Genomic DNA, 41159 nt, shown 5'->3' with positions numbered 1-41159 from the left:
GATTCTCTCATGCGAGAAAACCAGTTATCCGGTCTTAGCTATCGTTTCCGATAGTTATCCCAGTCTTAAAGGCAGGTTACCTACGTGTTACTCACCCGTCCGCCGCTAGCTCATCCCGAAGGATAAACCCGCTCGACTTGCATGTATTAGGCACGCCGCCAGCGTTCGTCCTGAGCCAGGATCAAACTCTCCATAATAGTTTGGACAATTGCTTGTCCGTATATCTGAAAGCTTAATTGCTCATTTGCGTTGCTAGCGAGATTTTGCAATCTCTTTTTTGAACGATTTCTCGTTCATGCTTACTCACTCGTTGTTCAGTTTTCAAAGATCAATTTCTTTCGTTCGCTACCGTGTTACCGAAGCAGCGAGGAGTAATATACCATGCTGACATTTCAATTGCAAGCTTTTTTTAAATTCTTTTTTTCGTTACCAGCCTCTCTGTCTTGCGGCCGGATTGATAATATAGCATGGACGGCAGATACATAGCAATGTTTAATTTTCCCAACTGCAAAATAAATTATACGCATCCACCGCCACCAGTGAAAACTCCGAATATTTTAAATCAAGCTGACCTACTTAACTTGGATACTGATCTGGCATGGCCCCCTTAATATTGGGTACCTAGCACGCCTGCAGCAACCGTAACAATGGTGGATAGATTCGTGACAACACTCATCTGGGATGCTTCTATTTTGGACAGAACATAGGAGGACGATAAAGCAGCAAACAAGGAAGACACCAAACCTAAGATTGCTGCAATTGCATGAATCCCTTGTCGTGCACTGTGATGGCAGTTATCTGGTAGGGCCTCCGATGCAATCGGGTGTACATACGCATATTGAAATGCCGGTTCAGGTGCCGATCCCTCTTTTACTCGAAAGATTACGTAAGAAACAGGTGGTGATTCAGAACCTAGCGCCTTATTATTTACCTGGCTTCGATCCCAAGTCATGTCTGTCTCTGAGCATTACTAGGGTAACAGAGGAGCGAATCGATGCGGGGGTACAGATTATTGCGGATGAGATCAAGCATATGGTGAAACAGGGAAGACGGGGATAATGGAAAAAAGAGCCAAGAATTAACTTGACCCTTATTCCTTATTGCACGGTAACTTTCACAATGTCGAGCCGCACATTCGCGCTAGCGCTGGTTTAGCTGCTTACTCCTTTATGAAAGCAATTGTCCTTCAACAATCTCCACGGCATTAATGTATACTTGCGCATCTAATGATTCCGGTTGCTTCATGCCTTTGACAACTAGCTTGATCTCCGTCTCTATGTCGGGATTTAAACCATTCACGCTGAATAGGGATCTACGGAAGCCGGTTTGCGGCCGATACGTATCAACTGTTCCTTGGTAGTCTCCATTTAGGAATACATCAAAGAATCCACCATCGGCACATTTCTTCCCAACAATACTTGCGGCTTCACCCTTGAATCGGAATGTCAATTCCGCTCCAGCTGTGCCTGATTTAGCCAGTATGCGTGCATATACGTTCCAATCACCATCGGCTCTGCCCCAATCACCTGCATAGTGAAGCGCTGCGTTGGTATCGAGATAGCGAATACAGTTCACAGGAGCGGATTCACGAATAGGCTCGATCCGTAGATTGCGGAACGCATGGCGATGGTAACTGCTTAATAACGCAGCGTGCCCGCTTGGAATCTCGCTATCTGTCCATTCAAGTAACCGCTCACCATTCCAATGTGCTGTGATGGTCTTGCCTTCAAAGGAAAGCGCCAAGGCGTTCCAGACGTGAGGTTCTAAAGCCTTCGTATCCCCCTGCAATAGGGGGTATTTCCCTTTCATCAGCTCATAGCGCCCCGTATAACGCATGCGCAGCCAGTAGCCTTCCGGCGGCTCATTGCTCTTGGCGGTATAGTTGACGCGACCGGCTAGGCCAATGTAGCCTGCTGACTGGTCCAGTTGTACCTCCACGGACACACGGTAGTTGGTCCACTCTAGACTGCCGAAGAGTGTATAAGCATTTTACCCGCTTCCTCTAGTTCATCTGAGATGTTCTCGAAATACGTCTTCATGACCAGCATATTGTAGGTATTTACTAGAGCAGGAATCCAGGGCGCCCAGTAACTATTCACGAGGCCGAATATTTTCACGATGAGATAAGTCGGAATCATTCCCCCGGTAAACATCATGGTAAAAATGAGAGCTAAGATCACATAGCGTCTGACAGGAAATAATTTACGCGATAATGGGTAAGTGATCAGGATCGTAACCAACATACTAAGCCCCACACCAACAACGGTGATTACGACACTATTTCGAAAAGCGGACATCATCCGTGTACCTTCAATCATCGATGTAAAAGCATCCGTATTCCAGCCAACCGGCCACAGAGTTACCCTGCCTGAAAGAATATCCTGCGTATGGCTGAGTGATAGAGAAGCTATATGCAGTAAGGGCAGCAAGCACGTTAAAGCAATGAGTGCCAGCAAACCATAATTGAGTCCGAAAAAGAGGCGGTCTCCAAAGGAAGTTCTCATGTTGCTCTCCTTTCTAGTTTCTTCACTTGGTGGGGCGTAGTTAAAATAATCCGTGTCCAAAACGGCGCGCTAGCGCATTGGCCGAGAACACTAGCACAAATCCTACAACAGATTCGAAAAAGCCCATTGCTGCCGTCAGGCTGAATTGCCCGCCTTGAAGGCCCACGCGATACATATAGGTCGAGATGACTTCGGAGACACTGGCGTTTAATGAATTTTGCAACACATACACATGATCAAAGCCAATCTCCATCACCTTACCTAATTGTAAAATGAGCAGAAGGACGATCGTTGTGCTAATGCCTGGAATCGTGACATGGCGTATCTGCTGCCATTTGTTCGCCCCATCGATATTCGCTGATTCGTACAGTGACGGATCGATGGCCGTTAGGGCAGCCAAGTAGATGATGGCATTAAAGCCCATTTCCTTCCACACACCTGAGGTGATAAAAACCGCCATCCAACTCTTCGCGTTGTACAAGAAAGCGAAAGGTTCCCCACCGGAAAGCTTGATCCAGTTGTTCACCGTGCCTGATTCTATCGAAAGAATCGAGATGATCAATCCACCTACAATGACCCATGAGAAAAAGTGCGGCATGTAGAGAATCGTCTGGACGATCCGTTTGAACCACATTCGGCGAGCTTCATTCAGCATAATCGCAAGTGCAATCGGAACGGGAAACCCGCAAATAATCGTTAAACCGCTCAGAACGAGTGTATTACGGATAATGTCCACCGTCTGGTCTTGCTTAAACAATGTCTCGAAGTTGTTCATCCCTACCCATGGGCTGTGAAGAATTCCATCTGTGAAATTGTAATCCTTGAAGGCAATGACAAGCCCTCCCATCGGCAAATATTTAAACAGCACATAGAACAATATGCCGGGAATCAACATGAGAATAAGCGGTAGACTTTCCTTCAGTCGCAGCTTCGATTTGGCTTTTACTTTACGCAGTTGATTCGGCATCACCGTCGTATGCACCTCCGAATTTGGGTTCATCGTATCTCTCTCCTTTCTACTTCTTATTATAGAAGGAAAATGTCAAACCTACCTTGAATCTGATAAGCAATACCTCGAAAATTATACGGATTAAAAAAGAAGGCACGCAGCGTATTACGCTACATGCCTATGACTTGCTGCTGGGCTATCCCATCTTCCGAAATTCACTCGGCGAACAATGGACCCAAGTGCGGAATACCGTGGTGAAATAGTTCGGATCCTCGTAACCGACCGATTCGGCGATTTCGGATATTTTCATATTCGTATTACTCAGTAAGATTTTCGCCTTCTCCAACCGGAACTTCGTTAAATAATTCGTGTAGCTTTCGCCTGTTTCTTTCTTGAAAAGGTTGCTGAAGTAACTCACACTGAGATGCACATGCTGAGCGACATCATGAATGGAGCAGGCTCCCTCGTAATTTCGCTCCATGTAGGCGATTGCTTTATCCAGTAAATTGACATTTTTTCCAGCTAGCCACGAATTCAACTGCCACATAAAGGCTTGTATCTGCTTGGACAGCCACTCCGCTACTTCGGCGGCTAAACGAATCGGCTGCAGTGTCTCAATCCACTCGCCAAGCTTTTTCTCTTCGCTTTCTTCGCCATTGAACGCCCGCTTACTTGCCGATGCCAGTGCTAAGGCTGTGCTCAGTCCTTCGATTTTGGCCTCATTCGCATTCATTTCCTTCACCTGTCTAAGCAGAACCTCCAAATATTCGCGCAGATTTTCAGTCTTCCCTTGGACAATGAATGACATCACTTCCGTTTGAATACTTTTACTTCGAGCGGCATGATCCGGGAGGCTGAGCTCGCCCTTGCTGCTTGACTCTTGACCAAAAGATGCGAATTGACCATATAGCGGCTGCATGCTCTCAAATACCTCTGCCCGAAGTGTCAAACCAAGCAGTTCTTGCGTGGAATCCACTACCCCTCTCTCAAAGGATGCCAGAGAGGATGATTGATCGGTTAGAACCCCGAACACATCATGTTTCACGTTCGCAATGCTGCCTTGTAAATGTGAGATGCCAAGCCATTCCTTCATCATATTCAGTAAGGCAAATTGCAGGAGTCTGGCATCCTCTCGTCGGTAGCTCTTGGTTGGTGGTGTGTAGGTGTCGACCGTGAGCACCAGAAGTCTCTTGTCCTCGCAGGTCCTCTGCAAACGTGCGGTTGCCGCTTCATCCATCGGAAGACCGAGCAGCCACGACTGGATATGATGCTCCAGCAGGCGATTCTGTTCCATCAGACTGCGTTCAGCCTGATCCTGTCGCTCCGCATATAAGCGATAGGCATTCTCCAGCGGAGGCGTCAATTCTTGTGCTGAGATCGGCTTCAGCAAGAAGTCAATGGCCCCGTAGCGCAGCGCCGCTTGCGCAAATTCGAAATCTTTATGCGCCGTCAATACCATCACGTCGATCGAGCGGCCTAGCTCGGAGATGCGCTGACAGAGCTCAACCCCGTCCATCTCCGGCATGCGAATATCGGTAATGACGAGATCCGGCTCAAGCTCTTCTATGAGGGATAATGCCTGTAGACCATTCTCTGCTTCCCCAATGACCGTCCATCCGGCATGGCTTGCTTCGATCATTTTGGACAAGCCCCTGCGAATCAGATGCTCATCGTCAACAATTAATAGTTTCCCTTTCATAGCTGCTGACTTCCTTCCATCTGGGATTGAACCGGTAAAATTAATTTCATCGTTGTCCCAAAATTTGGCTCGCTAGTAATGACTAAGCCATAGGGTGGGCCGTACATAAGACTGACACGCCTTATGACGGTTTTTAAACCAATTCCGCCAGTGGCACTGGTAGGCTCCTCAAGGCTGCGATGCTGCAATTGCATAATTGTATCAATCTGCTCCTGCGTCATGCCTTTGCCATTATCACTAATCTCAATACATAAGAGGGACTGATCCATGGAAACCTTGATGCGCAGAATGCAAATCTTGGACATTTGGGCAAAAGCGTGCACGAAAGCGTTCTCGACCAGCGGCTGCAAAATGAGCCTAATCACAGGGAGTTGCTCAGCGTCTTCATCCACTTGGATGAACGTCTCCAGCCACCTCCGATTCGCACGCCTTGGATATTGATATACTTCGTAATATGCTCGATTTCGTCCTTCACGGTTGTATGTGCACTCGGACTTTGCAGCGCATAGCGCAGGAGACCCGATAGGGAAAGCACCAATTGAGCCGCCTCTTCATCATTCTCACCGAGATAAAGCTTCATATGAATCGTATCCAGTGTGTTATAGAGAAAATGCGGATTCAATTGCGCTTGCAGCGCGGTAAGCTCCGCTTCCCGTTCATTCAGTTTACGTTCATACACTTCTTGAACGAGCGACTCAATATTCGCTGCCATTTCGTTGAAGCTATGGCCCAGAAATGCCAGCTCATCCTGCGTAGAGATGCGAATCCGCGTATCGAAGCGGCCGCCACGGAGCTTTTTCATCCCCGTAACTAGTGTCTGCAGGGGTTTGAGCAATCTTTTTCCCGTGAAGAAAATAAGCAACGAGGCTAAGAAAATACTGACAAGACCCGAGTAGAGGGCGATTTGGAAAATAATCTGGCTCTTCTCATTAATTGATTTCAGAGATAAGGTACTGATCAGCGTCATACCGGAATCGGCTGTTCGGTTACGACTGACGAGAATCGACTCGCCACCTGCCTTCACAATTTGTGAATTTGGTACACGGAGCAGTTCTTCAAGTTTAAATCCGCTGTCTTTCTTAGCATTCGTGTAGACGACCCTATCGTTACTATCGAGCAGGATGACTTGCGCTTTCTCACCCTTCGCTAATTCATCCAAGATCGAGCCAAAGATAGATTGATCGTAAAATAAAATCAAGTTCCCATAGAGTTCCTGCTTCTTGTTCTTCATATAGCGTGCCGCTGAGATTACATTACGATAACCGGAACTTTCGATGCTCGATATTTTCAAAGGCTGCCAAACCAGTTCACCGTTGGAACCCTCCAGGGAGTGTAGAACTGCCGAATAGTTGGCATCACTAAGCGGGATGACGGTGCCTGCATTATTTTCGAAAAAGTAGCCTGAGCCCTTCGTGTTGTACACATACATGCTGGAAAGCTTAGGTTCGTCAATCGAGATTTGGTTCAGCAGCTTCGTTAGCTCGTCCTGATCCAGCAAGCGGTTGTAAAAGGTGTCATCTGCCCGCTCAGCTGAGCGCCGGAGAATGTCCTCGATATAGGGATGAAACACGATATAGTTGGTCGCTTTATATAAATTTTGAATTTGCGTTTCAACGCGTGCAGTTGCTTGTTCATTGGCCTTGGCAAATTGCTTGCTGACTTCCGTCGTAAACAACTTGAGATAGACGGTATAAGTGGCATAGCCGGATATGAGGAAAATGAGCATGATCAAAACGGATAACGAGGCGATGAGTTTATACGACAGCTTCTTCTTAAACATTTCCACACCCCCGTACACGTATTATAGCCTACAAGAGGGTCAGATGCCTTGAAAATCATATGATTTCTCTCGAAAATTACGTAAAAAAACCGCTGGTATATGTCCCCAGCGGTTAGCTATTCGTATTCGTTACGCCTACTTCAATTTATTTCTTCGCAGTTGCGTACCAGTCGTTGACTTCTTTGAAGCTTGTGTCTCCACCTGAGGATTTGAATTTAGCTTGGAATGCTTCAAGCCCCGTAATCGCTTCAGCACCAAAGATTAGCTTCGTCGTGTAGTCGTTAACCATAACGTTGAGCTGGCCGAAGTTCTTCGAAAACTCTGGCAAGTAAGGAGCAAAGCCTAATGGATCTATGACTCTCGAACTTCCTGGTTGAAGTGTGTTCATGAAATTCCAAGCATCAAACAAACGCATATCTTTACGAACACGTGCCTGCCAATACGTCGGATAGATTCTATCATCTGTACCTGTTAAGAAGTTATTAGCTGCATTACGCTCATCCGTAAAAATCGGTAGAATCGGCGTATAAGAGCCATCTTTTAACGTGTAGTGCTTATTTTCTTCGCCAATGGCCATCGTTCTGAACGTATCCTTTTCAAGCTTAGCGTTCATCCACTTGATCGCATCTTCTGCATGCTTGGAAGCTTTAGGAATATATGTAATGCGATCGAAGCCTGCTGAAGCACTTAAACCTGTTTTTCCATCTTTCCCTTTTAATGTTGGAATAAAGGTAGCTTTTGCCGTAGGAATATTTTTGACTAAAGCATCTGTAACGACAGGGACATCAGCCCAGTGAAGCATAATCATACCTGCTTTACCGCTTGAGAATTTCTCTTTGGCGGTAGCATCTTTATTGGCGGCGAACTCTTTGTCGAGCAAGCCTTGTTTAAATAAATCACCAACATAGGTCACATAGTCTTTATAAGCAGGGTCCAACACTCGTGGTGTTAGCTTACCATTCACATCATTCCAAAAGTTCGCTAGACCAAAAGCACCGACAATGTTAGGAATAAGCGGAAATTCTCCTTTTACGGTTAAAGGAATATTTTTATCCCCGTTTCCGCCAGGATCTTTCTCTTTGAAAGCTTTAAGAACAGCAGTAAGCTCGTCTATTGTTGTAGGCGCTTTCATTCCGACTTTGTCAAGCCAGTCTTGACGAATATACAAGCTTTCACCTGCAAATGGCGTCGTTTTTGTTGGGATCGCATATAATTTCCCATCTATTTTGGCAGCTTCTAAGGCAGTAGGGTCAATCGCTGCTTTAATGTTCGGACCAAATTTGTCAATTAGCGGGCCTAAGTCTGTCAGAGCGCCCTTTTTGGCATAATCCGCATATAACGCTTTGAAGTCTGTTGTTCCAACTGTCGTAATGGCGTCATAGGGTTCTCCAGAAGCAATCAAGATGTTCAACTTGTCTTGCGGTTTGTCCTGTGGCAACATATCGTATTGCACTTTATAACCTGTTGCTTGTTCCAAGTACTTAGCAACTGGATAAGTGTTATAGTCATCCTTTTGCCATACTTGAAGCGATTTCAATTCCGGCTTTGGTCCAGCTGAAGCTGTAGCTACGGCTGCTGTTGTACTTGCTGGGGCTGCTGTACTTCCTGTATCTGCACTTTTGGAAGCGCAACCGACAAGAGATGTTACGGATAAGCTTGCTGCAACGGCTACTACCATCATTTTTCTGTTTGTTTTTAACATGTGTAAGCCTCCCTAGTCTTCTGTTTAATATATCATTAAACCACTGATGCTCGCATCATAGGCGTTAATGCAAATTCACCCTTTTACGGATCCAATAAGGACACCTTTGACAAAATGCTTTTGCAAATACGGATATACAAGCAACATCGGGATGATCGAAGCAATGACGGTTGCGGCTCGAATGCCTTCCGCTGATACGTTCATCATATCGTCCGCGTTTTTAGCAACAGCAGTTGAGCTATCTGCATCCATGACGATATCACGCAAGTATAGCTGCAATGGTTTAAGGCCTGCGTCATTGATGTAAAGCATCGGGTTAAAATAGTCATTCCAAAAATAAACAGCATAGAAAAGAGCAATCGTTGCAATGACTGGCACACTTAACGGAAGAATAATTTTCCAAAGGATCGTAATGTTTCGAGCACCATCCATTTTGGCGGATTCTTCAAGCGCCTCTGGCAATGATTCATAATAACTTTTGATCACTAGCATATTGAACACACTAATCAGTGCTGGCAGCATCAGCGACCATAAGCTATTGATTAGATGGAGTTTCTTCATCAATAAATAATTTGGAATAATACCACCATTAAACATCATCGTGAAGATAAACATAACCATGATAATTGAAATACCGGGAAGATGCCTTTTCGACAATGGATAAGCTGTTAAGGCTGTCACCAAAATCGCGATCACCGTACCAACAACCGTAATGAGGAGCGATATCCCAATCGAGTGGAGGAACTGGCTGGAGGACACCACATATTTCATCGTATCCAACTGGAAGCCGACTGGAAAAATCCCTACTTTACCGGATACGACAGCTGATTCATCACTAATCGCTTTGGACAAAATATTCGCTAGTGGCAGCAATGTCGCTAAGCCGCAGAGCAGTAGAACAAGATAAATACAGATGTCAAAAGTCCAATCACTAAGTGTTTTCTTATGCATGCTCTTCCACTCCTACCATATGCTTCGTTTGATCAGCTTTTTGCTGAGTTCATTCCCACCTATGATCAGGATGAACCCAACGAGAGAGTTGAACAACCCTACCGCTGTACTAAAGCTATAATCTTGTTGCCCAAGTCCCTGACGATAAACGAACGTACCGATGACATCGCCCGATTGATAAACAACTGAATTGTACATCGTCAAAATCTGCTCTGTACCGGCTTCAAGCAAGTACCCCATGCGTAAAATTAAGATCAGAACGATCGTTGGCATAATACCTGGAAACGTAATGTGGAGCATCTGTCTGATGCGGCCTGCACCATCAATCGAAGCAGCTTCATACTGTTCCTGCTCGATACCTGCAATGGCTGCGATGAAAATAATGGCGTTCCAACCCGATTCCTTCCAACCTGCTGTAAATACGACTACACTTCGGAAGAAATGGTTATCTAGGAAGAAGGAAATTGGCGTCCCTCCGAACCACGTAATCACATTGTTCACTAGCCCGCCTGAAGGAGAAAGGATATTAATGAACAATCCGGAAATAATGACCCAAGATAAGAAATGCGGGAGAAAGATAATCGTTTGAATCGTTTTCTTGAAAAATGCCTTTCGAACCTCATTCAGGAAAAGTGCAACGATAATCGGGATTGGAAAGAGAAGTATAATTTTGTAAAGACTGATTAACAAGGTATTGATGAAAACCTGAAAGAACTCTTCGGAGTGAATCAGCTTCTCGAATTGATCTAGACCTACAAATTTACTTCCTGTAAACCCATCAAAAATATTGAAGTCTTGAAAAGCGATGACAATCCCATACATAGGTGCATATTTGAATATAAGTAGGAAAAGGATCCCCGGCGCTAATAATAGGTATAAATCATAATTGGTTACAATTAGCTTCCAACGGCCACTACCTTTTGCTTTAGGTTTGGCGTGAGCTGTTTTTTCTTCAAGCTCTGTTAGTGTTACACTCATGAATGGCTCACCTCCGTGTTCTTATAGGATAATTATATAGGTGACCTTGGCCCACTTGTAGATGGTAATATTTCTGTTTCTGGTGTTATCTTATGGTCTTTGGCACAAAAAAAGCCGACCTCTTTCATGGAAGAGGTGGCTTGACTCATGGCTATTTATTGATAGGATGCTTGCTTATACAAGACAACATTCTGATTGTTCAGCGCACTATGAAGCGCTTCGATGGAAATCTCCCGGACTGGGCAGTCGTCGTCCGTGGCGATGGATGCTGCGATTCCGGCCGCTTGGCCTAGCGCGTAACAAGTCGCCTGCACCCGCATCGAGGACATCGCCACATGCGTGGCTGATATCGATCGTCCCGCTACCAACAGATTATCCAGCTGTTCTGTCACCATGCAACGGTAAGGAATGTCATATCCATCGACCTTGCGCTCATCCGTCGTTTTTTGGCCATCGGGACTATGGATGTCAATTTCGTAGTTTGTTTGAGCAACCACATCCGCAAAGCGTGTTCCGCTTACAACGTCCTGCTCTGTTAGCGTGTAAAGACCATGAATCTGGTTGGTTTCACGGACGCCGACCTGATTCGCAACATGCGAGAGCGCGTAGGTTTCAAATCCATTTCGCTGTAAGTAATTAACAACGGAAAACACTTGTCTCAACGCCTCCGTCTCCGCATAGTTGACGTCTTCGATTTTGGCCCCGTTACCTTTGACACGCGTCATATTCACAAGCAGTGTGCCGTCATTGTTCTGTTCCCAGAATAACCGGCGCCCTTGGGGTAAATCGGATATTTCTTCGTATCGGTAGCAACCTTCAGGCAAAATTTGTGCTACTGGCTTGCCTGTATTTTGCATCATAAACATTAATGTCATTGGCTGGGTCATGCCGTCTTCATCTCTTCCCGACGTATAGGGTACTCCTGCATCTAGTGCGGCTCTCGCGTCTCCCGTACAGTCGATGAACTGCTTGCCTTCGAAAGCTTTCAATCCTTCACGCGTCGATACGATGACGGCCTTCACGCTTCTGTGTTCCTTCACCGTACCGATAAACTCCGCATGATAGATGACCTGTACCCCTTCCTTCTTCATTTTCTCATTTAAATACTGTCTCAATACGAAAGGCGAATATTGCGGGGCGATCGACACGTCGTGATTCTTAGGCAAGTGGTCGGCCAGAGCTTCCGCGATCATCTCTCGGTAAATGCCGGTTACGTTACCAATCGGCATAAAAATACTCACATTTCCGAGCGTCCCCATGCCACCCAATTGGCCCGATTTTTCCAACAAAACAACTTTTCTCCCTAGTCTCGCAGCGCTTATGGCAGCTGCCGTTCCAGCTGGACCTCCGCCAATGACAACGACATCCGCTGAATCGTACGTTTCGATCCGTCTTTGAAAATCATATGTTTGGGTTTGTTGGTCGGTCATTGTCATCCTTCTTTCATTAAGTTATTGATTGCCAGCCTCTTGCACGTAAGCAACAAATAAACGGTTATAATTCTCGCGTGTGTATGCGTTGGCATTGAAATCTTGCCGTAATCGTAGTTCCCTCACCAAGCTGTGAATGTATGCTTAGCCCGTAAGCCTCACCCGAGAACAAACGAATTCGTTCATTCACATTGTACAATCCATAGGAGCTTCCGGAGCCATCTGTTCGCATAGTTGGTCGTGGCTCAGTCAACAGATTCCTAGCAAATTCGGGGTCCATACCAATGCCATCATCAGTCACGGATAAGATGAGTTCATCCGCTTCTATAGATGCGCTAATGGTAATTTTACCTGTCTTTCCTTTGGATTTCCTAATACCGTGAAGAAGGGCATTTTCTACAATGGGCTGCAGGGTGAGTTTCGGAATCACATAGGACTCTAGCGAAGTTCTAGCTTCTTCAACATGCTCTGCTTCAGCCCCACCATTTAACTCAAACACGAATTCAAAGCTCTTGGGAAAGCGCGACTGCTGTATCTCCAAGTACACCTTAGCAAGCTCCAATTCATCCGTAACGGTTACGACATCTTTCCCCTTATTCAAGCTCAGTCGGAAATACTTAGCTAGACCATCAATCATTTGGCTAATATCGTGGGCCTTATGTCCAATCGCAATCCAATTAATCGTATCTAAGGTATTGTAAAGGAAATGCGGATTAATCTGCGCCTGCAGGGCACGAAGCTGCGCCTCGCGTTCCTGCACCTTCGATTTATACGTCTCCTCCATTAAATCCTTCACGCGATGGATGAGATGATCAACACTTTTTTCTAGCAGATTAAAATCGCCATCCGATGTGAAAGACCGTTCTTCAAGACCGGCCACACCCTCGCGTTTAATGACTTTAATAACCGTCTGGACGCGGCGATTCATCCCTCGAACGATAAAGGCTAATAGAATGAACACGAGGATAAGGAATAATATCGTCACCCCTGTTAAAGTGGCAACACTCGAAAATTGATTCAACGAGGCGGCCCGTGAATTGATCCCCTTCTTAGGTACTTCTGCTACTAGCTTCCACCCTGTGGCATCCACTGTTGTGTAAACAACATATTGTTGATTTTCATCCTCGACAATCTGCGAAACGCCTTCCTTTTTTACTGTAATAGCCTCTAGAATCTCCTTCGATTCTAGCCCTTTCCCTAGTAAGGACTTATCGCTGTGAAACACAATGGAGCCATCCGGAGCAACGATAAAGACACGCTGGTCTTTATTCAGTGAGATACTTGCGACGATATTATCAAGTGTCTTCGCATCTACGTCTACGGATAAGAAGCCTGATACGTTATCATAATGATCCGGGTCCCTTAGGAGACGAATACCGGAGAAAATCAACCTTTTATCCTCCGTCTCGATATAGCTTTCCTCGTAAACACCTGTCCAAACAAGACGACCACCAGCATTCTGAACTTCCGTATACCAAGGACGTGTCTTGAGCGTTTCGATGGGAAAAAAATTGATTTTCTCATGAGAAAATAGCTTTTTCTCATCCACATATAACCGAACTCGGAACACATTCGTATTCGTTTGGCCATTATCAATTAAATAACGCAGTTCCTTTAAAGCATCAATTTGTTCATTCAAGGATGTCGAATTGCTTAAATACTGGATCAGTTTTGGATTCAAAAAAAGAGAATTAGACGTATCCCGTAGAGAATTGAACTGATGATCCAAGTTAATTTCAGCCTGCTTCAGCGTTTGAAGCATCGAACGCGTCACTTCTTCTTCCAGAATGTGCGAGTATCGCTGGGAATAGACATATAGAAAAATGGAAGCTGGAATTATAATCAACACGACATAGGCGATCAACCAAAGCCTTGCTGCAAGAAGGCTTTTGAAAATCATCGTAATAAATAGCCAGCCTCTGTTCTTGACATGCATGATGGGCCCTACTCTCTTTACATGACTTGCTCTCGGAAGGAGCTCGGTGTGTATCCCGTGTATTTCTTGAATATTTTGCTAAAATAACTAGGATCCGAATACCCCACCGCATAGCACACATCATAAAACTTATTAGCGGGATCCTTCAGAAGTGTTTTGGCATGATCCACGCGTACCTTGGTCATATATTCGTTAATGGTTTCGCCAGTCTCCTGTTTGAAAAGCAAACATAAATACGTCGTAGACAGGAACACTTCCGTTGCAATATCCCCCACCTGCAGGTTCTCTGCATACCGTTTCTCAATAATGGCTCGTGTACGTTCGATCACATTCTTGGACTTGCCGTTACGCTTCTCCCCAATGCGTCCACATACCTCAAGCAAATGAGCCTCAACAAGGTGGCGCAAAGCCCCTAAAGTTTCTTGCTGAAACACTTTGGCCATAAGCTCGTTTTCTTTACTTTCGAATTCTTGCTTCTGAACGTGCAGTTCTAGTAGAATACGGCTGGCTAGAAGCAGCAGTTGTAGACTGATGTTACGCGCATAGGCCATACCTTCTGACCGGTTATGTGCTAGCGCATTGTACAGCTCGTTCAGCTCCTCCTGCACTTTCAAAATATCTGCAGACTTCAATGACGAGACCATCCGCTCTTGCTGCGAGGCATCAAAGCGATACACGCTTTCCTCATCTTGTTCCAAATTGTCCATGGAAATGATCTGATTTTTCCCAAGAAACCATCGTTGGTCGGCCGCTTCCTTCGCTTGTGAATACGATTGCGGCAGGCTTGCAAGTCTGGAAATCCGTTCACCTACACCGATCGTCACGCTGATTTTCAAATAGTTATGAAGGCTTCCGCGTACTTCCTCCGCTAAGGTGAACAGTAGGCTCTCCTGATCATCATCTTGGGCCATACGAAGTATGCCGACGAATTCGCCGATCTGATTCTCAAACACATAACCGCCAATATCTCGTTCAATCAGCTCCTGCACAATATTTAGAACCGAATAGGAAAGCAGCTGTTGATCTCTCTCGGAACGGGTTTGCGCTACCTCGGTTGCATCATCGATTCGAATAGCAATGACCCAGTAGGCACCCTCCATCGGCAAATTCAAACCAAGGAACTCAATCCGATCCTGCACACGCGATGGGTAAACAACGCCTTCCCGGATCAACGACATGAGGAATTTCTCTCGCAGCAGGGGCATACTTTGAATGAGTTTTACCTGCATGTCTTCAATGAGTTTGCGCTCTTGCTGCTCCGCATTTAGAGAGCTTACTAACCGTTCGATAACGATCTCTAGCTCACCTAAATTGACGGGCTTAAACATATAATCAACCGCTTTAACTTTCAGCGCAGATTTCAAATATTCAGCATCATCGTGACCGCTGACGAACACAATTTTGATATGAGGAAACTGTTCACTTAATTGGTTGGACATTTGAATCCCATCCATATTGGGCATACGTACGTCCGTTAGCACGATATCCGGCTTCTCACGCTCAATCACCTCTAGCGCGACGTCACCATCATCCGCCTCACCAACAACCTCGATCCCATAAGCCTTCCAGTCAAAATAATTGCTCAACCCATAACGCACTGTCGGTTCATCATCTACAATGACAAGTTTATACATCGGATGTCGGCCTCCCTCGTAGCAGTTCTCTACATTATAACTTGGACAATGCCTTGGGACATAGGAGGATCTTATGATTTCTGGTGCGATCTTATGGTAGAAACGGGAAGAACAGTGTAGCTGATCTTAGGATGAAATCGCTGCCGTTGTCAGGCCTACGTGGAATTCACCTTGAATGCGAATATGCTCAAAAGGCAACGTCGGATTGGCCATTCGCCATAGCATCCGATCCGCAGCACGATAGCCCGTTTGTGCGATTGGCAGAAGCGGACAAGTGAATAGCGGCAACGTATCCAGCTGTTCGTTAAGGATGCCGACGAGAGAAATATCCTCAGGAACTCGTAGACCGAGTTCCATGCATACGTCGTAAACGATGGACACTTCTTGGTCAATACCACACAGGATCGCACTCGGTTGATGCTTCTGAATGAGGCGAACGAGTTCTTGGCGTGATTGACTTGGATTCTCGCGTTTCCCGATGCCATGCTCAGAGGGCGTTATGGTTAAGCCCGATGCCTGCATCGCAAAGTTGAACGCTTGCCAACGCAGAATGGAGCCTCGCTGCATCTGAATATCGCCAACGTACATGATGTTAGCGTGTCCATGAGAGCGCAGGTGGGCAACCGACTGACAAGTCGCTTCATACACATCCCAAATCACGCTATCGATCTTGACGCCAGAAGGCGGGAAGTTCAGTAAAATACGGGGGATTGGCAGGTTGAACAACGCCGTCTCCCATTCCAACGGCAAAATGCTCGGTGCTATGAAAATGCCATCTGCATATGTGACACCTTGCTCATCTAACCATACGCTCATCTTCGCTGGTTTTAAGCGTGTCGGCAGCCTGAGCAGCTCGATGCGATGACCAAACGAGAAGAAGCGATCCTGCAGCCCTTGCAGAAGCAGTCGGTTATATGAGACGGATTCTGCTGTCTGTACGAGCAGAAAGCGCAGCCGTTCATTCGGATACGGCGCAATATGATCCAGCCGCAGGCTGCGGATCTGATCCATCGTGTAATAGCCGAGCTTCTCGGCTGTTTGAACAATGAGCTGGCGGGTCGCTTCCGACATGCCGTGTTTGCCTTTCAGTGCCTTGTTTACGGTTTGTACGGTTAAGCCGAGTTCATTCGCGATGGTTTTGAGTGTGACTGATTTGCGAGTGGGCATGGGGATGGTCGCACCTCCAGGATGTTGCGAAAGGATTACTTGATCATATATGAAACATGGATTTTCGCATTCATCATATCACGCTTACTTTTTTGATGAAACAAAAATTAAACTAGTTCCTTGCGACCAGCGATCTATAATAAATACAAAGACAGCCTACATCAGCAACCGTGAAAAGATTCATGCAGCTTAGATTGGCCAATGTCTACCCATTAGGAGGAAGATCCGAATGACAAAGGCATCCAAAGACCCTTTAACCGTAACCATACCTGCTCAAAAGCTTTCTGTCAGTCATACCCCTGATGTCGTCGTAGTTGGCGGCGGTGCCACAGGAATCGCAGCTGCGATTGCTGCAGCACGTAATGGTGCAAGTACACTACTAATTGAGCAACGGGGCTATCTAGGCGGCATGGGAACTGCTGCATTAGTACCTGCGTTTTGCCCATATACCGATGGAGAAAAACCTGTTATTCGAGGCATCGGCCTGGATTTGCTTGAGAAAATGAAGCATGCGGCCGGGGAGGATTTTCTTAACCGTTATGAAAAGCTTTTGGACTGGGTCCCCATTGATGTGGAAACACTCAAACGCGTCTATGATGCTGAAGTTATTGCTAGCGGCGCACAAATTCTGTTCCACACCGTTGCGGATCAAGTGCTGCTCGATGGCGATCGCATCAGCGGGCTTGTCATTAGCAATAAATCCGGCCGCTCGGTCGTGCAAGCGAAGCTGTACATCGATGCATCCGGAGATGCGGATCTAGCGGCATTGGCCGGGGTTCCTTTTCAAGTTGGCGGTGAAAATGGCGAGCTTCAGCCTGGTACGATGTGCTACGTCGTGACCGGAGCAGATAAGGAGCGCTTCGATCAATTTCTCGCTGAAACCGGGCAGCATGGGCAGCTCGAAGGCCTGGTTACTTTGGCGCAGCAAATTGGTGATCTGCCAGAAGGCCGCAAGCGCATCTCAGGTATGGCTTGGATTTCGAATTCAGTAGTTGGCTTTAACTTTGGCCATATTTTCAATATTGACGGGACCAAAGCGGAAGATTTAACACGCGCCGCTATTCAAGGACGTCAGTTAATCGATACACAGATTCGTTTCTTAAAGAAATACGTGCCTGGCTTCGAGCATATTTTCCTCGTCCATTCCGGAGACCAGATCGGTATTCGCGAAACACGCCGCATTCAAGGCGACTACACGCTTGTTGTGGAAGATTTTCTCTCCATGCGTACCTTCGAGGACGATATCGCACGCAATTCCTACTTTATTGATATCCATTTGGCGAATGCCGGTTCAACGATGACCATCAAGCATCTACCAAAAGGTAAATCCCATGGCGTCCCTTATCGCTGTATGCTTCCGCAAGGCAAGTCAAACCTGATCGTGGCTGGACGCTCGGTATCGTCCGATCGCCCTGTACAGGGCTCGCTTCGCGTAATGCCGAACTGCTTTGCGATGGGTGAAGCAGCGGGCGTGGCTTCCGCGATGGCGAGCTACGAAGGAGTTGGCTTCCGCGAGGTGTCTATTCCTGAGCTACAACGCAAACTGATCGAGCAAGGTGCCTATCTAGGCGATAACCCTGGTCTAGCGGATGCAGATCAGGCAGTTGCAGTGGGTGCTATTCATTATGATGATGAGAATTAATTGAAGGGGGACTCTCTAACATGCTGAACAAATGGGTTGGAAAAACCTGGGGAACCCTTGGGGATAGCATTACCGAAGCTGGCGGCTATCAGCCGTTTGTTCAGGAAGCACTTGGCTTCGCGAGCGTAATCAACTATGGCAAAAGCGGCTGTCCGATGACAGCTGGAGGCGACCGTGATTATGGAGCGACGACCCATGTGGGCCGGGCGATTGATACTTCCTTGGATTGTGTTACCATCTTCGCGGGGGTGAACGATTTCCGATTGGATAAGCCTCTAGGCGAGCTGGGCAACACGGATGTGTATACGTTTCATGGTGCATACGCCACGTTAGTCGAGGAAATATTGACGAGAAATTGGGCGTGCCGCTTAAGTTTGTGGACCCCGCTGCAACGTGACAAAGATGGCTACGACATCTTCTATGTGAATGCCGCAGGACATCGGCTCATCGACTATGTTGAGGCGATTGGTGAAATTGGGCAGCGGTACGCACTGCCTGTGCTGAATCTATATGCGCAGAGTGGGCTGAATAAGCTGACGCTGCCTCACTTCACTTCGGATGGCTTACATCCGAATAAGTCTGGCCATCGGCGCGTGGCTGATATGGTTGTACCGTTTTTGTTAGGTTTGTGAAGTGAATAGGAACAGCCGCTTACCGGGTTAAGACCTGGGGCGGCTGTTTGGTTTGTTGAGTGAATGGTCGAGGAGTGCTCTGTTGGTGCGTTTTGTATCGAAGGACTTACCGTTTCTAACCTATAGGATCTAACTACGACTTCAATTTGTAGCTAACGAACGCTAATTGCTTGCTATCCGGTGACCATGAGTTGACGTTAATCGTCCCTTGTCCACCAAAGAGTGAAACCAAGGTTCGAGAGGATCCACCCGTACTCGCCATCAAACGGATTTCAACTTCTTTATTCGGAGGATGCGCATTGGGCTCGACATCTCCCTTACGATAAGCGATAAAGGCAATCGTATTCCCATCCGGAGCTACGTGGGGGAACCAATTGTTACTCTCATCCTCCGTGATTTGCGTCTGCTCGCTGCCATCCACGTTCATCCGCCACACTTGCATCAAACCGGATCGCGTCGAATTAAACCAGATATGCTGTCCATCCGGTGAATATTCGGGACCATCATCAAGCCCAGGGACGTCTGTTAGTTGTCGTTCCACACCGCCCTCGACTGGAATCGTGTAAATGTTGTACACGCCATTCCGCTCCGCACAATAGGATAATTGCATGCCATCTGGCGACCAGCCATGAAGATAGCTTGGTGCCATCGGTGTGATTAAGGCAGGTTGACCGCCAGCTAGTGGAAGCACATAAATACGTGACTGCCCGTCCTCCTCCGTGTGATGACCATTGCTGATCGTCTGCACTTGCGTCCGCTGATTTCTAATCAGCCGATTTATAATATGTTTGAGCGTTACATTGAACGTGAGGTTCTTCCTGTCTCCGAACAAAAAGGACTTGGGCAAGTTGTCTTCTCGCCGCTTGCACAAGGGATTTTGACTGGCAAATATAAGCTAGGACAGCCTTTGCCTACCGATAGTCGTGCTGCGAACAACGCCGTGAATGGCGTCATCAATAGCTATCTGAATGATCAAGTTCTACAGACGGTTCATGAGCTGGAGCAGCTCGCGCAAGGGTTGGACATCTCGATCGCACAACTCGCGCTCGCATGGGTGCTCCGCCAACCAGGCGTAAGCTCAGCATTGATTGGTGCGACTAAGCCTGAGCAGATCGAAGAAAATGTGAAAGCAGTGGATGTCGAGCTAGGATCAGAAGTGTTGGAACAAATCGAAGCCACATTAAAGAAAGTCGCTGACTTCTCACCGGCACGCTAATCACTGTAAAAAAGGACAGAGCTTCTAAAAGCTCTGTCCTTTTTCTCGTTTATTACGCATGGCCAGTAGGCATTTTTATTCCGTTTCATTCGGTACAACAAAATATTCTCGATCACTTAATTTTGATGAAAAGTACCAATTTCCATCCTCATCCGAATTAACAATATGCTTTATTTCAATTGTTATCTCCATATCTTCTACATCCGTAGGTTCTGTATTTATCAGGCTTGGATGACTTACCCAAAAGTCTATTTTGAAATGAATCGTTGCGTGCTTGTGGTCATCACTAAATAAGATATTCTCAACCTCATATCCCCCATTGCACTTCGTTCCTTCACTTCTTGTTATTGCACTAACGAATTCATAAGCACTATATGAACAGGCATAACTTCCTATTAATCTATCAATTTTTAGTTCAGGAGCTTCATTTTTATCTATATTTATATGAATTTGGTATGTATCTTCATTCCAAGTAACTGCGGCTCCCGAAGCTTCTGCAACAAAGCGAAGAGGTACAAGTGAAACACCATTCCTAATTTGAGGTGCTTCGCTTAGAAAATGGGAAATGTTATTGGCCCATGCTGTATCATTACCAATCGTCATCATGATCTCTCTTCCATTTCGCTCGGCTGTAATGAGTCGAAGTATTTGATCCCATTTTACAGAATAACCCAGTTCCTCAAAGATAGGTCTGAATTGCACGAGCGTACTCCCATTCACTAAAATGGGATCTTCATCAAATTCCATCTGTTCTTCATTGATAAAAACAGTAATTGCAGGCTGTGGAGTTTCCGCATGTACACTTGGGACCAGTATGAGCAACATGAACAGACAGCAAAGTATTGTTTTCATTTTATATAGCATCTTATTCCCCTTCCATCACCTTCAATTTCATCCATATCCCAGCAATCGTTTGTCCTGCATGATTCGTTTTCTTCTCAATATGATAGGGCTTAAAACCTAGCTTCGTATAAAATAGCAGTGCTACTGTATTCACATTATGACAAACAAGATGTAATTCCTCTACCTTCAGCTCATCCCTCGCTTTCGCAATCATTGTTCGAATTAACAGTTCAGCCGCGCCTTTACCCCGTGCTTCTGGTGAAACAATGACATTGCCAAGCCAGCAGCGTTCATCTGCCACATACCCATAAATGTTCGCATATCCAACTACCTGACCATTCTCATCTACCACGACAGTTTGCTTCAGCCTATTTTGCGTTGATTCTACAAGTTGTTCTGAAGTAAGGGGAAATTGCAGCAGCGGTGACATAAAATACAGCTCTTCGGCATTTCGTGGAAAGGAACTGATAGCGCTGAAATCATCCGTACTTGCAGGTTTACATATATACATGGCAAGCCCTCCTTTTCAAAAATCGGAAAGATCATAGATAACATTACAATTTCGAGAGGCATGCAAGAGTTTCCTTTTTTTGTATCTGACGACAAATTCATTGTTAAGCCGACAATAACCACTTTCATGCCAGTGTCAGATCAGGAAATATATGGGTCAATTTGAGCAGGACTAAAAGCACTTACTCGTATTGGCAAGTCTAGTATTTAATTATAAATATACCATTGGTTAAATAAATGGGTTGGTTTCATACTCTATTTGCAGGAGGTTTACTTATTGAAAAACTACACCTCGAAGATTACTAGAGTTCTACTCGCAACAAGTTTAACCGCAGGACTATTCTCAACCGCTGCTTTCACTACCTCTGCCTTCGCAGCAGGAACCGACAACTCAGAGGCACTTGAAGCTCCACCAGTAGATTTTAATGTTGTTGACGATGATCGTTTGGCAAAAGGATTGATGGACAGGGGTCTATTAAGTAAAATGGCCACACCTGAACAAATTTCTAAAGCTGTGAAATCGTACGTTGCCGCAAAGAACAATAAAACGGCCTCGACCAACGTAGACAAGCAGCATAATGAGATCGATAAGCGTTCCAAGGAGTTTATCGCGAAGCAAAAAGATAAGCTTTTGTCGCAGCTGAATAAAGGGCATTTGGACTTGAAGAATGGTCTACCCAATGGCATCCCTGTTCCATCAGCCAAACAAGATTCCTACAATGGTCCTACTCGTGAGGATAAAGTACTTGTTCTTTTAACCGAATTCTCAGACTTCAAACATAACAATGTCAAGCAAGAACCCGGTTTCATGTACGCAAAAGATTTTAACCGTGATCATTACCAGAAGCTTATGTTTGGCAAGACAGATTTCACGTTATTTGATGGATCTAAGATCAAAACCTTCAAACAATACTACGAAGAACAATCCGGTGGCAGTTACACGGTGGATGGGTATGTGTCAGATTGGCTAACCGTTCCAGGTAAAGCCGTGGAATACGGTGATGACAGTCCTACAGGAGGTCATGATAACTTAAACCCCAAAGGGCCTCGGGATCTTGTGAAGGATGCTTTGAATGCTGCAGTTGCAACTGGTCTCAATTTAGCGGAGTATGATAAGTTTGATTTATATGATTTGGACGGAGATGGCGATCAAAATGAACCCGACGGTCTGGTCGACCACCTCATGATTATTCATGCGGGTACGGGTCAAGAAGCTGGCGGCGGACAATTAGGCGATAATGCGATTTGGTCCCATCGTTGGACGTTAAGTAGTGTATATGCGATCCCTGGCACAACGGCGGGGGTTAACTATTGGGGTGGCCGAATGGCAGCTTATGATTATACGATTCAACCAGAAGATGGCGCTGTAGGGGTCTTTGCTCATGAGTACGGTCATGACTTAGGATTACCGGATGAATATGATACCCAGTACACTGGGCAGGGTGAGCCTGTAGCTTCTTGGTCCATCATGAGCGGCGGCAGCTGGAACGGCAAAATTGCTGGTACAACGCCAAGCTCTTTTTCACCTCAAAATAAAGAGTTTTTCCAGAAAACGATGGGCGGAAACTGGGCCAATGTGACTGAAATTGATGCATCCGACATTACGAAATTAGGGAAGGCTGCCATCATTGATCAGAGTGTAACGAAGTCGAAAAATCCAGGTATCGTCAAAGTCACTTTACCGGATAAAGCAGTGGCAGGCATTCAACCAGCGTTCGGAGCTAAATATTATTACAGTACGAAAGGTGATAACCTTCATACCACGCTCTCAACACCTGAGTTTGATTTATCCCAAGCACAAACGGTGACATTTGATTTTAAAACTCTCTATGATGTCGAGTTTGAGTATGACTACTTAACCGTTACGGCTTCGACCTATAACGAACAAGTAACGCTTGATATTATTGGTGACAACGACACGGACGGCGACGCTCGCGCAGAATCTTCTAAAGGAGCGTGGGTAGATAAATCCTATGATTTAAGCCAATTTGCAGGTAAAAAAGTAACCCTCCACTTCGACTACGTGACGGATGGCGGGCTCGCATTGAATGGTTTTGCCATGGATAATGCAAAATTAACTGTTAACGGTCAGGTCGTTTTCTCAGATGATGCCGAGGGCGCTTCTACATTTAACCTTGAAGGCTTCGTCGTCTCTAATGGTATTGAAATGAAGAAGCACTATTACTACCTCGAGTGGAGAAATTACGCTGGATCCGATAAAGCATTGGAATTCAGCCGTGGTGTCAAATATAATACCGGACTTGTCGTTTGGTATGCAGATGATAGTTATTTAGACAACTGGACCGGTATCCACCCAGGACAAGGTTTCCTCGGTGTCGTCGATTCTCACGCTGATGCTTTAGTATTCAAGAAAGATGGACAGGATTCCATCGCGCAAACGACACGTTATCAAGTAGCGGACGCTGCCTTCTCTTTGGACAAAACACCAGCATGGTACATCAACAACCCTACGCGAGGCGAGTATACGTATAAATCCTTGAAGGGTGTCGAGGAATTCTCTGATGCCAACAGCTATATGAATACATTAATCCCTGATGCAGGACGCCTAGTTCCGAATTATGGATTGAAGTTCAGAGTCGTTGGTGAAGCCAAGGATAATTCGGCTGGATTAGTTTGGATCCATAAGTAATTTGGAAGTTAGTAAGGAGCCCGCAATGATGCGTGGCTCCTTTACTTGTCTCAATTATGATGAAGGAATGAGAACTTTCCAATAATCCCATGCCTTTAGGTATCCCTCTAAATCATGTGGATGGAATTTCACACAGATGCCGATTCGGCAATAGAGTTGAAGAATGACTTCCTCAATCAGCCGTTCTTTATCCATAGGCTCATGGCGAAGCAAATCATATGCAGCAAATAACGTTTCTAAGTTCAAATCATCTGGCGAGGAACAAAATGCATATGTAAAATCATAACTGACAGGACCTACTATTGGCGATGGATCGATGACACCTGTTAATCTAGAATCATGAAACACGAAATTATGGACGCCAGTATCGCCAGTGTGCTTTTTTTATAACATTGATGTAAAAGTTCCACCCATGTAATATTTTCTGGACGATCCAGTTTTAAAACGTATGTTGGTACTTCATTAACAGTAAGCGTATAGACGAGTCCATCCGTTGTTCCGTTCATTTTAGTTGTAAGCTTAGATGAGGAATCAATTACACCTTGCTGAAGAAGGTCTTTCATTATGTCGTTAACATCTAGTCTTTGAAAATTTCTTAGGTGATTTAAATACTAGGTATAAATTGGATTTACTTAATTGATATTTGCAATCCCTGTATTTCTCTTTGACCCATTCAAGACGACTTGTAATCTTCCAGTACATCTATTTTTCTCTGGTTATCTTCCATTTCCTAGGTTGTCAACACCGTATTGGTCTGCTACTCTTTGGATGATAAGCGGAAGACTACTAAAATGGAAAAGGGGCAACCCCCATGCTGATGAATCGGAGTGTTATGTTAACGGATACACAGCGTTTTTTACTTCGAAATGTCTCCATCATTGTGCTCGGTCTCTTCATTAACCAATTGCTGCAAACAGGGGGAAGCATCGTTCTAGCTCGTGTACTGGACGATCCCACTAAGTTCGGTCAAGTGAATCTTCTGCTGCAAATTTTTGGTATGGCCTCCCTATTTCTCAATGTGGGGTTTAACTCTTCCTTGATTTATACATTTTCAAGAAAACCTGAGCAAGCAATACAAACCAATTTCCGCGTTGCATTGTTCGGAAGCTCCCTATTCGGAATCATCTTCGGTCTAATCCTAGCCCTACTAGCTCCAGTCCTAGCCAATTTTTATCATTTACCTGAGCTAAAAGGAGCCCTGATCCTAAGCTCGATTATGTTCATGTTCAACTCGATCATCAATATAGGCGTTGCATCCTTCTCTGGCAATCGTGATTTCAGCGTTCAAGCCTTCTTCATGGTCATTACCACAACCCTTGCTACTTCGGGTACGGTACTCGGCGTCTTATGGCCAATCGGCAAGTTGAACCTTTTAGAAAATATATCGGTATGGATGAGCGTGGGAGCGATCCTGACAGCTCTTTTTATTGCTTGGAAAGTTGAACGTGTGCATAAACCGAAATGGCTCGGGGGCATCCCTATGCAAGAGGTGCGAACCATGATGGCGTATGGCCTTCCTTCCTGGGCAGGAAACATTGCAAAAGCGTTTCAACAACCCTTTCTAGTTATGATGGTCGGTTCCAGTTCCGTTGTGGCTGTCGGTTATTTATCCAATGGGTTTCGTATAACGGGATTTATCGGCATCATTACGTGGGCCTTTATGATCGTAACCTTCCCTTTTGTGGCCGAAAGCTCGCAGGATGTAAAGGAAAGCAAGCACCGTGGGACGAGCTGTATTCGGTATAACAATATATTTCTGTACCCGCTGACAGCGATCATTTGTTTATACCCAGACCAAATCAACAGTTTTCTTTTCGGGGCGAGCTTCTCAACTGGGGACTCCGCAGCGTATATTCGGTTGATGGCGTTAGGTGTCTTATTCTCCTCCGTGGGTCGACTAGGCGGAAGTATTCTTGCCGGAATTGGAAAAACGAAAGCGAACTTCTGGGTCATGATCGTCGCCGGCATTTTCGTCGTTGCGATCGTCCCCTTTCTTGCGGCTGAAAGCCCCGTCTTGGCCGTATGGATTTATACGGGAGGATGGGCTGTTTCTGCAATAGCCATGATTGGATTTTTCTACTATGAAAAATTTCCGCTTGATTGGTGGAAGGCTTATGGCGAGCCACTTTTACCAACTATAGGGATGATGGCGATCATGGCAGCCGGCACGTTGATGAAAACTTGGTATCCCGTGTTCATCGTGGCCGGTCTACTATGTCTACTCATTCTGACCATCGTGATTGAAAAGCGTTCAAGGACAGATGTTCATACGGCTGAAGCCCGCCAAATGTAGGCTGAACAAATAGAAAAAGCACTACTAAGGCAGCCTTACCGCCTTGAAGTGCTTTTTGTTTTCGCTATTTTCGTAAATATTGTTGCTATTTAACATGAAACTTCAGATAGCCTTGCAACCTGGGATAATATAGAATAAAACAAGAACACATGTTCCATTTCAGTTGAGTTTGTACTTATTAAACAGGAGGTTTCCAATATGATTAGCTTAGGCACAGAAACGATTCTTCGGTATAAAGAATGTATAGAGTGGACGAATACATTACGTGATTTGGACGAAAGCATTTGGATAAAACCAATTGCTGATGGAAAAGCATCAGTAGCGGAAATTGTTTCACATCTTAATAATTGGGATAATTACCTCATCTATACGATTATCCCAGCTATTAAAAATGGCGAAGGAATGGTCTTTCCAGATTTCAATTCATTTAACAAACAGGCTTATGAGTATGCCCGTTCGGGAATTTCTAAGGTTCGTCTGCTAGACGAATTTAAGCAAACCCGTCTTCAGTTGATTGAACAACTGCTAGCTGAGCCAGATATTGCTGCTAAACATGTAACCGCAAACGGCGTAGAAAATTGCCCACATACAAGATCACCTTACTCCTTGCTATACATCATCCACGAGTTTATCGAACATGACATTCATCATAAAAATCAAATTTTATCGGTAATCTGACTCTTTCAGGTTATGGAATCTCCACTCCGATTATATGGAATATGCATACTTGGTACTCGCTGTGATTTCGGCCAGGGCAGGATTCTGCTCCTTCACCAATATCCGATCCAGAATCAATTGTTCAAAATAGGCAAACCCGCTGTCCCGCACGCGAGGGCGTGGGAGCGTTATTTTCACATCAAGAGCAATCTCGCCTTCCTCGATTAAAATGACACGATCAGCAAGCTGCACCGCTTCCGAGACATCATGTGTCACGAGCAGCGCTGTGAACTTCTGCTGATACCAGAGCCGCTCAATCAGTTGCTGCATCTCGATGCGCGTCAACGCATCGAGCGCGCCTAGCGGCTCATCCAGCAGCAGCAGGCGAGGCTGACCAGCCAATGCACGGGCCAAAGCAACACGTTGGCGCTGCCCCCCGGACAGCACGCCAGGCCATTCATTTGTTCTGTCAGCGAGCCCTACTTGCGCAAGGACCTCCTCGGCTCTCTCGCGTGAGCCATCTCTCACGCCAACCTGAACATTCGCGAGCACGCGGTTCCACGGAAGTAGACGGGCATCCTGAAACAACACACGGGTATCGGAATGGATGCCTTTCAGCTGCTGGCCGTCAACTTCGATTTGGCCGCTCGAAGGCTTATCCAGCCCAGCGATTAAGCGCAGCAGGGTGCTTTTGCCACAGCCGCTTCGCCCAACAATCGCGATAAACTCGCCTGGCGCTGCATCCAGCTCTACACCTTGCAGCACTTGCTTTTGACCGAAAACCTTCGCAGCCTGCTTCACTTGAAATCGAATACCCTTACTTTCCGCCATCGTGCCCACTCTCCTTTATGATTTTAAGAAATTAGGATGCCACTGCAGCCAAGTGCGTTCCAAAATCTTTGCTATAAAATCAGATATTTTGCCCAGCAACGCGTAGACAATGATACTCAGAATCACAACATCCATTTGCAAAAACTCCCTCGCATTCATCGCCATGTAGCCAATTCCTGAACTGGATGAAATCGTTTCTGCCACGATTAAAGTTATCCACATAATACCTAGCGAGAAGCGAACCCCGACCAAAATCGAGGGCAGCGCGCCGGGAATAATGATTTTGCGGAACAAATGAAAATGGCGCAGCCCGTAAACGCGACCCATTTCGATCAAACCCGGATCTACGGATCGAATGCCATGGAAGGTATTTAAATAAATCGGGAAAAACACACCTAACGCAACTAAGAAGAGCTTGCCTTCTTCACCGATACCAAACCAGAGGATGACCAATGGAATCATCGCCAGATGCGGGATATTCCGCAGCATTTGTACGGATGTGTCCGTAATCTTTTCAAGGATAGGAAAGAGTCCATTAATTAATCCCAAGGCAAATCCGATACTTCCGCCAATGGCAAAGCCGATAAACGCACGTTTGGAGCTGGAACCAATATATGTGAATAAGGTCCCTTTCTCTGCCAAATGAACGCCCGCTGCGAATACGGCTGAAGGTGTAGATAGGATTCTGGTGGAAATCACCCCAAACTGCCCTAATAGCTGCCATAGAACGATAAGTACAATCGGAAGCGCCCAGGGAAGCAGCTGTTTAGCCAGAGACTTTGACAGGTTGGTTTTCATCGGACCGAACCCCCTTTGCTGGCTTCGGTAACTCTGTGTTGGCAATGAGCTCTCCAAATGGACTTACGTAATTAGCAGATGTGTTCGTTCTCTTGGCATTCGTCTTCAAAGGCAAATGCGGGAATAGCAGCTCCGCTGTTCGATAAGCCTCTTCCAAGTGTGGGTACCCAGAGAAAATGAAAGTCTCAATCCCTAGCTCCGCGTATTCCTTCATTCGCTCGGCAACCGTCTCTGGATCACCTACCAGTGCTGTCCCAGCCCCTCCGCGAACAAGCCCGATGCCCGCCCACAGATTAGGACTAATTTCCAACTTGGTCCGATCGCCCTTGTGCAGCTCTGCCATGCGGCGTTGACCCACGGAGTCCATACTCGCAAATATTTTCTGTGCGGAAGCAATGGTCTCATCATCTAGACGAGAAATTAAACGATTAGCATCCGCCCAAGCTTCCTCTGAAGTTTCGCGTACGATGACATGCAGCCGTATACCAAATTTCACCGTTCGGCCTCGCTTCGCAGCAGCCTCGCGAACGGTTTTGATTTTTTTTGCGACTTGAGCTGGGGGCTCTCCCCACGTTAAGTACACATCCACATGATCCGCTGCTACTTCAATTCCTGCCGGTGAGGAACCACCGAAATAAATAGGCGGATATGGCGCTTGGATCGGCGGATAGACAATCTTCCCGCCTTTGACTTGCAGATGTTCACCCTTGAAATCGATTTGTTCACCCGCAAGTTCTTTACGCCAGATGTGCAGGAATTCGTCGGTCAAATTGTAGCGTGCGTCATGCTCCAAGAAGAGTCCCTCGGCTTCAAGCTCTTTCGCATCGCCGCCTGTGACGACGTTGATCAACAAGCGACCATCCGATAAGCGATCGAAGGTGGAAGCCATTCTGGCCGAAAGGGTCGGCGACATCAAGCCTGGTCTGACGGCGACAAGGAATTTGAGTCGCTCTGTCACAGGGATCAAGGAAGATGCGACAACCCATGCATCCTCGCAGGATCTACCCGTCGGCAGTAGTACGCCGCCATAGCCTAACTGATCAGCCGCTTGCGCAATCTGCTTCATGTAGCCATAATCAACCGCGCGTGCCCCTTTCGTTGTTCCAATGTATCTGCTGTCTCCGTGTGTCGGAATGAACCAGAATACTTCCATCTTCATCGTCTCCCTTTTCCTTTATGAGTAGCTCGAACCTATTTCGTAGCTGGCAATACGGCATCTTTGACTTTAATTTCTTTCGGAATCAGGCCTAGTTTGAAAAAGGTATCGGCGATTTTCTGTTGTTCACCAATCAAAGCATCATCAATCGGTTGAATGCCGTAAGCTCTGCGTTTCGCAGCGCGTTCCAGGGAAGGTACGTCAATACCTAACTGCGGGGACAGCGTCTCAGCAAGCTCTTTCGGATGATCTTTGGACCATGTATCCACTTTAGCCAACTGATCTAATACGATTTTGACCGTTTCTTTATTGTTTTCTGCATAGGAACGAGTTGCTAGATAAAACTCGTGATTGGCAACGGTGTCTTTACCGTCGGCCAAAATTTTCGCTTTGGCAGAAATCTCTGCTGCTGAGAAGAAAGGATCCCAGATCACCCAAGCATCTACGCTGCCTTTCTCAAACGCTGCCCTAGCATCTGCCGGTGGGAGGAAAACAACCTGAATATCTTCATATTTCAAACCAGCCTTTTCAAGCTGCTTCACTAACAAATAATGCACGTTGGAGCCTTTATTCAAGGCAACCTTCTTCCCTTTCAACTCGGCAACGGATTTAATCTCCGACTTCTCTGGGATAAGGATCGCTTCACTAGCTGGGCTAGCAGGTTCGTGTCCTAAGTAGACGAGCGGTGTACCTGCGGCCTGTGCAAAAATCGGCGGCGCTTCTCCGGTATGCCCGACATCAATGCTTCCAACATTCATGGCTTCTAACAGTTGAGGACCACCTGGAAACTCGGTCCATTGAATGGTGATCCCTTTTTCTTTTAACACTTTATCTAGTTCGCCGTTCGCTTTCAGGAAGTTCACTGTGCCGTATTTCTGATAGCCGATGCGAAGCGTTGTGCTTTTTCCTTTTCCCTCTTCGGCTTTCGTCGTTGCCGCTGGCGCTTTCGTATCAGCTGCACCCGTTGTCGACTTGGAAGCCGCTCCGCATCCGCTCAACACCGTAACTAGCAAAGTAGATAAAACGAAACTCATGATTAGATTTTTTTTCATGTTAAAGCCCCCTTATTTATGTTTTTTACTGCGTGCACTGAATGGATACAAAAAAGAGACACAGCTCTCCCCTAATGGAAGTTTAGCTTGTGTCTCCGGTGGTCCGGCCGATACATGACTATTCTGATAAGATTACTAGGTTTTAATTTATCAGCATTCTTCTCATACGTCAATAGTTTTTTATATACAGCAGTCGATGTCGTATACTTTTGGGTCTCACCTTGGCAGATTGTGATCGTAATATTATTACTATAGGAAGTGCCTGTATCATTGGTTAGTTCTGCGGAAACCGTAACCGTATTGCCGGTGTTGTACCGAGCTTTATCGGTATAAACCCTTTTCACACATCTAAATATTCCTCCTTCAAAATTCGTAAAATGGTTGGTAAGCAAGGCATGCTTCCGGTATCCACTTTTCTCAAGCGCTGTGTCCTTACTCACCTCCTATTTCAAGACAAAACACCCCCCTAATCGATGCAATGAGAAAATTCCACTCGATTAAGGGGTACTCGTCTTCCATAAAATGAATTGAAATAAGTTATTGTACAAGCTCTACAACCACTAATGTCCATATAGAAAGGCACGGAACTGTTAATACGAGTGTTTTGCCTCGGTCCCTATCCTCTACTTCAACTTGAGCTTCCCGCGGCCTGCCCATCTCGTCATCTGGCGTCGAAATAAAGACCGATTTCAAATCCGATTCCAGCAAAATGGTAATAGAAAAATCTTTCTGCGGAATAGGTCTTTCCTTTCCCGTATTCCAATAATCGTCTGCTACACCACAGAGGTTAATCAGACTCAGCACTTTCAGTCCCGGCTTTTCTTTGACTAGCGTCCAAACCTTGTTCGCTTCACCATAAGTACTGTATGATCCCTTTTCGAATACATATTCAAGATTGTCGCCATCCACATGTGTCATCGAGACATCCCTTAACTCTGGGTCAAACAGGACAGTGGAATACCGGATTATGAAATCGTAATACAGGCGAATTTCCCGGAAGAAGGAGTCCGACAACGAAGTGTAATCGACATAATAGCCTTGGGTTAACACACCTTTATTTTCGCCCATAAGTAAATGGTAGCCACCGTTCGCCGAGATCACGGCTGTTAGAATTAAAGCAGCATAATTAGCGCGGTCTACACTCGCCTCGCCTTTTTCCATATAGGGCTTCAAATAAGCAGCTAGAATGACTGGCTTCCCACCGCCACTTTGCTGTGCACAGCGCAAGATTTGTACAATTTGATGATAGCGCTCATATGGCTTCCAAACCTCAATATAAATGACGTCCTGCTCAGCGCGAGCAACCGTGTCGACCGGCCAGTTGCCCACATTATTGAAGATAAGGCATAAGTCCTCCTTACTTCGCTGCAGCGTCATCCGAGTGTTATTGATCAGCACAGGGAAGTGTTCATCCAGCCTCACAATCTTATCCTCGTTAGTTAACTTTGAAATGGCGATCTTCGGTGAACCATAGGTATCCATGTGAATACCATCAAATTGCAGCTCCTCTATCGTTCGCTTATATTGCTCAATAATATGGTGATGCCATGGTGATTCCTCTGCTATATTCATTAAGTAAAAAATGCGAATAAAGTCGAGCACCTTGCCGTTGCTGCTATAAAGAGCCCAATCGGGGTGTTGCTCATAAAAATCTCGACTTGCCGCATACACAGCGCCATAGGCAATGGCCTTCATACCAAAGCTGTGACACAAAGCAATCTTCTCTTGAATCACCTTACGGCTGGACACCTTGCCCATCAAATCACTATAGACATCCTCATTAGCTACCAGATCATCATGACGATACATCCAATCGTAGAATTGTACGAGGTTGATATGAAGCTTGGTCATCTGCATGACATCTTCCCTGTCACCAGCCTCTTTCGGGTGAAAATCGCTAAGAAAGCCGTATCTTGGCGATTTCCTCCAGTTCGTAACCACATCGAAAGAGGTAGAACTCACCTGCAAACAATCATCATCTAGATACAAATAAACATCAACACCGTAGCCTTTGAAATCGACATCCTTTGGACTAATCGTCAAGTGAATGGTTTGCATGCCTGGACCTGAGCTTCCAATTGGATGACGAAAGACTTCAATATGTTGATTCAAGTCATAGATTCGTGCTTCCAATTCAACCTGACCGTCATCCAACGCATAAGGAAGATCTAACTCCACAGCAATGGTGATCGGTTGATTTCTTAGGAACTGTGGTTTTATCGGATAAACATCATGTACATATGGCTTCACTTTTCTCATCCCTTCAGTGCACCTGCCGTGATGCCTTTAATAAAATATTTTTGGAAAATAAGAAACGCAAGAACAGCTGGAGCAAGCCCGATCACCGCTGCAGCAGCCATTAAGTTCCACTGTGCGCCATATTTTTGAAAAAAAATGGAGATGGCTAGCGGTACGGTATGCATCGTCTGACTTTGCAGGAAAAAGACAGCCTGACCGTAATTGTTCCAGATCCCAAGTCCCGATAAAATCACAACCGCAGCGGTCACCGGCTTTACGAAATGAAAGGTTATGCGCCAAAACGCGGTAAAATAGGTGCATCCATCCATAATCGCAGATTCCTCAACCTCTCTAGGAAGCTGCTTAATAAAGCTAGCATAGAGAAAGACTGATAACGGCAAAGCAGTAGCGGCGGTAAGAAGAATCATTGCCCAATGCGTATTAATGCCGCCAATCGATTTCATCAAGGTGTATAGGGGAACCGTAATAATAATTGCGGGAATCATCATACAAAGCAAGAGAAGCTGAAATACAATCCGATTGAATCGACTGTTAAAACGGGCAATGGAATAGCCAGCTGCGCTTGCGAATAGGACAATAAGAGCCACGGAACCAATGGTAATAATCAGCGAATTCATAATGGCGTTGCCAATTTTGGAGATTTTCCAAGCGTTCACATAGTTAGCAAAATGAAAATCTGGCAGCAGGATGTTGCCATCAAAGAAGCTGCTGGATGGCGTGTTCAGCGATAAATACAACAGTGCATAGAATGGAATGAGGGATAAGAGTACCATGAGCGTTACGACGACATATCTGCCAAGCCTAAGGGTTGCGTTTCGCATTGCCTTCTCCTCACATCTCAATCTCTCTAGATTTCGTTAAACGCATGAAGATGAACACAGGAATCACAATCATGACAAATAAAATTACCGCCACTGCCGTTGAATACCCCGTGAAACTGCCATATAACATGCGCAAAATATAAATACTTAAAGATTCCGTACTGTAGCCTGGTCCTCCGTCCGTTAAAGCGACAATGATTTCGAATACACTCAAGGAGCCTATGATATTCGTTACGATATTAATCTTGATGGCCGGATACAGCAATGGAATCGTGATAGAGCGTAAGGTTGCAAAGTAGCCAGCTCCATCGATTTTGCTGGATTCATATAACTCTGCCGGTATGGATTGAAGCCCTGCCAGATAAATAATCATCGTCATACCAACGAACTGCCAAACGTTGACCATTACAAGTACCTTCAGAGCAGATGAACTATCGCCAAGCCAATTCGTGTTCATAAATCCTAGATTCATATTCTCCAAAATATGATAGAGGAAGCCTCTCCCCGGCTGTAAAATGAAATACCAGACATACCCCATAATTAATGGACTTATGACAGCTGGTAAATATACGATAGCTCTAACTACGCCCTTCCCCTTAAAATTCTGATCCAAGATAAGCGCATACACGAGTCCGAAAATATTAAGCAGCGGCGCACTTCCGAGCGCAAAAAAAAGTGTATTATACAGATCGTGCTTGGCTCTGTCATCATGAAAGAACTCTACGAAATTCTGCATCCCGACAAATTTGGCTTGTGTCACGCCGTTCCAATTCGTTAAGCTAATCCCTATCCCCTGTGTGAGTGGGTATATGAAGAACAACGCGAATAATAGGATTGCTGGTACAGCCATAAACTTGTGCAGATTGGTATTAATGGCGCGCAAGAGATACATAGCGATCCTCTCCTAAACCCGAATGTATGAACGGCTATTTAAAAAGGGAAGAGATCGGTGATCCTTCCCTTTTTCGCAGGTTCATTCTATTTACTTCGAAGCTTTCCAGCCTTTATCCCATGTCTCCTTGTAGGTTTTAGCAAAGTCAGCCGGTGTCTTATATTTGCCGGCAATCAATTCTTGCACCATGCGGCCTACATCATCGCCTGAGAAGCCGGAAGGGGTATCTGTGAAAGCAATGTTCACACCTGTTTTCAATGCTTCCGTTGCTTGATCTTGCAGCGGGCCCCAATCAGCTTTCACATCGGTGAAGGCGGAAGGTGATTTAATCGCTTCACTGTATGACTTTAGATTTTCGGCTTTGAAGAGGAAATCAAGGAATTTTTTAGCCTCTTCCGGATGCTTGGATGCGGAAGTGATCGCATATTTGGAATCCTCGGCGGATAATACAACTGGCTTCCCCCCATCTTGCAAAGCAGGGAACGGGCTGAAGCCAATATTTTTGGCAAAATCCGGATTAATCTTGAGCAGATCACCTAATACCCACATGCCTTGGCTGAACATAGCTGCTTTTCCGGCAACAAAATCCTCTTTTTCATTATCATAAGTAGCCGTCAATGCATCCGCATTGATCAACCCTTCATTCTTGAGCTCCATGATGCGAGCAGCGAACGTTTCCATACTGCCGCCAGGGGCATCAAACGCAAGCTTAGCCGAATCGTTATTAATAAATGCTTTGCGTGATTCATAAACACCATATTTCTGCTTGATGATGCCGTGAGCCATAAATTCGATCAAATGACCCATCGACCATGCTTCTTTACCAGGTAAGAACATCGGCACGACGCCTTTTTTCTTCTCTTTGATTGTTTTCAGGTTTGTTTTGAACTCATCCCAAGTGAGCGCTTCCTTTAATCCTAATTCAGAGAAGATTTGCTTGTTGTAAAATATACCGCCCATCGTAACTGTTGCTGCTGCTGAGAATTGCTTGCCAGTCTTAATATCCGTGTTCAAATCCTTGACAGCCGGCAGTACTCTTGACCAGAAGGCAGCGTTCGATAAGTCGAGATATTTTCCTTGATCAATGTAATCTTGGCTAACTACCGTAGTGATATCAGGTATATCGCCAGAAGCGAATTTGATCTTAATCACATTGCTGGCATCCTTCTGATATTCCTGCTCTACTTTGATACCTGGATTCTCTGTTTGAAACTTGGCGATCATTTGATTAACTAAATCTACGGTTTCTACTTTACCTGTCAAAAACTTCAGTGTGACAACTTCCTTCGGTTTCTCTGCTGGCTTTTCAGTTGATTTAGCCGGTTCGCTGCTTATGGTTGCCGATGGCTTTACCTCTTCCTTAGTTCCGCATCCTGCGGCAATACCCAAAACAACTGAGAAACACATGACCATGGATAGTGCTCTGTTCAACATGTTGTTTCCTCCCTTTTCGCTTATATATAAGAAAACTTTGCAACCAGTTCTTTCTATTTCATCATACTTTCGATCCACTCGTCCGTTAAGACCTCAATTTTCTTGATTGGAGTGCGGTTTTTTTAGAAGTGCTGATGTTACTGAACTTGATGTGATATATTGGGCATAGAGGGAGGTTATGGAATGAAGACATGGAGCATTAAGTTCAAGTTGTTAATCATGACTGGTCTATTAATTCTACTATCTGTGATCCTGGTTTCATTCGTCTCCTACCATCAGTACACCAAAGATTTTGAGAATCAGTCCACCGAAAGAGTTCAACAGATTATCGAGCAAGCTTCTCTGAACATCGACAATTACCTCGACGACTTATCGCGTTTATCAGTCGCCCCCTACCGAAATTCGGCTGTGATGGCTGCATTGGAAACCACTCAAACCGAATCGGAGATCGAACAACTCAAGAAAACTCGCACGATTGAAGATTTTCTTGATGAGATTATGATCATCCCAAGAAATGATATTCTGACTGTATTTGTACTAACGGATACGGCATACTCGAGCGGCAGGGTGCAGACTAACATCGATTCAAAGGTCGATTTTCACAACTTCGATTGGTATAAGGAAGCGCTTTTAACGCAGGAATCTATCTTCGTCCCCGCTCATTTGCAGCAAATTATTAAGAATCCGAGGAATAAGGTCTTCTCGATCGTAAGGCAGTTACGCAGTACCAAAGATACGGAGAAAATTATCGGCATTATTAAGGTGGATGCGAATTACAGCGGTATTGAAGCCATTGGCAATAAAGTGAACATGGGCAGTAAAGGCGGGCTTTTCATAGTGGATGCAGATCATAATCTTATTTTTTCCAATGTCAAAGGCGGTCATGAGCTGGATCTATATCAAACCATGCAGAAAACCAGCCAATCCAAGACGACGATCCGTTTGGATAATGAGAACTATCTGTTGAACGCGACTCCCATTTCACGAGCTAATTGGACTGTTGTTGCCGTAAACTCCCTTGCCGAACTCAATCACAATGCCATCAAAACAAGAAATATTGCTTTTTTAATGGCGATTATTAGCTCCTTTCTCGCTATTCTCGTCTATTTCTTCTTTATCAAAAGATACCTCAATCCGCTGCTAACCATCGTGAAGCTGATGAAAGAAATTGAGCATGGTAATTTATCTGTCACCTTCCCTAACCAAAGATATGATGAGATAGGCTACCTAGGGTCCTCGTTTAATGGGATGGTTCACCGTATTCAAGTGATGCTTGAAGAGAACACAAAGCTTGTCAGCGAAGTGTATGAGGCAAATTTTCTGCAAAAGGAAGCACAAATCAAAGCATTGTTCAACCAGATTAGGCCTCATTTTATTTTCAACACACTCAATATGATCTCTCTTCTGATGCAGAGTGGCAAAGAGGAGCAAGCCGTAGATCAAATCAATAAGCTTAGTTCCCTCCTAAGGGGGATGACAACCTGGGATAAAGAAATCACGATTGGGCAAGAAATCAGTCTACTGGAGGCTTACCTCGGCATTCAAAGCAGCAGATTCGACGGAAGGCTGGCATACACGATTACTATTGCTAATTCGCTTAAAGGTTATTATATACCTGCGCTTCTCCTGCAACCTGCCGTTGAGAATGCCGTTATTCATGGGTGCGAGATGAAGAAAGAGAAAACGGTCATTCATATTAATAGTGATGAAGATGACACTAATCTCTATTTCTATGTTCGAGATAATGGAAAAGGGATAGATGCCGATAAACTAGTTAAGCTGCGGGAACGTGTGGAATCGTTGGTTTATAACGAGGATCTCCAAGGTTTACATCATAGTGCAGGTACAGGAGTCGGTCTGGTCAATGTAAATAAGCGGATCAAGCTGAAGTATGGGACGGAGTATGGATTGAAGATTGATAGTACGCCGGAAGTTGGCACATGCGTCACTATCATTTTACCCAAATTAGACGCTAGAAGGGAGAAGCAGCATGTATAAAATGCTCGTGGTCGACGATGAGTCGCTTACTAGAGATTATCTGAAGCTAACTATTCCGAAGATCAATGCCCAATGGGAGGTCGTGCATGTCGCCTCGGATGGCAAGGAAGCGCTCGAGCTTCTTGATCAACATGCTGTTGATTTAATCCTCACCGATATTAAAATGCCCGTCATGGACGGACTCACTTTATGTAGAATTGTCTCTCAAAAGTCTCCTCGACCGAGAACGATCATCCTATCTGGCCATGATGAATTTAGCTTTGCTAGGGAAGCTATTACTTATGGTGTTAATGAATATGTTCTGAAGCCCATTGTAAAAGATGAGCTCCGCGTCGTCCTCGAACGTATTACGCAAGATTTGGATAAAGAGAAAAGTCAGCTCCTTACCCAGCATTCAATGCTTATACTCTCTGAGGATTCCAAAAACCACGTGGTCAAAAACTTCCTTAAGGCAGTCATCGAAGACAGCAATGCAGAGATCAAAGTACTCTACCCGCTTCTCTTCCGTCTTAAGGTGAGCTTAATCGAGTCTGAAGGTAATCTGATGATCCTCTCTTTGGATGAAGATATGATCCTTAGAAAATCTATTCCGTTCGCTGATATTCCTGTATTTAAATATATTTTGCAACAGATTGCGACGGAAATAGTGGAGGAAGGGCGTGTATTCTACGATTCGGAAGAAAATACAATTATACTTGTAACCGGTGAGAACCAAGATGACCTGATTGAACAATGCCGACTGATTCATGCCAAAGTAGCTGACGCTCTCTATAAGAGTACGGGGATTACGATCACCGGTGCTATTGGTACTTGTGTGAACGACGTACTTCGCTTGAACTCCTCTTACCGCAAAGCGCATAAGATGCTAATAAGCCGTCTGATATATGGCGGTAACTCCTGCTTCTCCTTCTGTGGTGAGAGTAAGGCTATGCCTTCCATTCTAGAACTGGATAAAGCATTGAAGGCCATTCAAGCAGGATTGCTTGATAGTAATGAGACCAACTACATGGTTTCTGTCAGGCATTATGCGGAGCTTATGGACAGTTACCATCTTCCCGTTGTTTACCGGTATGGCGTTCATTTAATTCGATGCATAGCAGCCATGAATCCTAATTTCACAGATGAAGGGATCCAAGCTGCTCAGACGATCCTCAGGAAGCTGGAAAACTTCACTCTTCAGGAACCATCCAAGGAAGAAGTGCTGCTTATCTTTTATGAAATTCTCAAATCCTTCAACCTGCATGCCATGCCGAGGCCCACTAATGACAACGAGCATGACCTTGTAGCTAAGGCTAAGGAATACATCTATTCGCACTACGCGGAACCCATCTCTCTCGCTATTATTGCAGATACTATAGGCGTCTCGGCTAGTTACTTGAGCAATGTATTTCATAAGAGCGTGAACGAATCTTATATTAAATTTTTAACAAGAGTGCGCATGGAGCAAGCTGCCAAGCTACTGAGAGCAAGACCTGCTGAGAAAATTGTAGAAGTCTCGGACAAAGTAGGATACGTAAGCGTCAAGCATTTTTCCCATGTTTTCAAGCAGCACTTCCACATGCCCCCTGGAGAGTATCAAGAAAAGCAAGCTACCGCGTTTAAAGCATAGCAAAACCGTCAACGCATCCGTCATAGAAGAAAGGGCAAATTAGTTTGCCCTTCTCCGTTTATTGCTATTATTTTAGGTCCCGCAAAAAGTTTGGTAAGCACAGGCTGATGGCTCAGGCAAAGTAGCAAACTCAGCCTGTTCAGGTGTGTGCGCGAAAGGGCTCGAAAGAGCAGCAAGAAGTCGCTCCATCACGCTATAGTCTCCATGTTCGACCGCGGCTTCGAGTGCTTCTTCTACCCTGTGGTTTCGCGGGATGATCGCAGGATTGCTGGTACGCATTAGTTGTTGCGAATCGGCTTGGTTTTCTTGCTGTCTGCCTAGTCTCGCCTGCCATTGCTCCTGCCATGAAGCAAATTCCGGCGAGCTAAACAGAACTGTGTCTTCCAGCTTATTGGAAGTGAAGGCTACGAATGTATTCGTATAGTCCGCATTATACTTCTCCATTATGCTAAGCAGGCCATCGACAAGTGCAAGATCCTCTTCCTCTTCGCCAAAAATCCCTAGCTTCGCTCTCATTCCCCCGAGCCATGTTTGCTGATAAGCCGTGGAGAACTCGGACAATGCACCTTCGGCTAACTTGATTGCCCGTTCTTGGTCGGTATGAAGCAGCGGCAAAAGGGTCTCCGCAAATCTCGCGAGATTCCATACGGCAATTCGCGGCTGATTACCATACGCATAGCGGCCATGCGTGTCAATGGAGCTGAAAACCGTGGCTGGATCATAGGCATCCATGAAAGCGCAAGGACCATAATCAATGGTTTCTCCGCTAATGGCCATATTGTCGGTGTTCATCACCCCGTGTATAAAGCCAACGAGCTGCCATTTGGCAATGAGATTAGCCTGACGCTTGATCACTTCCTGAAGGAAGTGAAGGTAGCGATTCTCACTCCCGTTCTCACTTGCGGCCACTTCTGGATAGTGTCTTTGCAGTGTGTAATCCGCAAGGGCTTGGATATCCTCGGCTGTGCCATATTGTGCGGCATATTGAAAGGTCCCAACGCGTATATGACTAGCAGCTATTCGTGTTAGAACTGCTCCTTGTTGCTCGGTTTCGCGGTAAATGACATCACCGGTTGTAACCACAGCTAGGCTGCGAGTGGTAGGAATACCAAGACCGACCATAGCTTCGCTGATGA

Annotated in this window: 34 protein-coding genes, 1 rRNA gene and 2 pseudogenes (1 of these 37 cut by a window edge); 9 read left to right on the top strand and 28 right to left on the bottom strand. The window is 45.5% G+C overall.

The annotated features are described in order from the left end of the window. A 16S ribosomal RNA gene (locus AC58PQ_RS16425) occupies positions 1-197 on the bottom strand; the annotation flags it as partial. Positions 198-813: 616 nt separating this feature from the next. Here AC58PQ_RS16425 and AC58PQ_RS16420 point away from each other — a divergent pair. Continuing rightward, positions 814-1059 (top strand): hypothetical protein, encoded by a 246-nt coding sequence (locus AC58PQ_RS16420; protein ID WP_497243268.1) that lies wholly within the window; start codon positions 814-816, stop codon positions 1057-1059. 108 nt (positions 1060-1167) lie between these two features. Here AC58PQ_RS16420 and AC58PQ_RS16415 read toward each other — a convergent pair. The 13 genes and pseudogenes from AC58PQ_RS16415 to AC58PQ_RS16355 all read right to left on the bottom strand — a co-directional run. Further along, a pseudogene (locus AC58PQ_RS16415) lies at positions 1168-1950 on the bottom strand (hypothetical protein); the annotation flags it as partial. An 11-nt stretch (positions 1951-1961) separates the two neighbouring features. After that, a complete protein-coding gene (locus AC58PQ_RS16410) occupies positions 1962-2504 on the bottom strand; it encodes a carbohydrate ABC transporter permease (protein WP_497243266.1) in 543 nt (180 codons plus the stop codon). Positions 2505-2544: 40 nt separating this feature from the next. Then, positions 2545-3471 (bottom strand): ABC transporter permease, encoded by a 927-nt coding sequence (locus AC58PQ_RS16405; RefSeq protein ID WP_497243288.1) that lies wholly within the window; start codon positions 3469-3471, stop codon positions 2545-2547. A 178-nt stretch (positions 3472-3649) separates the two neighbouring features. Then, positions 3650-5152, bottom strand: a complete 1503-nt coding sequence (locus AC58PQ_RS16400; protein WP_497243264.1) for a response regulator transcription factor — start codon at positions 5150-5152, stop codon at positions 3650-3652. Beyond that, a complete protein-coding gene (locus AC58PQ_RS16395; RefSeq protein ID WP_497243262.1) occupies positions 5149-5544 on the bottom strand; it encodes a sensor histidine kinase in 396 nt (131 codons plus the stop codon). Before AC58PQ_RS16395 ends, AC58PQ_RS16400 begins: the two co-directional genes overlap by 4 nt. After that, the gene (locus tag AC58PQ_RS16390; RefSeq protein ID WP_497243260.1) at positions 5514-6932 is read right to left on the bottom strand and encodes a sensor histidine kinase; all 1419 of its coding nucleotides are present in this window, start codon (positions 6930-6932) and stop codon (positions 5514-5516) included. The genes AC58PQ_RS16395 and AC58PQ_RS16390 overlap by 31 nt, the downstream gene beginning before the upstream one ends. A gap of 145 nt (positions 6933-7077) precedes the next feature. After that, positions 7078-8634 carry an extracellular solute-binding protein gene (locus tag AC58PQ_RS16385; protein ID WP_497243258.1) on the bottom strand — a complete coding sequence of 519 codons (1557 nt, stop codon included), beginning with the start codon at positions 8632-8634 and terminating at the stop codon, positions 7078-7080. Positions 8635-8709: 75 nt separating this feature from the next. Then, entirely contained in the window at positions 8710-9585 is an 876-nt protein-coding gene (locus tag AC58PQ_RS16380) for a carbohydrate ABC transporter permease (RefSeq protein WP_497243256.1), read from the bottom strand. A gap of 12 nt (positions 9586-9597) precedes the next feature. Further along, positions 9598-10563 carry an ABC transporter permease gene (locus AC58PQ_RS16375; RefSeq protein WP_497243254.1) on the bottom strand — a complete coding sequence of 322 codons (966 nt, stop codon included), beginning with the start codon at positions 10561-10563 and terminating at the stop codon, positions 9598-9600. 155 nt (positions 10564-10718) lie between these two features. Beyond that, on the bottom strand, positions 10719-11993 hold the full coding sequence (locus AC58PQ_RS16370) for an FAD-dependent oxidoreductase (protein ID WP_497243252.1): 1275 nt from the start codon (positions 11991-11993) through the stop codon (positions 10719-10721). 64 nt (positions 11994-12057) lie between these two features. Then, positions 12058-13929, bottom strand: a complete 1872-nt coding sequence (locus tag AC58PQ_RS16365; protein WP_497243250.1) for a cache domain-containing sensor histidine kinase — start codon at positions 13927-13929, stop codon at positions 12058-12060. 17 nt (positions 13930-13946) lie between these two features. Beyond that, a complete protein-coding gene (locus tag AC58PQ_RS16360; protein WP_497243248.1) occupies positions 13947-15563 on the bottom strand; it encodes a response regulator in 1617 nt (538 codons plus the stop codon). A gap of 126 nt (positions 15564-15689) precedes the next feature. Beyond that, the gene (locus AC58PQ_RS16355; RefSeq protein ID WP_497243246.1) at positions 15690-16730 is read right to left on the bottom strand and encodes a LacI family DNA-binding transcriptional regulator; all 1041 of its coding nucleotides are present in this window, start codon (positions 16728-16730) and stop codon (positions 15690-15692) included. Positions 16731-16959: 229 nt separating this feature from the next. On the opposite strand from AC58PQ_RS16355, the gene AC58PQ_RS16350 reads away from it, so the two are divergent. Together AC58PQ_RS16350 and AC58PQ_RS16345 are read left to right on the top strand one after the other, a co-directional pair. After that, positions 16960-18372 (top strand): FAD-dependent oxidoreductase, encoded by a 1413-nt coding sequence (locus AC58PQ_RS16350; RefSeq protein WP_497243244.1) that lies wholly within the window; start codon positions 16960-16962, stop codon positions 18370-18372. A 20-nt stretch (positions 18373-18392) separates the two neighbouring features. After that, entirely contained in the window at positions 18393-19004 is a 612-nt protein-coding gene (locus AC58PQ_RS16345) for an SGNH/GDSL hydrolase family protein (RefSeq protein ID WP_497243242.1), read from the top strand. Between the two features lie 133 nt (positions 19005-19137). On the opposite strand, the gene AC58PQ_RS16340 is transcribed toward AC58PQ_RS16345, so the two are convergent. Beyond that, a complete protein-coding gene (locus tag AC58PQ_RS16340; RefSeq protein WP_497243240.1) occupies positions 19138-19752 on the bottom strand; it encodes a TolB family protein in 615 nt (204 codons plus the stop codon). On the opposite strand from AC58PQ_RS16340, the pseudogene AC58PQ_RS16335 reads away from it, so the two are divergent. Next, a pseudogene (locus AC58PQ_RS16335) lies at positions 19735-20220 on the top strand (aldo/keto reductase); the annotation flags it as partial. The gene AC58PQ_RS16340 and the pseudogene AC58PQ_RS16335 overlap by 18 nt on opposite strands. A gap of 75 nt (positions 20221-20295) precedes the next feature. Here the strand turns inward: AC58PQ_RS16335 and AC58PQ_RS16330 are convergent. After that, on the bottom strand, positions 20296-21072 hold the full coding sequence (locus AC58PQ_RS16330; protein ID WP_497243238.1) for a copper amine oxidase N-terminal domain-containing protein: 777 nt from the start codon (positions 21070-21072) through the stop codon (positions 20296-20298). Between the two features lie 13 nt (positions 21073-21085). Continuing rightward, positions 21086-21574 carry a GNAT family N-acetyltransferase gene (locus AC58PQ_RS16325; RefSeq protein ID WP_497243236.1) on the bottom strand — a complete coding sequence of 163 codons (489 nt, stop codon included), beginning with the start codon at positions 21572-21574 and terminating at the stop codon, positions 21086-21088. A gap of 276 nt (positions 21575-21850) precedes the next feature. Between AC58PQ_RS16325 and AC58PQ_RS16320 the strand changes: the two genes are divergently transcribed. Then, positions 21851-24223: an immune inhibitor A domain-containing protein gene (locus tag AC58PQ_RS16320; RefSeq protein WP_497243234.1), complete on the top strand. Its 2373-nt coding sequence runs from the start codon at positions 21851-21853 to the stop codon at positions 24221-24223. A gap of 54 nt (positions 24224-24277) precedes the next feature. Here AC58PQ_RS16320 and AC58PQ_RS16315 read toward each other — a convergent pair whose 3' ends face one another. Next, on the bottom strand, positions 24278-24571 hold the full coding sequence (locus AC58PQ_RS16315; protein WP_497243232.1) for a hypothetical protein: 294 nt from the start codon (positions 24569-24571) through the stop codon (positions 24278-24280). A gap of 463 nt (positions 24572-25034) precedes the next feature. On the opposite strand from AC58PQ_RS16315, the gene AC58PQ_RS16310 reads away from it, so the two are divergent. Beyond that, complete coding sequence (locus tag AC58PQ_RS16310; protein ID WP_497243230.1) at positions 25035-26516, top strand: oligosaccharide flippase family protein; 1482 nt, start codon at positions 25035-25037, stop codon at positions 26514-26516. A gap of 198 nt (positions 26517-26714) precedes the next feature. After that, positions 26715-27194, top strand: a complete 480-nt coding sequence (locus AC58PQ_RS16305; protein ID WP_497243228.1) for a DinB family protein — start codon at positions 26715-26717, stop codon at positions 27192-27194. 30 nt (positions 27195-27224) lie between these two features. On the opposite strand, the gene AC58PQ_RS16300 is transcribed toward AC58PQ_RS16305, so the two are convergent. The 9 genes from AC58PQ_RS16300 to AC58PQ_RS16260 form a co-directional block, all read right to left on the bottom strand. Continuing rightward, positions 27225-28004 (bottom strand): ATP-binding cassette domain-containing protein, encoded by a 780-nt coding sequence (locus tag AC58PQ_RS16300; protein WP_497243226.1) that lies wholly within the window; start codon positions 28002-28004, stop codon positions 27225-27227. Between the two features lie 15 nt (positions 28005-28019). Continuing rightward, a complete protein-coding gene (gene ssuC, locus AC58PQ_RS16295) occupies positions 28020-28802 on the bottom strand; it encodes an aliphatic sulfonate ABC transporter permease SsuC (protein ID WP_497243224.1) in 783 nt (260 codons plus the stop codon). Further along, a complete protein-coding gene (gene ssuD / locus AC58PQ_RS16290; protein WP_497243222.1) occupies positions 28771-29955 on the bottom strand; it encodes an FMNH2-dependent alkanesulfonate monooxygenase in 1185 nt (394 codons plus the stop codon). The genes ssuC and ssuD overlap by 32 nt, the downstream gene beginning before the upstream one ends. A gap of 38 nt (positions 29956-29993) precedes the next feature. After that, positions 29994-31010 (bottom strand): sulfonate ABC transporter substrate-binding protein, encoded by a 1017-nt coding sequence (locus AC58PQ_RS16285; protein WP_497243220.1) that lies wholly within the window; start codon positions 31008-31010, stop codon positions 29994-29996. Between the two features lie 71 nt (positions 31011-31081). After that, positions 31082-31354: a hypothetical protein gene (locus AC58PQ_RS16280; RefSeq protein ID WP_497243218.1), complete on the bottom strand. Its 273-nt coding sequence runs from the start codon at positions 31352-31354 to the stop codon at positions 31082-31084. 193 nt (positions 31355-31547) lie between these two features. After that, positions 31548-33269, bottom strand: coding sequence for a glycoside hydrolase family 66 protein (locus AC58PQ_RS16275; protein ID WP_497243216.1), 1722 nt, complete (start codon positions 33267-33269; stop codon positions 31548-31550). After that, entirely contained in the window at positions 33266-34090 is an 825-nt protein-coding gene (locus AC58PQ_RS16270) for a carbohydrate ABC transporter permease (protein WP_497243214.1), read from the bottom strand. Before AC58PQ_RS16270 ends, AC58PQ_RS16275 begins: the two co-directional genes overlap by 4 nt. 10 nt (positions 34091-34100) lie before the next feature. Next, positions 34101-34982 carry a carbohydrate ABC transporter permease gene (locus tag AC58PQ_RS16265; protein WP_497243212.1) on the bottom strand — a complete coding sequence of 294 codons (882 nt, stop codon included), beginning with the start codon at positions 34980-34982 and terminating at the stop codon, positions 34101-34103. A gap of 90 nt (positions 34983-35072) precedes the next feature. Next, positions 35073-36416: an ABC transporter substrate-binding protein gene (locus tag AC58PQ_RS16260; protein WP_497243210.1), complete on the bottom strand. Its 1344-nt coding sequence runs from the start codon at positions 36414-36416 to the stop codon at positions 35073-35075. 183 nt (positions 36417-36599) lie between these two features. On the opposite strand from AC58PQ_RS16260, the gene AC58PQ_RS16255 reads away from it, so the two are divergent. Together AC58PQ_RS16255 and AC58PQ_RS16250 are read left to right on the top strand one after the other, a co-directional pair. Then, positions 36600-38414 (top strand): sensor histidine kinase, encoded by a 1815-nt coding sequence (locus tag AC58PQ_RS16255; RefSeq protein WP_497243208.1) that lies wholly within the window; start codon positions 36600-36602, stop codon positions 38412-38414. After that, positions 38407-40023, top strand: a complete 1617-nt coding sequence (locus tag AC58PQ_RS16250; RefSeq protein ID WP_497243205.1) for a response regulator transcription factor — start codon at positions 38407-38409, stop codon at positions 40021-40023. Before AC58PQ_RS16255 ends, AC58PQ_RS16250 begins: the two co-directional genes overlap by 8 nt. A gap of 72 nt (positions 40024-40095) precedes the next feature. Here the strand turns inward: AC58PQ_RS16250 and AC58PQ_RS16245 are convergent, their stop codons facing one another. Continuing rightward, on the bottom strand, positions 40096-41159 hold the 3' portion of the coding sequence (locus AC58PQ_RS16245) for a protein adenylyltransferase SelO (RefSeq protein ID WP_497243203.1). It continues 424 nt past the right edge of the window; the window shows 1064 of its 1488 coding nt (coding positions 425-1488); its start codon lies beyond the right edge, outside the window; it ends in the stop codon at positions 40096-40098.

Source organism: Paenibacillus sp. J22P143 (assembly GCF_059692035.1).
The sequence above is the reverse complement of the archived record's forward strand: the minus strand, read 5'-3'. Positions and strand labels throughout refer to the sequence as shown.

Coding starts and splice junctions, on each gene's coding strand:
- AC58PQ_RS16420 (WP_497243268.1), top strand. CDS start 814: ATGCAATCGGGTGTACATACGCATATTGAAATGCCGGTTCAGGTGCCG.
- AC58PQ_RS16410 (WP_497243266.1), bottom strand. CDS start 2,504: ATGAGAACTTCCTTTGGAGACCGCCTCTTTTTCGGACTCAATTATGGT.
- AC58PQ_RS16405 (WP_497243288.1), bottom strand. CDS start 3,471: ATGCCGAATCAACTGCGTAAAGTAAAAGCCAAATCGAAGCTGCGACTG.
- AC58PQ_RS16400 (WP_497243264.1), bottom strand. CDS start 5,152: ATGAAAGGGAAACTATTAATTGTTGACGATGAGCATCTGATTCGCAGG.
- AC58PQ_RS16390 (WP_497243260.1), bottom strand. CDS start 6,932: ATGTTTAAGAAGAAGCTGTCGTATAAACTCATCGCCTCGTTATCCGTT.
- AC58PQ_RS16385 (WP_497243258.1), bottom strand. CDS start 8,634: ATGTTAAAAACAAACAGAAAAATGATGGTAGTAGCCGTTGCAGCAAGC.
- AC58PQ_RS16380 (WP_497243256.1), bottom strand. CDS start 9,585: ATGCATAAGAAAACACTTAGTGATTGGACTTTTGACATCTGTATTTAT.
- AC58PQ_RS16375 (WP_497243254.1), bottom strand. CDS start 10,563: ATGAGTGTAACACTAACAGAGCTTGAAGAAAAAACAGCTCACGCCAAA.
- AC58PQ_RS16370 (WP_497243252.1), bottom strand. CDS start 11,993: ATGACCGACCAACAAACCCAAACATATGATTTTCAAAGACGGATCGAA.
- AC58PQ_RS16365 (WP_497243250.1), bottom strand. CDS start 13,929: ATGCATGTCAAGAACAGAGGCTGGCTATTTATTACGATGATTTTCAAA.
- AC58PQ_RS16360 (WP_497243248.1), bottom strand. CDS start 15,563: ATGTATAAACTTGTCATTGTAGATGATGAACCGACAGTGCGTTATGGG.
- AC58PQ_RS16355 (WP_497243246.1), bottom strand. CDS start 16,730: ATGCCCACTCGCAAATCAGTCACACTCAAAACCATCGCGAATGAACTC.
- AC58PQ_RS16350 (WP_497243244.1), top strand. CDS start 16,960: ATGACAAAGGCATCCAAAGACCCTTTAACCGTAACCATACCTGCTCAA.
- AC58PQ_RS16345 (WP_497243242.1), top strand. CDS start 18,393: ATGCTGAACAAATGGGTTGGAAAAACCTGGGGAACCCTTGGGGATAGC.
- AC58PQ_RS16330 (WP_497243238.1), bottom strand. CDS start 21,072: ATGAAAACAATACTTTGCTGTCTGTTCATGTTGCTCATACTGGTCCCA.
- AC58PQ_RS16325 (WP_497243236.1), bottom strand. CDS start 21,574: ATGTATATATGTAAACCTGCAAGTACGGATGATTTCAGCGCTATCAGT.
- AC58PQ_RS16310 (WP_497243230.1), top strand. CDS start 25,035: ATGCTGATGAATCGGAGTGTTATGTTAACGGATACACAGCGTTTTTTA.
- AC58PQ_RS16305 (WP_497243228.1), top strand. CDS start 26,715: ATGATTAGCTTAGGCACAGAAACGATTCTTCGGTATAAAGAATGTATA.
- AC58PQ_RS16300 (WP_497243226.1), bottom strand. CDS start 28,004: ATGGCGGAAAGTAAGGGTATTCGATTTCAAGTGAAGCAGGCTGCGAAG.
- ssuC (WP_497243224.1), bottom strand. CDS start 28,802: ATGAAAACCAACCTGTCAAAGTCTCTGGCTAAACAGCTGCTTCCCTGG.
- ssuD (WP_497243222.1), bottom strand. CDS start 29,955: ATGGAAGTATTCTGGTTCATTCCGACACACGGAGACAGCAGATACATT.
- AC58PQ_RS16285 (WP_497243220.1), bottom strand. CDS start 31,010: ATGAAAAAAAATCTAATCATGAGTTTCGTTTTATCTACTTTGCTAGTT.
- AC58PQ_RS16275 (WP_497243216.1), bottom strand. CDS start 33,269: ATGAGAAAAGTGAAGCCATATGTACATGATGTTTATCCGATAAAACCA.
- AC58PQ_RS16270 (WP_497243214.1), bottom strand. CDS start 34,090: ATGCGAAACGCAACCCTTAGGCTTGGCAGATATGTCGTCGTAACGCTC.
- AC58PQ_RS16265 (WP_497243212.1), bottom strand. CDS start 34,982: ATGTATCTCTTGCGCGCCATTAATACCAATCTGCACAAGTTTATGGCT.
- AC58PQ_RS16260 (WP_497243210.1), bottom strand. CDS start 36,416: ATGTTGAACAGAGCACTATCCATGGTCATGTGTTTCTCAGTTGTTTTG.
- AC58PQ_RS16255 (WP_497243208.1), top strand. CDS start 36,600: ATGAAGACATGGAGCATTAAGTTCAAGTTGTTAATCATGACTGGTCTA.
- AC58PQ_RS16250 (WP_497243205.1), top strand. CDS start 38,407: ATGTATAAAATGCTCGTGGTCGACGATGAGTCGCTTACTAGAGATTAT.